This window comes from Nocardiopsis sp. NPDC101807 (assembly GCF_044766605.1).
In the GTDB taxonomy this organism is placed as follows: Bacteria; Actinomycetota; Actinomycetes; order Streptosporangiales; family Streptosporangiaceae; genus Nocardiopsis; species Nocardiopsis tropica.
In genome coordinates, this window is the sequence record NZ_JBIWMK010000002.1 from 838,004 (window position 1) to 890,648 (window position 52,645).

Annotated in this window: 53 protein-coding genes and 2 pseudogenes; 20 read left to right on the forward strand and 35 right to left on the reverse strand. The window is 72.2% G+C overall.

The window, feature by feature from the left end; genetic code table 11:
- Positions 1-51: 51 nt before the first annotated feature.
- Positions 52-352, reverse strand: a pseudogene (locus ACIRPH_RS08915) (IS630 family transposase); the annotation flags it as partial.
- A 254-nt stretch (positions 353-606) separates the two neighbouring features.
- Positions 607-1,353 carry a class I SAM-dependent methyltransferase gene (locus ACIRPH_RS08920; protein WP_402911252.1) on the reverse strand — a complete coding sequence of 249 codons (747 nt, stop codon included), beginning with the start codon at positions 1,351-1,353 and terminating at the stop codon, positions 607-609.
- A gap of 269 nt (positions 1,354-1,622) precedes the next feature.
- Here ACIRPH_RS08920 and ACIRPH_RS08925 point away from each other — a divergent pair, with 269 nt between their 5' ends.
- The 3 genes from ACIRPH_RS08925 to ACIRPH_RS08935 are packed head-to-tail and all read left to right on the forward strand — an operon-like array spanning position 1,623 to position 4,201.
- Entirely contained in the window at positions 1,623-2,132 is a 510-nt protein-coding gene (locus ACIRPH_RS08925) for a pyridoxamine 5'-phosphate oxidase family protein (protein ID WP_402911254.1), read from the forward strand.
- Positions 2,129-3,175, forward strand: coding sequence for an L-threonine 3-dehydrogenase (gene tdh, locus ACIRPH_RS08930; RefSeq protein ID WP_402911256.1), 1,047 nt, complete (start codon positions 2,129-2,131; stop codon positions 3,173-3,175). Before ACIRPH_RS08925 ends, tdh begins: the two co-directional genes overlap by 4 nt.
- Before the next feature lie 21 nt (positions 3,176-3,196).
- Entirely contained in the window at positions 3,197-4,201 is a 1,005-nt protein-coding gene (locus tag ACIRPH_RS08935) for a GNAT family N-acetyltransferase (protein WP_402911259.1), read from the forward strand.
- A 192-nt stretch (positions 4,202-4,393) separates the two neighbouring features.
- Here the strand turns inward: ACIRPH_RS08935 and ACIRPH_RS08940 are convergent, their stop codons facing one another.
- From ACIRPH_RS08940 to ACIRPH_RS08975, 8 genes are all read right to left on the reverse strand, one after another.
- Positions 4,394-5,119, reverse strand: a complete 726-nt coding sequence (locus ACIRPH_RS08940; RefSeq protein ID WP_402911262.1) for a GIDE domain-containing protein — start codon at positions 5,117-5,119, stop codon at positions 4,394-4,396.
- Between the two features lie 54 nt (positions 5,120-5,173).
- On the reverse strand, positions 5,174-5,527 hold the full coding sequence (gene mnhG, locus ACIRPH_RS08945) for a monovalent cation/H(+) antiporter subunit G (protein WP_402911265.1): 354 nt from the start codon (positions 5,525-5,527) through the stop codon (positions 5,174-5,176).
- Positions 5,524-5,781: a monovalent cation/H+ antiporter complex subunit F gene (locus tag ACIRPH_RS08950; protein WP_402911268.1), complete on the reverse strand. Its 258-nt coding sequence runs from the start codon at positions 5,779-5,781 to the stop codon at positions 5,524-5,526. The genes mnhG and ACIRPH_RS08950 overlap by 4 nt, the downstream gene beginning before the upstream one ends.
- Positions 5,778-6,158 carry a Na+/H+ antiporter subunit E gene (locus tag ACIRPH_RS08955; RefSeq protein ID WP_402911271.1) on the reverse strand — a complete coding sequence of 127 codons (381 nt, stop codon included), beginning with the start codon at positions 6,156-6,158 and terminating at the stop codon, positions 5,778-5,780. The genes ACIRPH_RS08950 and ACIRPH_RS08955 overlap by 4 nt, the downstream gene beginning before the upstream one ends.
- Positions 6,155-7,693: a monovalent cation/H+ antiporter subunit D family protein gene (locus tag ACIRPH_RS08960; protein ID WP_402911274.1), complete on the reverse strand. Its 1,539-nt coding sequence runs from the start codon at positions 7,691-7,693 to the stop codon at positions 6,155-6,157. The genes ACIRPH_RS08955 and ACIRPH_RS08960 overlap by 4 nt, the downstream gene beginning before the upstream one ends.
- Positions 7,690-7,998 (reverse strand): sodium:proton antiporter, encoded by a 309-nt coding sequence (locus ACIRPH_RS08965; protein ID WP_402911276.1) that lies wholly within the window; start codon positions 7,996-7,998, stop codon positions 7,690-7,692. Before ACIRPH_RS08965 ends, ACIRPH_RS08960 begins: the two co-directional genes overlap by 4 nt.
- On the reverse strand, positions 7,995-10,820 hold the full coding sequence (locus ACIRPH_RS08970; protein ID WP_402911279.1) for a DUF4040 family protein: 2,826 nt from the start codon (positions 10,818-10,820) through the stop codon (positions 7,995-7,997). Before ACIRPH_RS08970 ends, ACIRPH_RS08965 begins: the two co-directional genes overlap by 4 nt.
- A gap of 272 nt (positions 10,821-11,092) precedes the next feature.
- Positions 11,093-11,323, reverse strand: coding sequence for a hypothetical protein (locus tag ACIRPH_RS08975; protein WP_402911281.1), 231 nt, complete (start codon positions 11,321-11,323; stop codon positions 11,093-11,095).
- Positions 11,324-11,581: 258 nt separating this feature from the next.
- On the opposite strand from ACIRPH_RS08975, the gene ACIRPH_RS08980 reads away from it, so the two are divergent.
- A complete protein-coding gene (locus tag ACIRPH_RS08980) occupies positions 11,582-12,196 on the forward strand; it encodes a DUF4265 domain-containing protein (RefSeq protein WP_402911671.1) in 615 nt (204 codons plus the stop codon).
- Here the strand turns inward: ACIRPH_RS08980 and ACIRPH_RS08985 are convergent.
- A complete protein-coding gene (locus ACIRPH_RS08985; RefSeq protein WP_402911284.1) occupies positions 12,096-12,794 on the reverse strand; it encodes a hypothetical protein in 699 nt (232 codons plus the stop codon). The two genes, ACIRPH_RS08980 and ACIRPH_RS08985, sit on opposite strands and share 101 nt — an antisense overlap.
- A 105-nt stretch (positions 12,795-12,899) precedes the next feature.
- A complete protein-coding gene (locus ACIRPH_RS08990) occupies positions 12,900-13,370 on the reverse strand; it encodes a MarR family winged helix-turn-helix transcriptional regulator (protein WP_402911287.1) in 471 nt (156 codons plus the stop codon).
- 163 nt (positions 13,371-13,533) lie between these two features.
- Between ACIRPH_RS08990 and ACIRPH_RS08995 the strand changes: the two genes are divergently transcribed.
- Positions 13,534-14,469 carry an NADP-dependent oxidoreductase gene (locus tag ACIRPH_RS08995; protein WP_402911290.1) on the forward strand — a complete coding sequence of 312 codons (936 nt, stop codon included), beginning with the start codon at positions 13,534-13,536 and terminating at the stop codon, positions 14,467-14,469.
- Positions 14,470-14,572: 103 nt separating this feature from the next.
- Here the strand turns inward: ACIRPH_RS08995 and ACIRPH_RS09000 are convergent, their stop codons facing one another.
- The 3 genes from ACIRPH_RS09000 to ACIRPH_RS09010 all read right to left on the reverse strand — a co-directional run bounded on the left by ACIRPH_RS09000 (position 14,573) and on the right by ACIRPH_RS09010 (position 17,986).
- Positions 14,573-16,135, reverse strand: coding sequence for an MFS transporter (locus tag ACIRPH_RS09000; RefSeq protein ID WP_402911292.1), 1,563 nt, complete (start codon positions 16,133-16,135; stop codon positions 14,573-14,575).
- Entirely contained in the window at positions 16,132-16,689 is a 558-nt protein-coding gene (locus ACIRPH_RS09005; RefSeq protein WP_402911295.1) for a TetR/AcrR family transcriptional regulator, read from the reverse strand. The genes ACIRPH_RS09000 and ACIRPH_RS09005 overlap by 4 nt, the downstream gene beginning before the upstream one ends.
- A gap of 349 nt (positions 16,690-17,038) precedes the next feature.
- Positions 17,039-17,986, reverse strand: a complete 948-nt coding sequence (locus ACIRPH_RS09010; protein ID WP_402911298.1) for a helix-turn-helix domain-containing protein — start codon at positions 17,984-17,986, stop codon at positions 17,039-17,041.
- 118 nt (positions 17,987-18,104) lie between these two features.
- On the opposite strand from ACIRPH_RS09010, the gene ACIRPH_RS09015 reads away from it, so the two are divergent.
- Positions 18,105-19,322, forward strand: coding sequence for an MFS transporter (locus ACIRPH_RS09015; RefSeq protein ID WP_402911302.1), 1,218 nt, complete (start codon positions 18,105-18,107; stop codon positions 19,320-19,322).
- A gap of 90 nt (positions 19,323-19,412) precedes the next feature.
- Here the strand turns inward: ACIRPH_RS09015 and ACIRPH_RS09020 are convergent, their stop codons facing one another.
- The 4 genes from ACIRPH_RS09020 to ACIRPH_RS09035 all read right to left on the reverse strand — a co-directional run bounded on the left by ACIRPH_RS09020 (position 19,413) and on the right by ACIRPH_RS09035 (position 21,077).
- Positions 19,413-19,595: a DUF397 domain-containing protein gene (locus tag ACIRPH_RS09020; protein ID WP_402911305.1), complete on the reverse strand. Its 183-nt coding sequence runs from the start codon at positions 19,593-19,595 to the stop codon at positions 19,413-19,415.
- A gap of 76 nt (positions 19,596-19,671) precedes the next feature.
- Complete coding sequence (locus tag ACIRPH_RS09025) at positions 19,672-19,842, reverse strand: DUF397 domain-containing protein (protein WP_402911308.1); 171 nt, start codon at positions 19,840-19,842, stop codon at positions 19,672-19,674.
- 256 nt (positions 19,843-20,098) lie between these two features.
- On the reverse strand, positions 20,099-20,269 hold the full coding sequence (locus tag ACIRPH_RS09030) for a DUF397 domain-containing protein (RefSeq protein ID WP_402911311.1): 171 nt from the start codon (positions 20,267-20,269) through the stop codon (positions 20,099-20,101).
- The gene (locus ACIRPH_RS09035; RefSeq protein ID WP_402911314.1) at positions 20,262-21,077 is read right to left on the reverse strand and encodes a helix-turn-helix domain-containing protein; all 816 of its coding nucleotides are present in this window, start codon (positions 21,075-21,077) and stop codon (positions 20,262-20,264) included. The genes ACIRPH_RS09030 and ACIRPH_RS09035 overlap by 8 nt, the downstream gene beginning before the upstream one ends.
- Before the next feature lie 381 nt (positions 21,078-21,458).
- Between ACIRPH_RS09035 and ACIRPH_RS09040 the strand changes: the two genes are divergently transcribed.
- The 4 genes and pseudogenes from ACIRPH_RS09040 to ACIRPH_RS09055 all read left to right on the forward strand — a co-directional run bounded on the left by ACIRPH_RS09040 (position 21,459) and on the right by ACIRPH_RS09055 (position 23,929).
- On the forward strand, positions 21,459-21,908 hold the full coding sequence (locus ACIRPH_RS09040) for an ATP-binding protein (protein ID WP_402911317.1): 450 nt from the start codon (positions 21,459-21,461) through the stop codon (positions 21,906-21,908).
- Between the two features lie 196 nt (positions 21,909-22,104).
- Positions 22,105-22,317: pseudogene (locus ACIRPH_RS09045) on the forward strand (BldC family transcriptional regulator); the annotation flags it as partial.
- A 281-nt stretch (positions 22,318-22,598) separates the two neighbouring features.
- Complete coding sequence (locus ACIRPH_RS09050) at positions 22,599-23,294, forward strand: TetR/AcrR family transcriptional regulator (RefSeq protein ID WP_402911319.1); 696 nt, start codon at positions 22,599-22,601, stop codon at positions 23,292-23,294.
- A complete protein-coding gene (locus tag ACIRPH_RS09055; RefSeq protein WP_402911322.1) occupies positions 23,291-23,929 on the forward strand; it encodes a GNAT family N-acetyltransferase in 639 nt (212 codons plus the stop codon). Before ACIRPH_RS09050 ends, ACIRPH_RS09055 begins: the two co-directional genes overlap by 4 nt.
- 54 nt (positions 23,930-23,983) lie before the next feature.
- Here the strand turns inward: ACIRPH_RS09055 and ACIRPH_RS09060 are convergent, their stop codons facing one another.
- Genes ACIRPH_RS09060 through ACIRPH_RS09070 form a run of 3 tightly spaced genes read right to left on the reverse strand, consistent with a single transcriptional unit; the run spans position 23,984 to position 27,155 of the window.
- The gene (locus tag ACIRPH_RS09060) at positions 23,984-24,826 is read right to left on the reverse strand and encodes a hypothetical protein (RefSeq protein WP_402911325.1); all 843 of its coding nucleotides are present in this window, start codon (positions 24,824-24,826) and stop codon (positions 23,984-23,986) included.
- A 9-nt stretch (positions 24,827-24,835) separates the two neighbouring features.
- Entirely contained in the window at positions 24,836-25,378 is a 543-nt protein-coding gene (locus ACIRPH_RS09065; RefSeq protein WP_402911327.1) for a hypothetical protein, read from the reverse strand.
- Positions 25,379-25,382: 4 nt separating this feature from the next.
- A complete protein-coding gene (locus tag ACIRPH_RS09070) occupies positions 25,383-27,155 on the reverse strand; it encodes a hypothetical protein (protein WP_402911329.1) in 1,773 nt (590 codons plus the stop codon).
- Positions 27,156-27,977: 822 nt separating this feature from the next.
- Here ACIRPH_RS09070 and ACIRPH_RS09075 point away from each other — a divergent pair.
- Complete coding sequence (locus tag ACIRPH_RS09075; protein WP_402911332.1) at positions 27,978-29,510, forward strand: alpha/beta hydrolase; 1,533 nt, start codon at positions 27,978-27,980, stop codon at positions 29,508-29,510.
- Between the two features lie 264 nt (positions 29,511-29,774).
- Here the strand turns inward: ACIRPH_RS09075 and ACIRPH_RS09080 are convergent, their stop codons facing one another.
- From ACIRPH_RS09080 to ACIRPH_RS09095, 4 genes are all read right to left on the reverse strand, one after another.
- On the reverse strand, positions 29,775-31,259 hold the full coding sequence (locus ACIRPH_RS09080) for an MFS transporter (RefSeq protein ID WP_402911335.1): 1,485 nt from the start codon (positions 31,257-31,259) through the stop codon (positions 29,775-29,777).
- Between the two features lie 127 nt (positions 31,260-31,386).
- The gene (locus tag ACIRPH_RS09085; protein ID WP_402911338.1) at positions 31,387-31,584 is read right to left on the reverse strand and encodes a hypothetical protein; all 198 of its coding nucleotides are present in this window, start codon (positions 31,582-31,584) and stop codon (positions 31,387-31,389) included.
- Between the two features lie 2 nt (positions 31,585-31,586).
- Positions 31,587-32,885 (reverse strand): FAD-dependent monooxygenase, encoded by a 1,299-nt coding sequence (locus ACIRPH_RS09090; protein ID WP_402911341.1) that lies wholly within the window; start codon positions 32,883-32,885, stop codon positions 31,587-31,589.
- Positions 32,886-32,966: 81 nt separating this feature from the next.
- Positions 32,967-33,926 carry a hypothetical protein gene (locus ACIRPH_RS09095; RefSeq protein ID WP_402911344.1) on the reverse strand — a complete coding sequence of 320 codons (960 nt, stop codon included), beginning with the start codon at positions 33,924-33,926 and terminating at the stop codon, positions 32,967-32,969.
- Between the two features lie 68 nt (positions 33,927-33,994).
- On the opposite strand from ACIRPH_RS09095, the gene ACIRPH_RS09100 reads away from it, so the two are divergent.
- Entirely contained in the window at positions 33,995-34,633 is a 639-nt protein-coding gene (locus tag ACIRPH_RS09100; RefSeq protein WP_402911347.1) for a TetR/AcrR family transcriptional regulator C-terminal domain-containing protein, read from the forward strand.
- A gap of 88 nt (positions 34,634-34,721) precedes the next feature.
- On the opposite strand, the gene ACIRPH_RS09105 is transcribed toward ACIRPH_RS09100, so the two are convergent.
- Positions 34,722-35,702: an ArsR/SmtB family transcription factor gene (locus tag ACIRPH_RS09105; RefSeq protein ID WP_402911350.1), complete on the reverse strand. Its 981-nt coding sequence runs from the start codon at positions 35,700-35,702 to the stop codon at positions 34,722-34,724.
- Positions 35,703-36,124: 422 nt separating this feature from the next.
- On the opposite strand from ACIRPH_RS09105, the gene ACIRPH_RS09110 reads away from it, so the two are divergent.
- Both ACIRPH_RS09110 and ACIRPH_RS09115 read left to right on the forward strand, forming a co-directional pair.
- Positions 36,125-36,460 (forward strand): PadR family transcriptional regulator, encoded by a 336-nt coding sequence (locus tag ACIRPH_RS09110; protein WP_344178108.1) that lies wholly within the window; start codon positions 36,125-36,127, stop codon positions 36,458-36,460.
- A 3-nt stretch (positions 36,461-36,463) separates the two neighbouring features.
- Positions 36,464-37,027, forward strand: a complete 564-nt coding sequence (locus ACIRPH_RS09115; protein WP_402911355.1) for a hypothetical protein — start codon at positions 36,464-36,466, stop codon at positions 37,025-37,027.
- Positions 37,028-37,254: 227 nt separating this feature from the next.
- On the opposite strand, the gene ACIRPH_RS09120 is transcribed toward ACIRPH_RS09115, so the two are convergent.
- Positions 37,255-38,046, reverse strand: coding sequence for an AraC family transcriptional regulator (locus ACIRPH_RS09120; protein WP_402911357.1), 792 nt, complete (start codon positions 38,044-38,046; stop codon positions 37,255-37,257).
- A gap of 158 nt (positions 38,047-38,204) precedes the next feature.
- Here ACIRPH_RS09120 and ACIRPH_RS09125 point away from each other — a divergent pair, with 158 nt between their 5' ends.
- Positions 38,205-39,656, forward strand: a complete 1,452-nt coding sequence (locus ACIRPH_RS09125; protein WP_402911360.1) for an MFS transporter — start codon at positions 38,205-38,207, stop codon at positions 39,654-39,656.
- A 416-nt stretch (positions 39,657-40,072) separates the two neighbouring features.
- Here the strand turns inward: ACIRPH_RS09125 and ACIRPH_RS09130 are convergent, their stop codons facing one another.
- The 3 genes from ACIRPH_RS09130 to ACIRPH_RS09140 form a co-directional block, all read right to left on the reverse strand.
- A complete protein-coding gene (locus ACIRPH_RS09130; RefSeq protein WP_402911363.1) occupies positions 40,073-40,951 on the reverse strand; it encodes a patatin-like phospholipase family protein in 879 nt (292 codons plus the stop codon).
- Positions 40,952-41,020: 69 nt separating this feature from the next.
- Positions 41,021-41,947, reverse strand: coding sequence for an oxidoreductase (locus tag ACIRPH_RS09135; protein ID WP_402911366.1), 927 nt, complete (start codon positions 41,945-41,947; stop codon positions 41,021-41,023).
- A 41-nt stretch (positions 41,948-41,988) separates the two neighbouring features.
- Positions 41,989-42,432 (reverse strand): ester cyclase, encoded by a 444-nt coding sequence (locus tag ACIRPH_RS09140; RefSeq protein WP_402911369.1) that lies wholly within the window; start codon positions 42,430-42,432, stop codon positions 41,989-41,991.
- Between the two features lie 183 nt (positions 42,433-42,615).
- On the opposite strand from ACIRPH_RS09140, the gene ACIRPH_RS09145 reads away from it, so the two are divergent.
- Entirely contained in the window at positions 42,616-43,290 is a 675-nt protein-coding gene (locus ACIRPH_RS09145; RefSeq protein ID WP_402911372.1) for a TetR family transcriptional regulator, read from the forward strand.
- A 448-nt stretch (positions 43,291-43,738) separates the two neighbouring features.
- A complete protein-coding gene (locus ACIRPH_RS09150; RefSeq protein ID WP_402911674.1) occupies positions 43,739-44,164 on the forward strand; it encodes a VOC family protein in 426 nt (141 codons plus the stop codon).
- 222 nt (positions 44,165-44,386) lie between these two features.
- Here the strand turns inward: ACIRPH_RS09150 and ACIRPH_RS09155 are convergent, their stop codons facing one another.
- From ACIRPH_RS09155 to ACIRPH_RS09165, 3 genes are all read right to left on the reverse strand, one after another.
- A complete protein-coding gene (locus tag ACIRPH_RS09155; RefSeq protein ID WP_402911375.1) occupies positions 44,387-44,641 on the reverse strand; it encodes a hypothetical protein in 255 nt (84 codons plus the stop codon).
- Positions 44,642-44,718: 77 nt separating this feature from the next.
- Positions 44,719-45,324 (reverse strand): hypothetical protein, encoded by a 606-nt coding sequence (locus ACIRPH_RS09160; protein ID WP_402911377.1) that lies wholly within the window; start codon positions 45,322-45,324, stop codon positions 44,719-44,721.
- 706 nt (positions 45,325-46,030) lie between these two features.
- A complete protein-coding gene (locus ACIRPH_RS09165; protein ID WP_402911380.1) occupies positions 46,031-48,805 on the reverse strand; it encodes an AAA family ATPase in 2,775 nt (924 codons plus the stop codon).
- Between the two features lie 201 nt (positions 48,806-49,006).
- Here ACIRPH_RS09165 and ACIRPH_RS09170 point away from each other — a divergent pair, with 201 nt between their 5' ends.
- Positions 49,007-49,393: a winged helix-turn-helix transcriptional regulator gene (locus ACIRPH_RS09170; protein WP_402911383.1), complete on the forward strand. Its 387-nt coding sequence runs from the start codon at positions 49,007-49,009 to the stop codon at positions 49,391-49,393.
- Between the two features lie 56 nt (positions 49,394-49,449).
- Here the strand turns inward: ACIRPH_RS09170 and ACIRPH_RS09175 are convergent, their stop codons facing one another.
- Positions 49,450-50,103: a MarR family winged helix-turn-helix transcriptional regulator gene (locus ACIRPH_RS09175; protein WP_402911386.1), complete on the reverse strand. Its 654-nt coding sequence runs from the start codon at positions 50,101-50,103 to the stop codon at positions 49,450-49,452.
- A gap of 137 nt (positions 50,104-50,240) precedes the next feature.
- On the opposite strand from ACIRPH_RS09175, the gene ACIRPH_RS09180 reads away from it, so the two are divergent.
- Both ACIRPH_RS09180 and ACIRPH_RS09185 read left to right on the forward strand, forming a co-directional pair.
- Complete coding sequence (locus tag ACIRPH_RS09180; RefSeq protein WP_402911389.1) at positions 50,241-51,212, forward strand: aldo/keto reductase; 972 nt, start codon at positions 50,241-50,243, stop codon at positions 51,210-51,212.
- Between the two features lie 170 nt (positions 51,213-51,382).
- Positions 51,383-52,486 carry a Gfo/Idh/MocA family protein gene (locus ACIRPH_RS09185; protein ID WP_402911391.1) on the forward strand — a complete coding sequence of 368 codons (1,104 nt, stop codon included), beginning with the start codon at positions 51,383-51,385 and terminating at the stop codon, positions 52,484-52,486.
- Positions 52,487-52,645: the final 159 nt, after the last annotated feature.

Sequence of the window (52,645 nt, forward strand, 5' to 3'; positions counted from 1 at the left end):
ACGACCGACGGGGCGGTGATCCCGGCCACCGCGGCCCCCGACCGGGACGGACGCCGCCATGGACAACGGTCGGCCTCCCCAGCACAGGCCTTTCTCGCTGCGCACCCGGGCGCGTTCGCGGCGTCGGGCCGCGAGCACGTGCGGGTCGCGGGCGTTGGCGTTGCGCCACCGCAGGCAGGCATGCAGGGCCCGGGGCTGAGCCCCGTGGTCGGGGCGGTGGGAGTTGGCGGTGGGAGTTGGCGGTGGTGAACTGCAGCAAGGGTCCGGAGTGCGCCTCGATCGGGTCGGCCCAGGAGGCGTGGGTGGGGGTGGAGCACAGCTCGACCTTGTTGCGCCGGGCCCACGCGCGCACCCGCCGGTGATGGCGTGTGACCCAGCCGGCGGCAACGACCGGCACGGGTCGGTGCCACGATCGCGACGACGACCCCTCCGCGCGCTCCCAGCGCGCGGGTCCGACCAGGCGTCCGAGCCGACTGCTCCTCGACCGCGGCCCGAGGCGCCGCCCCGTCTCGAAACCGGTCGGGTCGCCGACGAGTGCTCCGGCGGCACCGCAGACCGCTACCGCGGCCGGGTCGACGCGGCCCAGCCCTGTGAGCCCACCGGCGATCAGGAGTCCGGTCTCCCCGACACGGCGCCGGGGCGCTCGGCCTCCAGGATGAGCGCGTGGGGCTGTTCCAGGTAGGGGCGCCAGAAGTCGGCTCCCAACGCCTCCTCCCCTTCGGGCGAGACGCGGTGGGGGACGGCGCGGACGGACCCGAACCCGGCGCCGGCGAGCGCGGTGTCGAGCGTGTGCCTGGTCCAGAAGCGGGCGGAGATCGTCTCGGAGCCCATGTGCAGGACGATCCGCGACGCGTCGGCCAGGGGTGCCTCGAAGGTCAGCGAGAACCCGTAGGGGCTGTAGTAGCCGGGGCTGGTGCTGAGGCCGGGGTTGGCGGGGAGGGCGACGAGCCGGCCTCCCGGCTTCAGGGCCGCGTACGCCTGGGCACACAGGGCGTCGAGCTCGGCGCGGTCGGCGGCGTAGGGCATGACGTACACCGACAGCACGAGGTCGAAGAGCCCGGTGAACGCGTCGGGGAGGGGGGCCTCGACGTAGTCGACGCCCAGGGGGTGGTGGCGCTCGGCGACGCGGGCGTGCTCCAGCATCCCCGGGGAGACGTCGGTTCCGACCACGCGCGCCGCCCCCGCGCGCGCGAGCGTCCGGCTGTGCAGGCCGGTCCCGCAGCCCAGGTCGAGGACACAGAGCCCCGACACCTCCCCCAGGGCCCCGGCGACGCTGGGGAGTTCGAGGTACCTGCGGAACGGCGTCTGCGCGAAATCGTCGTAGATGGTGCCGAGGGCGTCGAACTGGGCCATGGCGGCCTCCTCCAGGTCCCGCCGATCCGGGCGGCGGTCATCGGTGTGCTCTTCCTCTTCCGACTGTACGCCAGAAAAAAGAATGTCTTATGAGCCGCAAAGCCTCTTCTGTTGCCATTGATAAAACCTTGATCTCTTGCTTCAAATGAGGAAATTAGCACCTCCTGTTAAAAAAACCAATAGACCTCCGAAACGCCGGAAAACATGGAAGCAATCTCGTTTGCCCCCCTTGACGAGGGGCATATCGACCGGACCTGACGGAGAGAAAAATGTCTGATTCACAGAAACTTGCAGAGAGAAGTAACTTCCTCATCGAGAACGGCCGGTTCATGACGCTCGCGACCCAGGACCCCGAGGGCGCCTGGGCCTCGACCGTCAACTACGTCCCGCTCCGCGAACCCCTGCGCCTCCTCTGGTACTCCCTGCGCAGGGCGCGGCACTCGCAGAACATCCACGCCCGCCCGATGGTCTCCGGGTCGATCTTCATGACCGGTCTCCCCGGCTTCGGGCTGGACGGCGCGCAATTCACGGGAACCGCTTCCCCGGTGACCGGGGAGGACCTCGAAGAGGTCGCCGAGTTCTACTACCAGCGCAACTTCCCCGACGAGCAGACCCGCCAGGAGTGGCGGCTCCCCCTCACCGAATTCGAGGGGGAGGGCGACCGGCGGTTCTACTTCGTCGAGATCCGGTCCTGGTGGCTGCTCGACATCGACCAGTGGCTCGTGGACATGAACGATCAGCGCATCGCGGTCCCTCTCGCACCGCTGGCCCGGGCATGAACGACGGGCTTCCCACCACCATGGCCGCGCTCTTCAAGCCCGGCCCGGTGGCCGGCCTCCAGCTGATCGAGACGCCCGTCCCGCATCACGGAGACGACGATGTGCTCATCCGTGTCCTCCTGACCGGGCTGTGCGGGACGGACCTGCACATCCACGCCTGGGACGACTGGGCCCGAAGCGCGGTCCGCACCCCTCTGATCCCCGGGCACGAGTGCGTGGGACGCATCGTCGCGACCGGAAGCGCGGTCACCGGGTTGCACGAGGGCCAGATCGTCGGGGTCGAGGGCCACCTGACCTGCGGCCGATGCGAACAGTGCCGTGCCGGGGCCCGCCACCTGTGCCTGAGGAACACCAACCTCGGCGTCCACACCGACGGGGTCTTCGCCGAGTACGTCGCGGTCCCGGCCGCCAACGTGTGGGTGCACGGGGACCGTGTGCCGTTGGAGGTCGCCTCGATCTTCGACCCCCTGGGCAACGCCGTGCACGCGGCCACGACCCACCCCATCAGCGGCATGTCGGTCCTGATCACCGGCGCGGGCCCCATCGGGCTGATGGCCGCACAGATCTGCGCGCGCATGGGGGCGAGGGCGGTGGTCATCACCGACATCAGCTCCTACCGGCTCGGGCTGGCCGAGCACATCGACGTGACCCCCGCCACCGCTCCGCAGGCGGGCCCCGACGAGCTGCGCGCGGCGGGGGGAACCCCCCTGGGCTTCGACATCGGCCTGGAGATGTCGGGAGCGCCCGAGGCTCTCCAGACCATGCTCGACGCGGTCAGCCCCGGGGGGAGGATCGTGGCGCTCGGGCTGCCGTCCAAGGACACCTCCGTGGACTGGGCCGACATCTCCACCAGGATGCTCAACATCCAGGGGGTGAGCGGCCGGCGCATACCCGAGACCTGGCGCAGTGTCGCCGCACTGGTCGCCAACGGGCTCGATCCCTCCTTCGTCATCACCCACAAGTTCCGCTACGACCAGCACGTCGAAGCCTTCGCCACCGCGGCCGGCGGAAAGGCGGGCAAAGTCCTGCTGGACTGGGCCTGACACATCGAGGAGAAAGGCACCATGCCCCTGCACGTGACGCTCGAATTCGACGTCGACAAGCTGGACACCGGCGCGTGGGAGCGCCTGGCCAGGGCGACCCGCGCCCCGGTGTTCTACTCCCCGGAGTTCCTGCGCGCCTTCGACGCCTTCCCGCTCCACCCGGTCGAACGCAGCGCCCACATCCTCGTCCACGACGGAGCGGGGGAGGCGCACGCGGTACTGCCGGTCTACCTCCAGCGGGGAGTCGATCCGATGGGCGCGCTGGCGGCCAACCGGCCCGAGGTTTTGGACCGCCCCCTGCTGCTGACCCACGTGTGGCACTGCTACGAGACGGTCGTCCCCGCCAGGAGCGCCGACGCCGCCCTCCTCGCGCTGGGGGCGATGCGCGACCTCGCGCAGGAGTGGGGGGCAGCGCTGCACGGCGTCGCCAACGTCGGCGCGGGCAGCGCCGAGGAGCACCTGCTCGGTTCCGCCGGCCTGTCGGGCACCCACCTCGACCAGCGCTGGAGCATGGACATCTCCGGACTGGCGGGGTTCGACCCCTATCTCATGACCCTGGAGAGCAAACCCCGCAGGGAGCTCCGCCGCCACCTGCGCCGAGCGGAGGAGGCCGGCGTCAAGATCCGGGTGCTCGGCGTGGACGAGGCCGACCTGGACGGTTTCGTGGCCCTGGCCCGCGGCACGGCGGGGTCCAAACACGACAACGCCGACTACTACCTGCCCGGCGTGTTCCAGGGGTTCCTGGGCTCGTTGGGGTCCTGTGCACGCGTCACCGAGCTGCGCATGGACGGGAACCTGGTCGGAGCGCTGGTGAGCCTGGTCGACGACACCCGCTACCACCTGTGGACTCTCGGCGTGGACTACGGGGCCTGCGAGGGGTTCAGCCCGTCCTACGTCCTGTTCGGCCAGGCCGTCAGGACCGCCTTCGACGAGGGAAGGCCAACGGTGACCGCGGGTAGGCGCAACTCCTGGTTCAAGACCCGGTACGGCCTCCAGCCCGTGGACCTGCGGATCTTCCTCTCGTGAACTTCGGGCCCGTCCCGTGGGGAGCCCGGCTGAACCGCGCCGGGCTCCCCCGCTCCGGTGGGAGTTCAGGAGAACCAGGCCCGCGAGCACGTGCCGGAACTGTCCGGCGGCCGAGCCACGATCCGGACCGTGCAGCTGCTGACGGGTTGCTCTGCGGCTCGCCGTAGCTTCGGTTGCGGGAACCGGGTCTCCTCAGGTGAGGACGAGCCACACGAAGCCCGTCAGCGACACCGCGAAGGCCAGGGCCGTGAAGAGGATCGTCATCCGCTGGGCGTCCCTGAACTCGGGCGCGGGGCGGGTGGAGACGAGCAGCGTGTCCTCGTCGGTGGAGCGGATCACGGTCCTGCCGTCCCCGCGCGCGACCGTGCCGTGCACCAGCAGCCGGGTACCCGGGGCGAGGGCCCACTCCAGGAAGACGCGCCCGCTGTCGGGGGCGATGTGTTCGGCGTGCGGTGTCCCGCCACCGCCCCCTTCCCCCGGCTCGAAGGACTCGTGGGTGAGGGGCAGCCGGTCCCCCGCGGCGCGGTCCGGTTCGCACAGCACCGCGCCGGTCCGGTCGCGCAGGGCGAACGGGGTGCGGCTCTGCCTGGAGTAGAGCAGGGTGTGGCGGATCCTCTCGTGGTAGGTGTCGGGGTTGGGGCTGCGGTCCCACACCTCGATGCGGAACCACACGCAGGAGACCCCCGAGTACGGCGCGGTGAGCAGGCCGTCGGGGCCCGTCTCGGCGTTGCCGTCGACCGCGACCACGGTTCCGGGCGCGGGCAGGTCGCGCAGGGGCGGGGCGTGCGCCTGCTCCAGGGTGCGCAGCCGGGTGTGGGCCCGGTGCGCGAGCCGGAGCAGCAGCCCGGTGACCGCCGTGGCCACGAGGGCGAGGACCTGCAGCGAGGTGCGGACCTCGCCCACCAGCATGTCGTCCATGAGTGTCCTCCCTCCCCGCCCCGACGGTGGGCCGCCGGGGCGGGGCGGTCCCGGTCAGTCCTGTTCGCGGTGCGGCGCCAGGTCGGCCTCGGCGAGGGCGTCGCGCCGGGTGTCCGGGGCGGCGGGGGTGCCGGCCAGGTAGCCGGCGCGGGCCAGGGCGTTGCCTCCGACGGCCGCGGTGGCCAGCTGCACGAGCAGGGCCAGGCCGATCTTGACGGCGTTCTCCACGGTGGGGAACCACAGCAGGAGTCCGAGCAGGAGCAGAGGCGTGCCCAGCCCGGCCGCGATCGAGACCCCGTGCAGGCGGGCGTAGAAGTCGTCCAGGCGCACCAGGCCCCAGGCTCCGACGGCGAAGACGGCCGCGCCGGCCAGGACGCAGAGGAGGGCGAGTCCTTCGAGGGGGGTCATCGTTTGCCTCCGGAGACGAGTCGGGCCAGGGACAGGGCGGCGAGGAACCCGATGAGGGCGCACACCAGGACGAGGTCGACCACCGCGGCGGAGTCCAGGCGCAGGCCCAGGACGATGACGATGCCGACGAACCCGAGGAAGACGATGTCGGATCCGGCGGCCCGGTCGGCCTGGTCGGGGCCGGTGAGGATCCGGTGGACGGCGGCCACCATGGCGGCTCCGAGGAGCAGCAGGGCGATGTCGAGCGGGTTCAACGGTGCTCCTCTCCCGCGGTGGTGCGCGGGTGCGTGTCCCGGGGGCGGGTGATGGCCAGCAGGTAGTCCTCCATCTGGCGGATGTCGTCGTGGAAGGCCTGTTCGTCGTCGGTGTACAGGCCGTGGACCCACAGCGTGGGCGGGTCCGTGCGCGTGGCCACGGTGACGGTGCCGGGGGTCAGGGAGACCATGTTGGCGATGGCGGTGATCTCCGTGTCGGTGCGGCAGCGCAGCGGCACCTCCAGGAAGGCGGGCGTCGCCGAGCTGCCGGGGGTGAGGATGTCCCGGGCGACCCGGAACGAGGAGGTCACCACCCGGGTTCCGTAGAAGAAGGGGAACCACGCGATGCGCGCGGCCCTGCGCAGCAGGCCGTTCATCGGTTCGTCACCGCCTCGACGTAGGCAGAGGTGTCCAGCAGGTGGGCGGCGGCCTGTGCGCTCAGGTCGAGCAGGACCTGGGCGCCCAGGCCGACGCACAGGGTCACCGCGGTCAGGGCCACGGCCGGCAGGACCAGCCCGGTCCTGATCCGGGCCGGGGCCCGGGTGGCGGCCGGAGCGGCGGTGGCGGTGCCGCCGGCGGTTTCGGGCGCCTGCACCGGTTCGGGCTCCGGATCGGTCCCGGTCCCGGGCGGTGGGCCCCAGAAGACCGAGCCCCAGATCTTGAGCATCGACATCAGCGTGATGAGGCTGACGGCGACGGCGATCGCGGCGACGGTCCACTGCCCGGCGTCGAAGGCCGCGGCGACCAGGGTCAGCTTGGCGACGAACCCGGAGAAGGGCGGCAGCCCGGCCAGGGACAGGGCCGCGCCCAGGAAGGCCAGGGCCAGCAGCGGTTGCCCGCGGGCCGCGCCGCGCAGCCGTTCCAGGTCCCCGGTGCCGTGGACGTGCTCGATCGCGCCGGTGGACAGGAACAGGGAGGCCTTGACCACCATGTGGTGGACGAGGTAGAAGATCCCGGCCATGAGGCCGAGCTCGGTGAACAGGGCGACGCCGAGCAGGATGTAGCCGATCTGGCTGACCATGTGGAAGACCAGGATCGAGCGGGTGGTGGTCTCGCCGACCGCGCCCAGGACGCCGACGGCCATGGTCGCGGTGAACACGACCAGGCCGATCCACAGCAGTGAGGCCTCGCCGTCGAAGACGAGGGCGTACAGGCGGTAGACGACGTAGATGGCGACCTTGGTGTGCAGGCCGGAGAAGAGGGCGGTCACGGCCGGGGAGGGCGCGGTGTAGGTGCGCACCAGCCACCCGTGCACCGGGACGACGGCGGCCTTGACCGACATCGCCAGCAGGACCAGGCCCGTGGCGACGGCGACCACGGGCGAGTCCTGGGCGGCGCCGGCGAGTTCGCCGAGCTGGACGGTCCCGGCGGTGCCGTACACCAGGGCGACGCCGGCGAGGAAGACGGTGGAGGTGAGCAGGTTGGCGGTGACGTAGGTGCGTCCGCCGCGCAGGCCGTGCAGGGTTCCGGCGATGGCCATCAGCCCGTAGGAGGGCAGCAGCATCACCTCGACGAAGACGAACAGGTTGAACAGGTCGGCGGTGAGCAGGGCCCCGTACACGCCGCCCGAGAGCACCAGGACCAGCGGGGCGAAGAAGCGGCGTTCGGCCTCGCCGGTGGCGATGGCGAAGGCCGAGCACACCAGGACGAGCAGGGCCGTGGTGGTGACCATCAGGGCGCTGAAGGTGTCGGCGACGAACGGGATGGCCACCCCGGCGGGCCACAGGCCCACCTGGTGGGCGTACACCTGTCCGTCCCGGGTGGCCGCGAGCAGGGCCAGTCCGGCGGCGAGCGCGCCGGCGCTGGTGCCCAGGAGCAGGGACCGGGCAACCCGTCCGGCGGGCAGGACGGTCAGCAGGGCGGCGCCGAGCAGGGGCGCCGCGACCAGGAGCGGGAGGAGCACGGTGTTCATGAGGCGTCCTCGGTGTCGTCGCCCTTGCCGGTGGCGGCGAGGGTGAGCATGTAGATGGTGATGGAGAAGGCGATGACGATGGCGGTCAGGACGAACGCCTGTGGCAGCGGGTCGGCCAGGGCTTCCCCGCCTCCCCCGGCGAGGAGGGGCGCCTCCCTCCGGGAGACGCCGCCGGCGGACATCAGCAGGAGGTTGACGCCGTGGCTGAGCAGGACGAAGCCCAGGACGACGCGGACCATGCCGCGTTGCAGGATGAGGTAGACGGCTCCGGCGATCAGGACGCCGATGGTGATGGCCAGGGTCATCGGGTGCCTCCGGTGGCCGTGTCGTGTCGTTCGGTGGCGGCGGTGCGTTCGGGCGCGGCTCCGGTGCGCGGCAGGCCCAGCTGGTTGAGGGCGGTCAGGATCACGCCGACCACGGCCAGGTAGACGCCGACGTCGAAGACGAGCGCGCTGGTGAAGTGGTAGTGGCCGCCCCACGGCAGCGGGACGTCCGCGTGCAGGGGCCGCAGGAAGGAGCCGTCGGCGAGGCCGAGCAGCCCGGAGGCCACGGCGGTGACCACCCCCGCGGCGATGAAGGCGGGGTAGGCCAGGCGGATGCGCGCCGCGGAGGCGCTGGGCGCCACCAGGTAGGCCAGGGCGAAGGCCGAGCCGCCGACCAGTCCGCCGATGAACCCGCCTCCGGGCGCGTTGTGTCCGCGCAGGAGCAGGTAGGCGGACCAGATCAGGAGCAGCGGGATCAGCACGCGGGCGACGGTGCGCATGATGACGGTGTTGGCGTCGGCGTCCCGGACCGGGTTGGTGCGTCCCACCGCCGGTCGGGGTCCGCCGTCGGCGGTGAGCCCCGAGGAGTGCAGGACGGCGATGATGATGAGCCCGGCCACGCCCAGGACGGTGAGCTCGCCCAGGGTGTCCAGGGCCCGGTAGTCGACCAGGATGGTGTTGACGACGTTGGTGCCGCCGGTGTCGGCGGGCGCGTTCTCCAACAGGTGGGTGCTCACCGCCGAGGGTTCCCGGCGTCCGGTGAGCAGGTAGGCGCCCAGCCCCGCGGCCGTGCCGGCGGCGACGGCGATCAGCGCGGTGGCGGCGGTGCGCGAGGGGCGGGCGCGGTGGAACCGGGCCGGCAGCCGGCGCAGGACCAGGACGGCCACGACCACGGTCAGGATCTCCACCAGGAGCTGGGTGAGGGCCACGTCGACGGCGCCCAGGAACAGGAACCAGAGGGCGACGGCGAACCCCGCCACACCGGTCAGGGCCAGGGCCGCCAGCCGGGACCGTGTCACCACGGCGGTGAGCACCGAGACGGCCACGAGGGCGACCATCATCCAGTCCAGGGGCCGGGAGGTCCCGTCCGCCGGCGTCCCGTAGTCCGGGCCCAGGACGGCCACCGCGGCGGCGAACACGATGATCAGGACGAACGGCACGGCCAGGTGCCGGGCCGGTGCGTCGCTGCGGGTCGGGTCGCCGGTGCGCGCGCCCAGGGCGATGAGCCCGGCGTGGACGCGCTCGAAGACGCCCGTGCCCGTCACCGGGAGCCGCAGCCGGGAGGACGCGGGGTCCCGGACGGTGGCGCCCCAGGCCATGAGGGCCCCGAGGAGCAGGGCGGCCGCCGACATCGCCAGGGCCGGGTTGAGGCCGTGCCACAGGGCCAGGTGCGCCTGCGCCCGTTCGCCCGTGGCGTCGGCCGCGGCGCGTTCGGCCATGGGGTTCAGCAGCGGCGCCGCCGGGCCCAGGGCCAGGCCGGCCAGGGCTGCGGCGGCCGGGGCGGACAGGAAGAGGGCGCCCGCCTCCCGGGGCCGGTGCGGACCGGGGTGGCGCACCCGGGCTCCGCCGAAGGTCCCGTACACGAACCGGAAGGCGTAGGCGACGGTCAGCGCCGCGGCCAGGACCGCCGTGACGGCGGCGAGCGGGCCGAGCCAGGTGGGACCGGGCGTGTGCAGCAGGGCCTCGAAGAGGTTCTCCTTGCTGACGAACCCCAGCAGGGGCGGCACCCCCGCCATGGACAGCGCGGCCAGTGCGCCGACCGTCGCGGTCACGGGCATGGCACGCCGGAGGCCGCCGAGTTCGCGCAGGTCCCGGGTTCCGGTCTGGTGGTCGACGACGCCGACCGCCATGAACAGCGTCGCCTTGAACAGGGCGTGGGCCAGGGTGTGGACGGCGGCGGCGATGAGCGCCTGGGTGGTGCCCACGCCGATGACGGCGATGAGGAAGCCGAGCTGGCTGACGGTGGAGTAGGCGGTCAGCTTCTTGAGGTCGTGGCTGCGCAGGGCGAGCAGCGCCCCGAGGAGGGCGGTGGCCAGGCCCGCCAGGAGCAGGGTGGCGCCCCACAGGGCCGTGTCGGCGAAGGCCGGGGAGAACCGCATCGCCAGGTAGACGCCGGCCTTGACCATGGCGGCGGCGTGCAGGTAGGCGCTGACCGGGGTGCTGGCGGCCATGGCGTCGGGGAGCCAGTAGTGGAAGGGGAACTGGGCGGACTTGGTGAACACCGCGACGATGATCAGTACCGCGACCGCGGTGGTGAAGCCGGTGTCCTGGGTCCAGGACAGGTCGCCCAGGATGGTGCTGAGCCGGGTGGTGCCGGTGCGCACCCAGAGCAGCACGACCGCCGCGAGCAGGGCGAGTCCGCCCAGCGCGGTGAGCAGGAAGGTGCGCACCGCGGGCCGGGACGCCGAGGGGCCCGACAGTCCGATCAGGTAGAAGGAGCAGATCGTGGTCAGCTCCCAGAAGACGAACAGCAGGACGATGTCGTCGGCCAGGACGAGCCCCGTCATCGCCAGGGCGAAGGCGCTCATCAGCACGTAGAAACCGGTGCGGCGCCCGGGCGGGAAGTAGCGGGCGGAGTAGGCCATGACCAGCGCGCCCACGCCCAGGACCAGGACGCAGAACAGCCAGGCCAGGCCGTCCATGCGCAGGGACAGCCCGATGCCCAGGGCGGGCATCCAGGCCAGGGAGGCATCCGGCGCCGGACCCCCGTTCCAGAGGTCGGGGCCGCGGGCCAGGACGGTGGCGGTGAGCAGGGCGAACACCGCGGCCAGGGGCCACCCGGCGGCACGGCCCAGCAGGCGGTCGAGCACGGGAACGGACAGGACGGTCACTGTGAGTACAGCAAGGAGGAGGAGCAGCGGCACGCCGCGTCCTTTCACGGTTCCTCGTCGGCCCCCGGGCATGCCGGCGCACACCGGGGGACGGTCCGTGCCCACGGGCACGGGACCACCGGCGATCAGGGAGCGAGGATGGTGTGGGGCACTCCGGGAGTGCCGCGCGCACGACCGGGACGGGGCAGGCCCGTCCTACCCGCTACGGGTGTGCGCGGTCCGGGTATGCCGAAGCGGCCCGTGCGCGCACGTGCGGCGGGAGAGGTCGTTGCGTGGAAGAGAGAGCCCTCTGCCGAGGGAACGGGTCAGCTGCGTCCGGGCGGGCAGGCGCTGAGCTCACCGTGGGCGTTGGTGCCCCACGAGGTGGAGTAGCCGTTGGTGCCCAGGGGGCGGGGGTTGCGGACCGAGATCTTGTGGCGCTCGGCGAAACGCGTCCGCCCGATGGCTGTGAGAGAGGGCCGCGCGCAGAGGGGCGGCCGGCCGGAGGACCGGCGGTCGGTCGAGGACGGCACGAGCGGGGAAGGCGACGACTGCACGGCCAACTCCCCTCCCGTCCTACGCAAAACCGACAACGCCACAGACCCTACCAGCTGCTGTTCCGTGGAACGGGGCGGGGTGACCCACGCCACGCCCGTGTCTGGCGGCTGCCCGTCGGCGATCGGGGCCGACTGCCGACCGGGTCCGGAGGCATCCCCCTTCCGCGCTCCGCGTTCCGCTCCGGTGGGGGGCACGTGGATGATGGTCCGGTGACGAACACCGGTGACGCCCTTGTGAAGGTCCACTTCCGTATGGACATGGACGGGGAGGGCCGGCCCCCGGCGGATGTCGAGAGCCTGTGGGCCGCCGACCTCGGCAAGGGTACGGTGCGGCTGGAGAACACGCCCTGGTTCGTCCGCGGAGTGGCCGCCGGAGACGTCATCAGGGTTCAACCGGATGACGACGGTGTTCTCTGGGCCGGGGAAACGGTGCAGCCCTCGCACAACTGCACCATCCGCCTCATCGTGCTGAAGGACGACGGTTCGGCCGCCGCCCGGCTGAGTGTGCTGAAGGTCTTCCACCGCCTCGGCACGACAGGCGAGGGCATCGAGCAGTTCCGGATGGTGGCCTGGACGTCCCGCCGCAGGCGGACCTGCCGAGAATTCGCGCCCTGTTGGAGCACGGCAGGAGGAAGGAGTGGTGGCACTGGGAAGAAGGGTGCGTCACCGACGCCTGGAGGGCCGCTGCGCCAGAGTGAGGACAGCGGTGCCGCGTGCCGGACAAGGGCTGCATCGTTCCCGCGCTTTCCTCGTGGAGCGAAGGGCAGACGAATTATTGCGGCTTATCGTGGCGTTCAGTCGGCACGCCGGTGGGTTCAGCGAGCCGCGAACGTCCCCCGCCTCGGCCACCGTGCGCCTTTGCCCTCGCCATGAGGTACACCGTCTCGACCGAGATCGCCCTACCGCGGGAGAGAGAGGACGTTCGCGAAGCGAAGGACTGATCCACGGTCAGCGTCGGCGTGCCGTCGAGGGCGTCGAGCCCGGCCTCGGCCTCGGGGGCCCTGGGCTCCTCCCCGAGGTGGGTGAGGAGCGTGCCCCGGTGCAGGCCTGCGGCGTCGATGTCGATCGTGCCGGTGGTCGACAGGGAGAAACCGCCGCCGCGCTCGTACATGCGGATCAGCGGCTCGAAGGGGTCGGGCAGGTCGGGCAGGGGCGCCCCGGCGTCGCGGGCCGCCGCCATGTGCAGCGCCCACACGCAGCTCGTGCCCACCGTCGGGTACTGCTCGAGGACCACCGGGCTCCCCAGCACGCCTTCGACCACCTCGTCGGCGGCGCGCACGCTTGGCGCCGCGAACTCCGCGATGTCGTAGAACGGCCACCCCTTGGCGCCCAGGGCACGCGTCCACAGGGCCGAGCGGCGCAGGTACTCGCGCATCAGCGCGACCCGCGACCGCGTGCGCTCCAGGTCGCCGTCCCAGTCGATCGCGTGGATGCGGACGGCGAGGTCATCGACCGCGGTCGTGGTGCTCATCGTGATCCCTTCGCGGTGGGGGCGGGAGCCGGTGGGGGCGGGCGTCGGACGGCCTGGGCGGGGCCGTTCGAGGACGGCGTCGGGCACCGTCCGGGGGCGGTGCGCTCAGCCTCCCTCGGTCTCCTGGCGCACGGTGGCGGCGATGCGGGTGAGCGCGGTCCCGAGGTGGCGGCGCTGGGCGGCGGTGAGCGGGTCGAACACGAGCCGCTTCACCTGAGCGACGTGTTCCGGTGCGCTCTCGACGAGCTTCTGCCGGCCGGCACCGGTCAGGGTGGCGAGCGTGTACCGGCCGTCGCCGGGGTCGGGGCGGCGGACGACCCAGTCACGGGCCTCGAAGCGGTCCATCACCTTCGACAGGCGGGGCTGGGTGCTGTCGCAGTCCCGGGCCAGCTCGCTGAGCCTCATCGTGGCCTCGTCGGCCATGGACAGCCGGGCCAGGACCCCGTACTCGAAGTTGGAGATGCCCGCCTCCCGCTGCAGCTGGCGGTCGAGGGCTGCCGGTAGGGCGATGACGACCGTGAGCAGCGCCTGCCACAGGTCCTGTTGGTCGTCGTCGAGCCAGGTCGGGGTGTCCATGAGCCCCATCCTACTTGCCCGGGCAACTCGCTTCACTTGCACAGGCAACCTTCGACGGGCTACCTTTCACTTGCCTGGGCAAGTGAAAATACTTTCCTGAGCAAGTGAATGAGAGCGTTCTGCCCATCCTGCGGCGACGGCGCCACACCCTGGAGGAGAGTTCATGAAGGCAATCCGTTTCCACGAGTTCGGCAGCAGCGAGGTCCTGCGCCACGAGGACGTCGACCGTCCGGTCCCCGGCGCCGGTCAGGTGCTCGTGCGGGTGGCGGCCACCTCGTTCAACCCGGTCGACGACCACATCCGCGCCGGCGTCCTCGCCGAGATGCTCCCGATCGCCCTCCCGTACGTGCCGGGGATCGACCTGGCGGGCACCGTCGCCGGACTCGGCGCGGGCGTGACGGGCCCGGCCGTGGGAGACCGGGTCGTGGCGATGCTGCCCCTCGACTCCGCCGGCGGGGCCGCCGAGTACGCACTCGTCCCGGCCGGGTCCCTGGCCCCGGCGCCTCGCACGATCGAGCTGGTCGACGCCGCGGCACTGCCGCTGACCGGCCTGGCGGCCTGGCAGACGGCCTTCGAGCTCGCCGAGCTGAAGCCCGGGCAGAGCGTCCTGGTCAACGGCGCCGGGGGCGCCGTGGGCAGCCTCGTGGTGCAGCTCGCCGTCGACGCGGGAGCGCAGGTGACCGCGGTGGACGCGCCGCGGCACGCCGACCGCCTCCGGGGCTACGGCGCGGACCGGGTCGTCGGCCCCCTCGACCTCGCCGCGGGCCCGGCCGCCGTGGGCGGACCGTTCCAGGTCGTGGTGAACCACGTGCGCGTCTCCCCGGAGGAGCTCGCGCGTCTGGCGGACTACGTCGCCGACGGCGGGGTCGCCGCCAGCACGGCCGGCCCGGTCCCCGAGGACCCCGACCGGAAGGTGCGCACCGCGAGCCTGTGGGTCCGCAGCGACGGAGCGCAGCTGGCCGAGCTCGTCGCCAAGGTGGACGCCGGCAGGCTCCGGCTCCACGTCGCCGACCGCCGCCCGATGGCCGAGCTGGCCGCCGTGCACGGGGAAGCCGCCGCCGGGCGGCTGCCCGGCAAGACCGTCGTGCTCGCTCCCTGAGCCCGCCCCGGCCAGCCCCCGAGGACGCCGACCGCCCCCGCACCCGTCCCGTGACGGTGCGGGGGCGGTGCCCGGTCCGCCGCCCCTCAGAGGCGGTCGCACCTCAGTGGCCCTTGGTCACGTCCAGGTCCTTGGGCGTCAGGGCGAACACCACGACGACCGACACCAGCATGACCGCGGCGCCGATGCCGCCGACCAGGGTCAGACCGTGGGTGAAGGCCTCCTGGGCCTGGGCGGCGGCCGCGGCGCCGGCGGGGCCCAGGTCGGCCAGGACGTGCAGGGCGCCGCCCAGGGACTCCTGCGCCGCCCCCACCCCCTGCGGGCCCAGGCCCGCGGCGGTGAGGTCGGAGGCGGGCAGCTCGGCGCGGTAGAGGGCGGCCGCCGCGCTGCCCAGCACGGCCACGCCCAGGACCGCGCCCAGTTCGTAGGAGGTCTCCTCGATCGCGGCGGCGCTGCCCGCGTGCTCGGCCGGGGTCCCCGACATGATGATCGCCGAGGCGATGGCCAGGGATCCCATGCCCGCGCCGAGCAGGGTCAGGAAGATCGCGACCGGCGCATAGGTGAGCGGTGCGGGGGCGAGGAACAGGGCGGCGAAGCCCAGCCCCGACAGCGCCAGGCCGCCCACCAGGACGGTGCGGGCGCCGATCCGCTGGGCCAGCACCGGCGCCAGCGGGGAGACCACCGTGGCGGCGACGGCCATCGGCAGCAGCCCGATCCCGGCCTGCAGGGGCGACAGCCCCTGCACGAGCTGGAACCACTGCGCCGCGAGCAGCAGCGCCGATCCCATGGCCAGCATGGTGAACAGCGCCGCCAGCGTCCCGGCCGTGAAGGAGGGGACGGCGAACAGGCGCACCCGCAGCAGCGGCGCGTCGCTGTGGAGGCAGCGCAGCACGAACCAGACCAGCAGGGCCAGTCCCGCCGCGAGCGCCGCCAGTGCCAGGGCGTCGGCGGGGCCTTCCTTGGCGATGCGCTTGATGCCCCACACCAGGGCGGTCATGCCCGCGATCGACAGGGCGGTGGCCAGGGCGTCCCAGCGCCCGGGGTGCGGGTCGCGCGCCTCGGGCAGCAGGAACAGGCTCGCCAGAACGGCCGCGGCCATCAGGGGCACGTTGAGCAGGAACGCCGCGTGCCAGGAGAAGTGCTCCAGCAGCAGACCGCCCACGATGGGGCCCACGGCCGCTCCCAGGGAGGCGACGGCCGCCCAGATGCCCAGCGCCTTGGCGCGTTCGGCCGGGTCGGTGAACAGGCTGCGGATCATCGAGAGCGTGGCCGGCATGATCATCGCCCCGCCCACGCCCAGCAGGGCGCGCACGGCGATCACCACGGGGGCCGACTCGGCCGCCAGGACCAGCAGGGAGGCCCCGCCGAAGACGGTGAAGCCGGTCAGGAGCATCCTCTTGCGGCCCCACCGGTCGCCCAGGGTGCTCATGGTGACCAGGAGGCCGGCCAGGACCAGCGAGTAGATGTCGACGATCCACAGCTGCTGGGCCGCGGTCGGGGACAGCGCCGCGGCCATCTCGGGCAGGGCGACGTTGAGGATGGTCATGTCCATGACCACCACGAGCAGGCTGGCGGCCAGTACGGCCAGGGCGGCCCAGCGGCGTCCGGCGGACAGGTGTCCGGCGGTGGCGCCCGGTGCGCCGGAGGTGTGGTGTGGAGTGCTCACGGCTTCTCTTCCAGGGATGTGCTCATCAGGGCGGCGATCGCCATGCGCAGTGCCGCTTCGTCGAGGGGCCGGTCGTGGAGCAGGGTGTACAGGATGACCCCGTCCAGGTAGACGGCCGTGGCCCGGGCCGCTTCGGGCGCGGCGTAGGCCTGCAGGATCTCGGTGACCCCCTGTACCCACTGCTGGGCGAGCGGACGCAGTTCGGGGTTGTCCACCCCGGCGAAGTAGAGCAGGTTCTCGGCGCGCAGCCGCTCGCGGTCGCCCAGGTAGGCGGCGAAGAGCGCGGCGATGCCCTCGGGGCGGCCGTCGCAGCCGTGGATCTCCTCCGCGAACTCGCGCAGCTCCTGGTCGGCCTGCTCGGCGATGGCCTGCAGTGCGGCGGCGCGCAGGTCGTCCAGGGAATCGAAGTAGTAGGTGGTGGCCCCCAGCGGCACCCGGGCCAGTTCGGCCACGCGCCGGTGGGTCAGGGCGGAGCTGCCGTTGGCGACCATCTCCTGCGCTGCGGCCTCGACCATGGCGCGTCGGCGCCCCTCGGGGTCCCGGCGGGAGGTCATGGGCGCTCCCCCTGTGCGCGTCGCGCAGAGGTCCGGAACAGCATCTTTTTCACCCCAATGTCTGGTACGTGCGTACAAGTACAAACGTACTAGAAGAGGGGGGCCGTCCGCCCGTGTGATGCGCCACCACCGGGAAAGCGGCACCCGGGAGCGGCAGAGCGAGCGCCTGATCAGGCCCGACAGGTCGCGGACAGCCGTGGCGGGCGGGCCGCGACCTCCGACGGACCCGAGTCGGCGAACCGGCACGACCGCACGAGTCCCCCGCCCCTCGGGCCGGCGCGCCGAGGACGCGGCCGCGGGGCGTCCGCCGTCCGACGCGTGCGCGCGGAGCCGGGGGCTCGCGTGCCGGTCAGCTCCTCCGGTACGCCGACGGCGTCCGTGCCGGAGCCGTGCCGTCGGCGTCCTCCGCGGTGGGAGGCCTGCCGCCCAGCCCCTCGTCGTGCGTGAGGGTCTCCAGCAGGGTCATCGCGTCGGCGGACATCTGATCGGTCGGGGTGTAGACCTCCAGGCGGTGGTCGGGGCTGTCGGCCTGGAGCCAGATCTGGAACTCCATGCTCAGCTCGCCGACCAGGGGATGGCGGAAGCGCTTGGTGCCGCCGACGCACTCCCCCACGCGGCCGGACGCCCAGAGGGAGGCGAACTCGGGGTCCTTCATGCTCAGCTCGCCCACGAGTTCGGCCAGACGGGTGTCATCGAGGTACTTGCCGCTGATCCGCCGCAGGTAGGCGACGTTCGTGGACGCCTCGGCCTTCCAGTCCACGTAGGAGTCCCGCACTCGCGGATCCAGGAACAGCAGTCTCGGCATGGACGGCCGTGTCGCGGGATCCGCGGTGCTGTCGAACGGCAGGTGCGGGGCCAGCAGGGCATGGCCCGTCCGGGTCCAGGCCAGCACGTCGTTGCGTCGCCCCAGGAGCACGGCGGACTGACCCGAGATGGCCTCCAGCATCGCCAGCGCCCGGGGGTGCGGTCGCTCGGGCCTGGTCCGGGGCGCGGGACGCAGTGGCGAGGGTTTGGCCAGGTCGAGCAGGTGCTCGACCTCGGTCGGCGTCAGCCGCAGCGCCCGCGCCAGGGCGAGGAGCACCTCGGTCGAGGCGTTGCGCGCCTGCCCCTGTTCCAGTCGCGTGTAGTAGGCGACGCTGACGCCGGCCAGCTGGGCGACCTCCTCACGCCGCAGCCCGGGGACCCTGCGGCGTCGGCCCCAGCTGATGACATCGGCCTGTTCGGGGTCCAGGGCAGCGCGACGGGAGCGCAGGAACTCGCCCAGGTTCCCCGATGGTGTGCTCGCCGGAGGTGTCATACCTACCAGGGTAGGTACTCCGGCCCGAACCAGCATGACCCTGTCAGTGGTAGGAACCCCGGGCGCACGCCCAACAGGTGTCTGGCTGCCGTAGGCCGGTCCGTCCAGGCTGGTGGGCATGCTTTCCCACGACAACGCCCCACGCACCCGGCTGGTGCTGCTGACCCTGGCCGCCGGCGCCTTCGGGATCGGCACCACCGAGTTCGCGATCTCCGGCCTGATGCCCGGGATCGCCACCGAATTCGGCATCTCGGTCACCACCGCGGGCTGGGCCGCGACAGCCTACGCCCTCGGCGTCTTCCTCGGCGCCCCGGTCCTGGTCCTGGTCGGGCAGCGGTTCGAGAAGAAGAGGTTCCTGCTCGTCCTCATGGGCCTGTTCGTGGTCGGGAACCTGCTGACCGCCTTCGCCCCGTCCTTCGCGCTGACCCTCCTGGGCAGGGTGGTCTCCTCACTGACCCATGCGGCCTTCATCGGCATCGGCTCGATCATCGCCTCGCGCGCGGTTCCCGAGCACAGGAAGACCAGCGCGATCGCGTTCATGTTCTCCGGTCTGACCCTGGCCACGCTCATCGGCACCCCGGTCGCCACCTGGGTCTCCACGGAGTTCTCCTGGCGGACCTCGTTCCTGGGCATCTCGGCGATCGGCCTGGTCGTCCTGGTCGGCATCCTCGCCTGCATCCCGGCGAGCAGGACCGACGAGTCGTTCGACTTCGCCGCCGAGGTCCGCGCCTTCGTCAACCCGCAACTGCTGCTCGCGATGCTGATCACCGTCCTCGGACCGGCGGGGTTCTTCACCTCCATCACCTACATCGCCCCGATCACCATGAACGCGACCGGCACCCCGGAGAGCTGGGTCACGGCCTACATGCTCGTCTTCGGGCTCGGGCTGTTCATCGGCAACATCCTGGGAGGACGGCTGGCCGACAAGAACCTCATGGGTCTGCTGCTGGGAAGCCTTGCCCTGCTCACGGTCACGCTGCTCGTGTTCTGGCTCGCCGCGGACAATGTCGTGGTCACGTTCGCCGCGGTGTTCCTCATGGCCGCCGCGGGCTTCGCCACCGTCTCCCCGATCCAGCGCCTGGTGATGGAACGGGCCGAACGCGCCGGCGCCCCCAACCTCGCGTCCTCGATGAACATCGGCATGTTCAACCTCGGCAACGCCATCGGGGCCTGGTTGGGCGGCTACGTCATCAGCACGGGACTCGGCGACAGCAGCCCCAACCTCGCCGGCGGCCTGCTCGCTGCGGGTGCGCTCGTGGTCGGCGTCGTCATCTGGCTGCAGTCCAAGAAGTCCACCCACGGCCGGCGGCCTGCCGGGCTGGCCCAGGTGGGGTGACCCCGAGGGACAGGGCTTCTGCTCGTACAGGAGAACCGCACCCCGTAGCCGGACGGGGTGCGGTTCCTCGTGTGCGGGGTGTGAGGGGTGTTACCGGCCGCGCACCGCGTTCATCAGCGCGGCCCACTCGGGGGCGGGGACGTCGAGGTGCCCCAGCTCCCGATTCTGGGTGTCGCGGATACCGGTGACCAGGCCCTCCGCAACCTCGACGCAGGCGCCTTCGTTGCCGCTGTAGCTGGACTTGTGCCAGGACCGGTTGTCGACCGTGCTCATCAGAGGCCTTTCATCGTCACATGGAGGGCTTCGAGAGGGCGTCTTGAAGAAAGATCGGCGGCTTGGGCGCGTCCGCTTACTGGCCGCGCACCGTGCTCATCAGCGCGATCCACTCGGCTGAGGGGAGGTCGATCTGCCCCTGCCCCCGGTTCTGAGTGTCGCGGATACCGGTGACCAGCCCCTCGCGGACCTCCACGCAGTTACCACCACTGCCGTCGCTGTAGCTGGACTTGTGCCATGCGTTCACTAGCTGCTCCTCAATCCGAGGCGATGAAGCAAGTGCCTTCAGCGGGTGAGAGCGATGGACCATGAAGCGCTCCACCGTTCCTGGCAGTCTGACACGACCCCGGCGGCCGTAATATTCGACTTCCTCCTGAAGCTTCCACACTCGCCAACCACTCTGCGGACTACATCGGCATCGCCCTGGTCGTCCCGCTGAACAGGAGAACCGCACCCCGTAGCCGGACGGGGCACGGTTCTTCGCGTGCAGGATGTGAGGGGTGTTACCGGCCGCGCACCGCGTTCACCAGCGCGGCCCACTCAGGGGCGGGGACATCGAAATGCCCCAACTCCCGATTCTGAGTGTCCCGGATACCGGTGACCGGGCCCTCCGCAACCTCGACGCAGTTGCCCCCACCAGCGCTGTAGCTGGACTTGTGCCACTTCTCAGACATCTTCAAGCGCCTCTTTCAGCATGTCCAGGCTTCGCGCACCAGAAAGCGCCTCCCCCTGGAGCAACCCGAATACGGTCATGCAGTGCTGGACCAACTTCGCATCGTCGATCACAGCCTCCCCCGTCATGTGCTCAGCCGAGGCCACCGCGGGACGGTCCGCGAACGAGTTGATCCGAAATGGTCCAGTCCCCCCATGATGCCGAGGAGCACCTCGGGGGATGATCTGCAGACGTAGGGTATCCCGCTCGATCTCGTGGATCAGGCGGCGGATCTGCGCAACGTGATCGTCGTGGCTCAGCGCCCCCACACGGCGGTAGACCACCGGTTCCTCAATGATCATCAGGATGAACGGGGCATCGGTTCGCTCAAAGATCTTCTGCCTACGCATCCGGGACTTGACAAGGCTTTCCACGGACTCAGCGCCTCGGCCTGGCCAAACGTCACCAGTCAGCGCGCGAGCATACTTCTCGGTCTGCACCAGACCTGGGAAGACGAGTGGCTGGTAATCACGAAGTTCAACAGCTGATTCTTCAAGATCGGAGAGCTGTTGGAACCAGGGATCCAGCCCGGTCTCCTGGTTCGCTTCGTGCCACTTGCGAATCAGTGACTGTTTTGCCCCATATAGCTCATCAAGCGTCGCCACGGCTACCAGTTCAATCCCTCGGGTTCCTCTCTCGTAGGAGGAGACGGCAGTCGGCACCACACCGAGGGCTCCAGCAGCCTCCGCCTGCGTCAACCTGGCCGCCTTACGGAAGCGAACGAGCTCGCGTCCGAATTTTTTCCGGGCTGGGGTTATTTTCTCGGCCACCGGACCTCCTCGAGGTACACGCTACTCCACGCGATTACTCGCGAAGTACACAGTACAGAACACTCTAGCCAATTGCTACACCCATCTGTGGAAGCCATTGTCCTAGGGGCCACCTGCAAGAGATCGTGTGATCACGGAAACAACCCGGCGAGTTACCGGCGGATAAAATGTCCGTTGTGGCGTGTCGTGTGTAGTTTCCACGTCGGCACATGGACCAACCGACACCATCTTCTCCCCAGCCAGGAGAGAGCAAATCACACTTATTCCTCCCAATTTGGGCGGAAACCATCTCTTGGGCACAGAAAAGCTCCGGTGGCCGAAGTCAAAGGCAGCCACCGGAGCTGATGCCCCACCTGTCCGGAAAGACATGAGGTGAGACGAATGCAGCCTACCGCCCCTCCCCCCGCACTTCCACGCCGCCTGTGCGGAACCCCCACGACCTCGGGCATCCTCATCGGCCCCCACCCCAGCCACGTCAGGGCCGCCCGCCAATGGGCCGCCCACGCCACCCGCTCCCGCCCCGGCCTGACCGACCCCCTCGCCCTCACCGTCACCGAGCTGGCCGCCAACGCCCTGCGCCACACCGCCTCCGGCCTGCCCGGCGGCACCGTGCGCATCGAGATCCACCGCACCCGCCGCCACCTCGAACTCCGCGTCACCGACAACGGCCCCACCCCCGGAACCGCCCCCACACTCCCCGCCGTCCCCGACCCCGCACCCCTGCGCGTGGGCGGCAACGGCCTACGCCTGGTCGAGGCCGTGTGCGCCTACTGGGACTGGACCCAGGCCCCCTGCGGAGCGATCACCGTCCGCGCCGTCTTCGGCTGCTGAACCACCCCCCGCCCCCTTGTGAACCACACACCCCCGGGGACGCGCCCCGGGGGCTCCCCGCCCGGTGGCACACCACCGCCGGGCCGCGGGGCCGCCGCCAAAAAAGGGGGGCCGGCGGCCCCGCCCCACCCGCCCGGGGCCGGACGACCTTCCCCGGTCCGGCCCCGACCCCCACCCAGACAGAAAGAGAACAAGGTTGTCCTCCTCCCTGCCCGAACTCGTCGAGAGCGCCGAGGCCCTGCTCACCCCCGGAGAGGTCGCCCGCCTCTTCCGCGTGGACCCCAAGACCGTCACCCGCTGGGAAAAAGACGGCCGCCTCGCCTCGGTCAAAACCCTCGGCGGACACCGCCGCTACCCCAGGTCCCAGATCAACACCATGCTCGACACACGCCCCGACCACGCAACCCTCGTCCGCACCCTCCAAGAAGCCCGCGACCTGGCCACCGACACCGGAGCCCACACCACCGCCGCCCACATCGACAACCTCATCACCACACTGAACACACAGGACGAGAAGCCCCGACAGCCCCCTGGCCGGTGACGGCCTGGCGGCGAGGGTGACGCGCTCGTCCGGTCGCAGGGCCCCCGCGTCGCCGCGTCGCCGACCGGGGCGCTCGCCCCGGAACGAAAAGTTGGCCATGCGACTTGGTCACTTGACCAAGTCGCATGGCCAACAGCTACCATGGGCGCATGAACGACCAGGAGGAGAAGGTTGCGCGCAAGCGGGTAAGCGCGGACGAACGCCGCAGTCGCCTTCTCGCGGCGTCACTGCGCGTGATGAAACGGGAGGGGATCGCCACGGCGACCACCCGTGCCATCTGCGCGGAGGCCGACATGCCCCACGGGGCCTTCCACTACTGCTTCCACTCCAAGAAGGACCTCTACGCGGCCCTGCTCGCCAGCGACATCGAGATCGACCTGACCCCGGTCTGGCCGGAGATCTCCCCGACGGCGAGCGCGGAGGAGAACATCCGCACGTTGCTGTTCGCCTACTGGTCCCAGGTCGAAAGCGATCCCGACGCCCAGCTGGTCCTCTTCGACCTCGGAAGCTTCGTACTGCGCGACCCCGAGCTCCGGGAGCTGCCCAAACAGGGGTACGAGGACTCCCTCGACAAGGCCGTCGGGTACATCAGCCGCCTGGGCGAAGAAGCCGACCTGGTGTTCGTGGGCGGGGAGCGCACGCTCGCCGGACTCGTGGTCACCACCCTCAACGGCATCACGTGGTCCTGGCTGGCCCACCGCGACAGCGCGGCCGCCCGAGCCGGCCTCGCGCAGTTCGCGGAACTCGCCGCCGGGCTCGCCCGGAGGAGGACCGAGCACCCGGCGCCGCCGCTGCCGTCGGCGGGAAGACACGAAACACCCTCTGAGAGCCGAGGACGACGATGAACGACACCACCTACCGCCCGTATCGCGAGAGCGATGCCGCCGACGTCAAGTCCATGATCGACGAGGCGTTCCACATCCACCGCTACATGTCGAAGAAGCGCCTGCTCGACGGCGCCCTGGAGGTCTATCTCCGTGAGCGCCTTCTGGCGAGCACCTACACGCGGGTCGCCGTCAGGGACGGGCGGACGGTCGGAGTGATCATGGGGCGGGTACCCGGCCACCCCCGGGTCCCCCACGCGACCCGGAACAGGTTGCTGACCTGGGCCCACATGGCCAGGATCGCCGTCACCGGACTTCGCGACCTGCCCTCGCTCGCCCAGTACTTCGCGTTCGACGGCATCTACCGAAGGCTGCGGCACAACACGTCCGCTCCGCTGACGGACGAGCTCACCCTCTTCGCCGTCGACGCCTCCACCCGGGGGACCGGTGTCGGGAAGGCCCTGTACGAGGACTACACGCGACACCTTCGGGAGCACGGCAGGAAGAACTTCTACCTGTACACGGATTCGCTCTGCTCCTACGGGTTCTACGAGAAGAGGGGGATGACCCGCGCCGCGTCGGAGGACATGAGGCTCCGGCTGGACGGCCGTGAAGAGGACCTCGGCGTCTTCCTGTATGCGGGAGAGGTCCACTAGCCCCGGGCGGTCCCTCGTGCCGGCCGCACGCGATGCCCTGGAGCGGCCGTCCGGTCAGGAGCAGTCGTCTCCGGTCACGCAGAACGAAGTGGCGGCCTCCTCGCAGCGCTCCTGGGTGCGTTCGTAGAAATCCGCAGCCCCTTCGGCCGAGACCGCGTAGATCTCGCCGTCCCCACCGCGGAAGGTACGTACGTACACGTCCTGGCGGCCGAAGGTGTCGTGGTCGTAGCGGTAGTTCAACTGCATGACCGACGGATCCTCCTCCAGCACCGCCGCCCCGCCGTAGTCGTCATAATCGAACTGCTCGTATTCGCCCTGCAACTCGGCCTCCAAGGCGTTCATGGCCGCCCAAGGAGAGGCATGCACGTCCTGCATGCTGGTGATCTGGAGGAAGTAGCGCGGATCTTCCGGATCGTAGAAGACCTCTTTCTGCGCTCCGTCGCCCGCGTGCTGCCACCCCTCGGGGACGTTGAGCTCGAACCAGCCGGAATCCGTGCTGAGCTCATATCCGTCGGGCGCCTGGGACTCCACGTCCTCTTCGGCGAACGGATCCTCGGCCCCGGAGGATTCTCCGGGCGACTCCTCCGCGGAGGGCTCCTCCGTATCGGCCTCGTCCTCGGCGGAAGCGCTCTCCGAGTCGGAGGAGTCCGCCGTACCGGCCCCGTCACCGGGGGAAGCGCTCGCCGCGTCGGAGGAGCTGCTCTCCTCGGCGGGGCCCGCGTTGATGCCGACCGCCGCCACCACCGCCAATACGACGAGCAGGACGACCAGGAACACCAGCACCGGGGCCGGTATGTTCAGCTGCCTCGGTGCCTCGCCTCCAGCGGATTCCGGAGGAGTTCCCGTGACCCAGCCCTGCTGGTCGGCGTCCCAGCGCGCGTTCGTGGAATCGGGCATGGTCCCCCCTCAGCCGGTGAGCTGGCGCACCGTCTCGGCCAGGGCGGTGGCCGAGGTCAGCGCGCCCAGCGCGGTGTTCGCCTGTTCCAGCCGGTCCCACAGCCGGCGCAGCAGGCCCGGTGCGGCGGTGCCGGTCCGGGTGATCTCCTCCTCCGTCTCGGCCAGCTCGGCCTCGACCTCGTCGACCCCCTCCGCGTCGGCGAACAGGGGAAGCTGCCGGCGCAGCAGACGGACCTGCTCCAACAGGTCGCGGTAGCGCTCGTCCTTCACCGCGTCGGAGGAAGCCTCGAAGCGCGCGGTGCCGTGGTCCCCGGTGGAGATCGCCACCCCCCGGGCGTCGCCGCCGATGGAGACGGATCCCGGGGCGCGCCTGCCGGCCACTCCCCCGGGGGGCGCGGCCGGGAGGTCGGAGCGGGGTTCCTCCCGGGGTTCGGCCTCCGCAGGGGCGGAGGCCTCGGCGGAGCCGCCCGTGCCGGTGGAGACCGCGCCGCCGTGCAGCGAGCCGCCGATGGAGACCGACCCTGCGGCCGGTGCGGTGTCGTCGTGGGTCATGGTGTTACTTCTTGTCCTTTCCCTTTTTCCCGGAGGCCGGCCGGGCGCCGTTGCCGGTGACGGCCCGGGCTCCGTCGCCGGTGGCGATCGAGCCGGTCATGGAACCGCCGACGAACACGCCTCCACGGCTGATGTTCACGACCTGCTGCTGGAACTCCTCGGTCCTGTAGCCCGCCTCCGCCAGTGCCTGCTGGGCCCCGGAGGTGATGCGGTCCTGGATGGTGGTGACGTACCGGTTGACGTCCATCTCCTGGAACATCGACCGTGTGCCACGCGAGCCCAGCTCGCGGACGCTGAGCCGGGGCGCCTCCGATGTGTCGCCGACCCCGGGCCCGAACCCCTCGAACCACCACGACCTGAGGGAGCTCGCCCCGCGGGCCAGGAGGGATACCGCTATCGCGGGAGCGGTCACCAGGGCCGACACCGGGGAGCGGGCGGACCGCACGGCGAGGGCGTCCACCTCGTGGAAGACGCTCCGCAGGGGCGGCAGGACGTAGGGCAGCACCTCGAGGATGAGGAGGTCCCCCTGGGTGTGCACCCGCACGAAGACGGTGGTGACGACCTCCTCGTCCCAACCGCCCACCCGGATCCGCAGGAAGTGCCGCCGCTGCTCGGCGCCCTCCCCCACGGCCTCTTCGAGGTGGCGGCGGACGCTGCCGTCCTCGTAGAGGCGGCCGGCACGCCGCACGCCCGCGGGGAAAGCCGCCGGGAGGAAGACGCACTCCTGCAGCTCCAGGTCCTTGAGCCGGTCGCGACTGGTCCGTGAGGAGATCTCGGCGAGCCTCGCCAGCCGCGGGGTGATGAGGTCGAGTACGCGGCGACCGTCCAGGGGCTCGGCGCCGTCGAGGGGGCCGGGGCGGCGTTCGAGTTCCAGGGCGAGGGACCAGGGGCGGTAGGACTCGCCCGCGCCGAGGAAGGGCTCGTCCTCGTTGTAGAGGACGAGGCGGGAGAACTGCTCCTTGTCGATCGCGGCCAGTGTGCCCGCGTGCCGCTTCGCGAACGGGGGGATCCCCGGGGCCTTTCCGGTGAAGGAGTGGCGGGACAGTTCCGCCCACAGGACGTGGGAGAGGGCGAGCCGGTGCCAGACGCCGATCGCGAGAAGCAGCACCGGAGCCGCGAGGACGGCCAGGGCCGCGAGGATGTGGCCGCCCCGGAGCAACGGCCACGCCGGCACGATCCACAGCACGGTCAGTACCAGGTTGACCAGCCCCAGGAGCAGGGCGAGCAGGCGGTGGAACGGCCCGGCCGGATCGGCGGCGTCCCCGATGACCACCGTCAGGAGGGATTCGCTCCGGCCCAGAAGCGCGTGCCGGCGTTGGGACGACAGGCCGAGGAGGACGAACAGGGCCAGGGAGACGAGTGCGACCAGTGCCGTCTCCTCGGCGTTCGGGGCATCCTGCGCCATCAACCGGACCATCGCGTCCCAGAGCCTGTTCGCCAGGCTTTCGTCCCCCTGCCCCCCGGCCACCAGTCCTACGGCCACCACGCCTCCGGAGGCCAGGACCGCCAGGACCAGGACCGCGGCCCGCACATCCATGCTCCTGGCCCGCAGGCAGTGCCGGAGCACGGTGGCGACGTCGCAGCCGAGGGAGGGGGGCACGGTGCGTTCGGGGTGTTCGATGAGTTCGGTGAGGGCGGTTCTGCGGAACCCGGCGTCGAGATAGGCCCCCGCGGACAGGAGGCGGGTGGCCTCGCTGCGGGTGTAGGAGCTGGTGTCCACGGGCGGCAGGGAGGACGTCGTTCCCCCGGCGCCGTCGGGGAGAGTCGGTCGGGCCATGCATCACTCCAGGAAAAGCCGCTCGGGGAGAAAAGGTCATATCAATGCCTGAGAGCCGAGAAGCAGACAGCTTATGCGATTCCTCCGCCCACCGGGAAGTATTCTCGGAATAAGGCGGGGAGACCGGTCTTGCCGTGGGGGAGCCGCTTCCATGCGCGGATGCCGTCAATGCTGGTCCCGACCTCGCCGGCGATCTTCCGGAGGAAACCGATTGTTTTTCGGGGGTCTCTTGTGCCGCGTGATGTCGCGCCATCGTTGGCGGCCCGCCCTCCGTTCCTTGTGCAGGGCACAACCGCACGCCGGCCGGGTACAGGACGGGGCGACCGCACCTCTCCCCTCCGGGCGCCGGTGTCGGCCGTCACGGCAGAACGGTCCGAAGCCTCCGAAGAAGAACGGCGGACCTGGCCCGGTGGTCATGGAGCGACGAAAAGCACGGCAAACAACCGGTGCGGACCCCGGGAGAACTCTGGACCCGAGAAACCGGAGGTGGTTTTCGGGACCTCCGGAAAACATGATCGCTGTTTCCGGATCGAGGCAGACCCGACCTCGGGACCATGGCTTTTCTCCCCTTTTCCGACCAGTCCTGTCCGCCCTGCCGGTCAACCGCACCGTCGGAGAACACGGACGGCACGGTCGGCGTCCCCGCGACGGTCTCGGCACTGCGGCGGAACGGCCGGGTTGCCTGCCACGGAAAGCGCGGCACGGGAGGCGCCGCAACGACTCCTACCCCCCGACGCCGAGACTTTCGAGGGAGACAGCACCACCCCGTTCCGGGGGGTTGCCCGGCGTGCGCCGGAAGGCTGCCGCGCCTAGCGTTCGGGCATGCCGACTTCCCCACGCATCAGAGCCCTCGCGGCGTGCGCGGTGGCGCTCGCCACCCTCACGACGACCGCTGTCGCCGCCTCCGCCGCCGCACCGGAACAGTTAGCACGCTTCCACGACCAGCACATCGACTGGCACGCCTGCACCCTCGGCCCCGGCGACCAGCTCGGCCAGGAACTGGACGCCGCCGGCGCCGACTGCGCCGACGTCACCGTGCCGCTCGACTACGCCGACCCCGGCGGTCCAACGATCACCGTCGCCCTGTCCCGTCTCGAGGCCGCCGACCCCGCCCACCGCGTCGGCCCGCTGCTGTTCAACGACGGAGGGCCGGCCGGCCCCAGCCTCCACATGCCACTGACCAAGTCGGAGGTGATGGGAGATGTCGCCGACCGCTACGACCTGATCGGCATGGACCCGCGCTTCGTCGGCCGGAGCACCCCGCTGGACTGCAGATGGGACCTCGGCTCCGCCCTCCTCCGCTCCGCGGGCGCCGACCGGGCCGCGTACCGCGAGGAGGTCGCCCTCGCGCGCGAGCTGGCCGACCAGTGCGAGCGCGCCCACGGCGACGTGCTTCCGCACGTCACCACCCGCAACACCGCCCGCGACATGGACGTCATCCGCGCGGCCCTCGGCGAGGACTCCCTCTCCTACCTCGGCTACTCCTACGGCAGCTACCTCGGCGAGGTCTACACCCAGCTCTTCCCCGGCCGCACCGACCGTATGGTGCTGGACGGCGTCAACCCCCCGGAACAGTACAGCCACACCCTGCTCCGCGGGGCGGAGTCGGCCAACGAGGAGGCCCTGCGCGCGTGGGCGTCGTGGGCCGCCGACCGGCACGGCGCCTACGGGCTGGGCGCCACCCGCGCCGAGGTCCTGGCGACGGTGGAGCACATCCTCGACGCCGCCGCGGAGGAACCGCTGCGGATCGGGCAGGCGCACCTGCTGGACGAGCACGTACTTCCCGCCGTCTTCATCGGCGGCCTCGGGAGCGACCTCGACGAGCGGCGCGCCGACCTGGCCGGAACCGTACGCCTCCTGGCACGCGCCGCGGACCGTGAGCCGGTCGAGCCGTCCGAAGCGCTCGCCGGGCAGCTGGAGTTCCTGCTGACCGGGGCGGGTTCGGCACCTTCCAGCCAGATGACCGCGATCATCTGCGGCGACGTGGCCGAGCGGCGCGGTGTCGGCCGCTACTGGCGCGCGGTCGAGGAGTCCCGTGAGCGGTTTCCCCTCGCCGGGCCGCTGGCCAACAACATCACCCCCTGCGAGTTCTGGGACCGGCCCGCCGAGGCGCCGACCGTGCTCGACAACGACGTCCCGGCCCTCCTCGTCGCCGCCACGGGCGACCCCCGCACCCTCTACGCCGGAGCCGAGGCCGTGCGCGAGCAGTGGCCGAGCTCCCGGCTGCTCACCGTGGAGGGCACCCTCCAGCACGGCCTGTACGGCGAGTACGGCAACGCCTGCGTCGACGAGCGCGTCAACGCCTACCTGCGCACGGGACGACTCCCCGCGCGCGATGTGACCTGCGAGGCGTGACACCGGCGGCGCCCCGGCGACCCCCAGGACTCCCCCGGCCGGCCACGCCCTGCCCCACCGCGTCGACCCGGCCGTGGTCACCGGCGTGACCGGCCGGCTCCACCGCACCCGGCCGGCGACGGCAGGACGTCGGGGCCCGTCCCGTAGGAGCGGTGGCACGGCAGGGCCCGTCCCGGCCGTCACGGCGGTGCCCCCGGGTGTGCCGGGAAGCCTGGCCGACGGTCGCTTCCGCCCCGGCCGACGCGGTGGTGGGGCCTCGGGACGTCAGCGGTCCACGGGCCCGGTCGGATCCGCCACGGGAGGTGCGCCGAGGTCGCGTATCGCGCGGCGCCGATGCGCCAGCAGCAGGCAGGCGGGCACCGTGGCGACCAGGAAGACCCCTACGGAGACGGTGATGTAGCCGAACACCCCGGTGGCGGAGTTCATCGTGGCCCCGTCCACGACGACGGTGGTCGAGGACAGCACGGCGGCGCCGACGAAGCTCATGCCGACCGAGCCGATCGCGCTGGTGACGGTGACCATGCCGGCGACCACGCCCTGACGCTCCGGTGGCGTGAGCTCGCCGGCCATGTTGAACCCGGAGGCCGTCAGCGCCCCCATGCTGGTGTTGAGCAGCACGGCGAAGCAGATCGCGGCGGGGAACGAGGTCGCGCCCACGAACATCCCCGTGGCGCCCACGACTCCCAGCAGGACGCCTCCGGCGAGGGAGACGGAAGGGTCGAAGCGTGCGGCGATCCAGCCCGAGATCAGGCCGCCGATGATGATCCCCACGGCCGGGACACCGAACAGCAGGCTCAGCGACCCCGCCGCGTCGAGACCGTAGCCGAGCCCCCGATCGGGCGTGACCTGCGCGATGAGGCTCAGGAGCTGGTCCATGCTCTGCACCGCACCGCTGCCCAGCACGACCACCAGGAGGGTGAGCAGCAACGGCCGTCCCAGGTTCCTGATGTCGATCACGGGCTCGGGCACCCGGCTGGACACCAGGAACCACCTGGCCAGCATCGCCGCCCCGGTGCCGAGCAGGGTGAGCGTGACCGCACTGAACCACCCGAGCTCGGAGCCGAGGCTGATGTAGCCGAGCACCGCCGTCAGACCCCCGCCGAGCAGCAGGGCGCCGGCCACGTCGACGCGTCCCGGTGTCCTGAAGCCGGGGTCGGGCACCACGCCGCGGATGCAGGCGACCGCGACCATCGTGAGCAGGAACGAGGCCGCGAAGACCGCCTGGAAGCCGAACCGCCCGGCCAGAGCCTCGATGAGGACGGTCAGCCCGACCCCCAGGAATCCGGCGCCGGTGGCGACCGCGCCCACGGCGGGCATCGCGATCCGCGGTGCGCACAGTTCGCGGACGATGGCGACCGTGAGGAAGATCGCCGCGATGGCGGCGCCCTGCAGCATCCGGCCCAGGACGAAAACCCAGAGCTCGGACGCGGTCACGCAGACCAGTGATCCGACGCAGGCGATGAGCAGAGCGACCGTGAGCATCCTGCGTTTGCCGTGGATGTCGGCGCTCTTGCCGAACAACGGCGCCCACATCGCTCCGGCCAGCATGGCGCCGGAGCTGATCCAGGCGGTCTGGGTGGTGTCGAAGTGGTCGAGTACCTGGGGCAGGACCAGCAGCGGGGCCACCATGACGGTGTCCGCCACGATGTTCGGCAGCAGCAGGGCCACGATCTGCATGACCAGCCTCGGGTTCCAGCGCGTGTGCAGCGCGCCGGGTGAGGGCGTAGGGGTGTTCTTGCCGTTCTCCACAAAGCTCCTTCGAGGGGAAAGAGGCGTCGGTGCGGACCATGGGCCGGGGGCCGTCGCGCCCTCGGAGGCGGCGCGGCGGCGCCCCGGGCCGCCCGAGGGTCCGACCGGGTCTTTCGAGGTGGGCCGATCAGGGACCGGGCGAGGTCCGCAAGGACCGCAGGGCCGCGGTGCCGACCGCGGGGTCCGCAGCGCCCGCCGGCGGCCGGGGTGTGCCGGATCCGGGCGGGTCCGGCGCCACCGCGCCCTCCTCGCGGAGGTGCGCGCGCACCCCGTTCCGGTTCGCACCGGCCTCGGGGACCCCGGCGCGCACGAGGACGACCGTCATGGTCACCTCCTCTCCGGTCCGGTGACCGGGCCCGGCCTCCCCGCCCGGATCGGGACGGGCCGGTTCGGTCTGCCGAGTCGCCGCCGCCGTGGACCCCCGGCCACACCGACGCACCGCTTGTCGACCGGGGCGGCGTCGCGGTCCCTTGCGAGCCTCCGCCCGCGTGAGGCGGCGCCGAGCCGCAGGAGCAACGAGCGGAGCGCCTCGGCGACCCTGCCGGAGGGGACGAACATCTGCTGTTTGATCCGTGCGGTGCGCTGGTGGGCCCGGATCGAGGGGCGCAGCCCCGATTCCCAGGCGGCCAGTGCTGCGCTCAGGTCGGCCGGCTCGTCCTGGAGTGCCCTGCCGAGCGCGGCACCGCCCCGCAGGGCACTGGTCGCGCCCATGCCCGAGTACAGGTTCAGGCACCAGGCCGCGTCGCCCACCAGCACGACCCGGCCCTTGCTCCACCGGGGCATCTTGACCTGGTGCACCGAGTCGAACAGGAATTCGGGAGCCCGTTCGAGCCCGTCCAGGACGTGCCGCACGACCGGGTCGTCCATGCCGGAGAAGACCGAGCGCAGGCGTTCGACCCGATCCCCGGTGAACTGCTCGGTGATGTCGGCGGTGCGGTAGGTCAGCAGCGCCGTGGGGGCCCGGTCGGCGAACCCGAACACCCAGGCGGCACGCCCCGCGCGGGCACTGATGAGGCTGTCCTGCGCACCGTAGGACGGCACCTGCCCATCGAGCTGGAAGGCACAGATCATCGCGTTCCAGTTCGTCATGTAGTCCTCGTGCGGACCGAAGACCATGCGGCGCACGCTGGAGCGCATCCCGTCCGCGCCCACCACCAGGTCGAAGTACTCGCGGTACTCGTGGCCGGTGGTGATGTCCTCCAGCACCGCCCCGACGCCCCCGGCGCCGTCCTCGACCCCGACGAGCGTCGTGGCGAAGCGCACCTCGACGTGTTCACCGCCGGCCCCGGTGATGCCCTGCCAGAGCGCGGCTTCGATGTCGCCGCGGACGACCGCGGCGGGCCGGCCGGACTGGTGCAGGAAGCCCAGACCCGGTGTCGGGTTCCCGTCGCGGCCCAGTTCCCAGGCCTTGCCGCCGTCAGGGGGGTTCCGGACGTGCAGGTCATCGGCGACGCCCAGGTCGATGGCCGCCTGCCTGCCGTCGGGCATGAGGCCGATGAAGTACCCGCCCCTGCGTCGTTCGGGCGCCCGTTCGACGATCACCGCGGTCCACCCGGCCGCGCGCAACCCGATCGCCGCGGACATGCCCGCGATCCCGAGTCCCACGACCAGCGCTCGTTTGTGCATGGTGCTCTCCTCTGCCTTGCCCAGTGGTGCCTTGCCGGTCCGGGTGCGCCCGGAGCCACGGATCCGCGGCTCCGGGGCCGATCAGTCCGGAACGACGACGGCGCGGGTCCGCCCCCGGTGCGCCCAGGCGTCGCCGACCCGGTCGAGCGGGTAGGCGGTGTAGGGGGCGTGGAAGGTTCCGTCGGCGAAGTACGCCATGATCGCGGGGACCTCGGCGAGCATCTCGGCCTTGGAGACCGAACCGATGCCGCTGCCCGTGACACGGATGCGGCGGCTGCGCAGCAACGCGGCGGGCACGGCGGCCTGCGCTCCGGCGAGCGAACCGATCTGCACGTACGCCACCTCGGGGGCGCCCTCGTCCATGCCGCTCCGTCCCAGGGCGGCGAAGGCCGCTTCGGCGACCGTGCCCCAGAGGAAGTCGAGCACGAGTGCGGGCGGGTCCTGTTCGACGGTCGCGGCCAGAGCGGCCGCCAGGGCGTCGGGGCCGTCGTGGGCGAGCGAGACGGGCACGGCGCCCGCCGCCCGCAGCCGCTCCAACGCCTCGGGGTCGCGGCCGGCGGCCACCACCCGCTCCGCGCCGAGGGCCAGCGCGGCCTGCACCGCCAGGGTGCCCGACATGCCGGTCGCCCCCAGCACCAGCACGGTGCCGAGCCGGCCCGTCTCCTTGCGACGCGCGGTCAGGACCATCCAGCCGGACATGCCGGGGTTCATGCCGGCGGCCACGGCGAGGGGGTCGGCCCCGGGCGGCACCTCCAGCTCGAACGGGGTGACCATCCGCTCGGCCATGGTGCCCCACGGCGCGTGGGCGAAGCCCGTGTAGACCAGGCGCCCGTCGGCGGTACGGGCCACGGCGTCGACGCCGGGCACCAGCGGGTAGGCGTGGTCGCTGTTGTAGTGCCGGCCGGACGCCAGCCCGCGCACGACATGGTGCAGGCCCGCGCCGACCAGGGTGAGCGGCTCCCGGTCCGGCCCCGGCTCGGGTTCGGGGAACTCGGCGCACACGGGCGGCGCCCCGGGACCGTTGACGATTGCAGCGCGCATCGACATCTCCTTAACTTAGTTAATTTGGGGGTGCGGTCAGACTGCCTGAACTTTGTTAAGGTGTCAACATGGCCAAGGGGATCACTCGGGAACAGATCGTGGCAGCGGCACTGGACCTGCTCGATGACACAGGCATGGAGGGCCTCACGGTCCGTGCGCTCGCCGCCCGGCTCGAGGTGCGCCCGCCCGCGCTGTACTGGCACCTGCGCAACAAGCAGGAGCTCCTCGACGAAATGGGCACCACCGTCATGCGACGCGTCAGCACCGCGGTGTCGGCCCTGTCACCGGCCGACGGCTGGCGTGAGGACCTCGCCGCCTACGCGCGGATCCTGCGCGCGGAGTTCCTGCGCCACCGGGACGGGGCCCGCATCTTCAGCGGCACGCGCATCGCCGACCCCGAGGTGGTCCGGATGAAGGAACCGTGGCTCACGCGCTGGACCGCGCAAGGCGTGGGCCTCGCCGACGCCGACGACGCCATCGACGTGGCCGTCGCCTTCGTCGTCGGTTTCGTCATCGAGGAACAGGAGCGGGGGCAGTCGGCCGAGGCCGACCCGTCGCGCTACTCGGTCGACGAGCGCGACGCGTGGCTGGGTCCGGACGCCCCGCTGACCAAGGAGGCCGGCCACCTGCGCGACGACGGCGACCAGCGGTTCGAGCGGCACCTGGGCATCGTCCTGGACGGCCTCGCCGCCCGCATCGGCGCCTGACCCGCGGCGCTCGGGAACACCCCGCCAGGCCGTGGACAGGGCCGGGCCGCTCGGGCGCACCCTCGGCGGCGCGGCTCCGGGCCACCGCTCAACCACCGCACAGACCACGCCCCAGGGGCGTAGCGGTGTGGAGCGAGGAGGAGCCGAGCCGGTGCGTGGCGACCAGGCCGTTCTCCCGCAGCACACTCAGGTGCTGGCTCGCCGTCGCCATGGAGACGCCGACCTGGCGGGCCACCTGGGTGGTGGAGTGCCCGTGACGGGCCACTGTGCACAGGACCTCGGCCCGGGTCCGGCCGAGGAGGTTTCCCAGCGCCTCGTCGCTCCGGCGTTCCCGCCCGCCCGAGAGCCAGTCGGCCCCCACCGCGTCGTGGTCGACGGGGTAGACCAGGACGGGCGGCAGCGAGGGGTCCCGGAGCAGGATGGGGACGCGCCAACAGAAGAAGGACGGGATCAGGCGCAGTCCTCGCCCGCCCAGGTGCAGGTCCCGGTCGGTGAGTCGGCTCCGCACCTCCAGGACCGGGGACTGCCAGTCCAGGGTCGGGTTCAGGCCGGTGAGGAGGGAGTCGACTCCCCCCTGGAGCAGCGTGCGGGCCCGCAGGGCCCGGTCTGCGTGGACATGCCGACGGATGGAGTCCCAGTGGGGCGCCAGGGCTCGGTCGTAGTGGTCGCGCAGAGCACCCGTGAGCCTGCGGAGGGCGCCCGTGCCTCCGTTCGCCAGGTCCGCGCTCCATCCGGGCAGCCTCCGGTCGCGTCCGAGGACCTCCAGGTCGCCGCGCAGGCGCGAGCGGGGCGTGCCCGCGAGGACGTCGATCCCCTCCTCCACTCGACCGATGGCCCCTGCGGGGGTGAGGAAGTCGGGAGAGTAACCGCGCGGGGGCGCGAAGGGCAGGACGTCGCGCAGTGCCGCGGACGGCTCCCCTCCGAGAGTGCGGCGCCAGTGCCCGAAGACCCTGCGGCCGTCCCGGCTCTGGAGCATGTGGAGGCTGAGCAGCGTCTCCCACATCGGGTCGGGCTCCGCCGCCACCACGGTTCGCGCGAAGTCGGTGCCGGTGAAGTGGATTCTTACCATCGTCGCCATTCCCACCTGGTGTGACAAGGCCTCTGCGCGCCGCCCGCGAGGCGCGGCGGAGCGGGCGGAACTCGGGGAGGTGAACGGGTCGGGGAATCAGCACCGCGGCCGAGGGAGGGCGTCAGCGGGAGCGGCGGGCGCGAACGGTTCGGTGGCCGTGAGGCCGACCGGGGCGGGGGGGTGCGGGGGGTCTTCCTACGCAAGAGGGGCTCCGGCTCGGAAGAGGCGGGCGCATGCGAGCCGGGATCCCTCGCTGACGCGCCGCACTCAACGTAGAGGACCCGGGGCCGAGTTCGTAACCCTGTGTCCTCTTGCGGACGGGGAGCGTCACAACGAGCAACCGGCACCCCAGGGGCACCACGACCGTTTGCCAACATGCACTCCTGGACGTAATATGACGCTCCCTGATATATATCCTCTGCATGAAGTTGAGTGAGCAGAGTTACCTCGTCCTCCTGGCCCTGACCGAGGGGCCCACCCACGGCTACGGGATCATCACCTCCGTGCGCCGGCTGTCCGAGGACAAGGTCAAGCTCGGCGCCGGCACCCTGTACGGGGCCCTGGACCGCCTGGGCGACCAGGGCCTGGTCGAGGCCGCGGGCGAGGAGGTCGTCAACGGCCGCAACCGCCGCTACTACCGGCTCACCGGCCGGGGGCACGCGGTCCTGGCCGCCGAGACCGAGCGCATGGCCCGCCTCGCCGAGCTCGCCCACCGCCTGCTCAATCCCGGCCCCCGCCCCCAGCCAGGAGGAGCCTGACCGATGGACGCCTACGAACAGCAGCTGCGCCGGGCCCTGCGCTGGTACCCGCGCCACTACCGCGAGAGCCGCGGCGAGGAGATCGTGGCCACCGCACTGGAGCTGCGCGCCCCCGGCGCGGACACGGTGGACCGCGCCGAACTGCGGGGGCTGGCCCTGGCGGGGGTGCGCACGCGCCTGCGCGAGAGGCCGCCGCTGTGGGCGTGGGCCGGTTACCGCCTCTTCGGCTCCCGACTCCCCTACCGGTACCGGATGTGGGCCCGCGACGACGCGGCCGGGCGCTGGTTCGCGGTGCGCCGCTTCGGTTGGGGCCTGGTCGCGCTCGTGGCCGTGATGGCGGCGTGCATCCCGCTCGCGCAGGGAGGGGCCCTCTACGCAGGGGTGGACCCGTGGGGCGGTGAGTACACGGTGGGGCCGATGCCCAAGGCGGCGGAGAGCCTGCTGGCGGTGGGCGGGCTGTGGCTGGCCCTGTTCGTGTTCCGCCTCGACCGCGGCTCGGTCCTGGCCCGACACGGCTTCGCCCCCCGCGCCGAGCCCCCGGCCGGGGCAGCCGGGCACCAGGGCTGACCACCGCTCCGTCCGCAGGCCTGCGCCCGGCTCAGCGGCGGTCGAAGGCCTGCGTCGCTTCCTCCGCGCCACGGCCGGGCGCCCGGACGTGGACGCACCGGCAGGCGCCCAGCTGCGCACTCCATCCGGCCTCGCGCAGCGCGTCCGCATAGCCGTCCAGCTCTGCCGTGAACCACGTCCCGTCCCCGCGAGCCGACCGTTCGGCGGGAGACCGGCCCCGACCAGCGCTAGGGGCTCGTGTCGGAGTCCTCGAACACCACGTCGCCGTCGAGGTAGCGCCTCGGCGAGGTGCCGACGGTTCGGCGGAACGCCGCCAGGAACGCGCTCGGTGTCGCGTACCCCGTGGCGTGTGCGACCCGGGCCACGGATCGGCCTTCGGCCAGGAGCGGCAGGGCGGCCCGCAGCCGCACATGGGTGCGCCAGCGGTCGAAGCTCATGCCCGTGTCGTCGACGAACAGCCGTGTCAGGGTACGCCGGCTCACTCCGACGGCCCGTGCGTGGGCTTCGAGACTCCGCCGGTCCGCGGGGTCGGCGAGCAGCGCGTCGGCCACGGCGCGCACACGGCCGTCGACGGGGCGGGGCACGTCGATGGGCATCGTCGGCAGGGGGTGCAGAAGGTCCGGCACGACCGCCTCGGCCCGCAACCGTACGTCGTCGGCGAGGTCCTGCCGGCTGAGGTGTTCGATCAGGTGGGCCAGCAGTCCGTTGACCCCCACCGGTGTGGGCTCCGTCCAGTCCAGACCGCACTGGTCCGGTTCGAGGTAAAGACAGCGCAGCACCGCGTCGCGGGTCGCACCGGTCCGGTGGACGACCCCCGCGGGCACCCACAGCGCCCGTGTGGGCGGCAGGACCCAGTAGGTGTCCTCGACGGCGATGCCGAGCACTCCGTGTCGGGACCAGGCCAACTGGTGCTTCGTGTGGCTGTGCGGTGGTATCCACTGCCCCGACGACAGGGGGAAGCTCCCGACGACGATCGTCCCCGCCCCGGGTGGAACTGCTCCCATGTCGTCTTCGCTCATGCGCTCCAGGGTATGGCCTCAACTCGACACGATGTGGCCCTATAGCGGATTGTGGCCGACACGGCCCGTGCGTAGCTTCGTCGCATGCCGATCAATCCTCCGCGCCGACGGCGCTCCTCCAGGACGAAACCGCCGACCACGCCGCAGGGGCGTGCGTCATGACCTCGGCGTCACCCCTCACCGCGATCGCCGGCCGCCGCCGGCTGGCGCTGTTCCTGCTGTGCTTCGTGCAGTTCATGCTCGTCCTGGACGACACGGTGGTGAGCGTCGCCCTCCCCAGCATCCGGCAGGAGCTCGGCTTCCGCGCCGCGGGGCTGGCCTGGGTGGCCAACGCGTACTTCCTCGCCTTCGGCGGGCTGCTGCTGCTTTTCGGCCGTGCGGCCGACCTGCTGGGCCGACGGCGCGTCTTCCTCTGCGGCGTGGCGCTGTTCGGCGCGGCGAGCCTGGCCTGCGGACTGGCCCAGGAGCCCTGGCAGCTCGTGGCCGGACGGTTCGCCCAGGGGGCGGGCGCTGCCATGGCCGGCCCGGCGGCGCTGTCCCTGATCACACTCCTGTTCCCCGGCACCGAGGAGCGCGCCGGGGCACTGGGCATCTGGGGAGGCATCGCGGGTCTGGGCGGCACGATGGGGCTGGTCGTCTCCGGTGTGCTGACCGACCTCACCTCCTGGCGCTGGATCTTCCTGATCAACCTGCCCGTGGCCGCTCTGGCCCTGGTGCTGCTCCCCCGCGTGGTCCCCGAGAGCCGGGCCGCCCGACGAGCACGCCTGGACGTACCGGGCGCGGTACTGGGCACCGGCGCCGTCGTGTCCCTGGTCTACGGTTTCCTCCGGGCCGGGGAGACGGGCTGGGGCGGCACGGCCTTCGTGGGACCGCTGCTCCTCGCCGCCGCCTTGGCTGCGGCGTTCCTCGTGGTCGAGTCGCGTACGGCCGAGCCGCTGGTGCCGTTGTCGTTCCTGGCCTTCCGGCCCCGTGCCGTCGCCAACGGCACGGCCCTGCTGTTCTCCGCCGCTTTCTACGCGATGGCCTTCCTGCTGATGATCCACCTGCAGACCGTTCTCGGCTACGGCCCGCTCAGGGCGGGTGTGGCCTACCTGCCCTACGGCGCCGGGATCCTCGTGGGCCTGTGGCTCTCCTCCCGTGCGGTGCTCAGGTTCGGGATGCGCCGCACCCTGATCGTGTCGTTCCTGATCAGCGCGGCCGGTCTGCTTCTGCTGTCCGGCGTGGCGCCGGACGACGGTTACGCGTCCGGCGTGCTTCCCGGCCTGCTCGTCACGAGCCTCGGGTGCGGCCTGAGCCTGCCCGCCCTGGCCGTCGCCGCGGTCACGGGCACCACCGAGGAGAACGCCGGTCTGGGCGCGGCCCTCTTCAGCTCCGTCCAACAGGTGGGCGGTGCCGTGGGCCTGGCGGTGCTGGTCGCCCTGGCCGTGCGCCGCAGCGACGCCCTCACCGACGCGGTCGGCCCGTCGCTCGCCGCGACGGAGGGCTTCTCGTTCGCGCTCGTCGTCGCCGCCGTACTGCTCGCGCTCGGCGCCGCCCTCATCGCCGTGCTGCTCGGCAACCGCCACTCGGAATCCGTCGACACCGGCGAGACCCCGGCACAGCAGGGGTAGCCGCCTGCGGCCGTCCCCTTCCGAGTCCGCGGACCCGTGTCCCCGGTCCTCGGCCGGGCCCCGGGGTTCCACGACAAGACCACCACCCTAGTGCTCGCCCGGCCGGCCGCGGATCGGGGCGCGGGGGTCCGGCCCAGCCGGGTGGCCACGGTCACCGGGGAGCTGGCTGATCACGGTCGTGATGGCGGCGTGCGCTCCCCGGCGGTGGCCGGAGCCCTCTGCGCGGGTGCAGACCCCTGGGGCACGGAGCACACGACGGGGTCGGTTCCCAAGGCCGTGGAGACCGTGCCGGCGCCGGGCGCCCTGTGGTCGGCGTACCGGACCGCGGTGCAGGCCGTCATCCGGCCCGGCGGGGACTGGATGATCGCGCCGCGCTCTACGACGCCCCCTGCTCCGACAGGCGGGTGGGCTGCCCCTCACAGCAGCGCCGCGACCTGCCGGGCAGCCCTGCGGCCGTCCTCCAGGCCGATCCGGGTGGCGCGGGGGCGCAGTCGTTGGTCGAGGAGTTCTCCGGCGACTTCGGTGAAGTCCGGGCCGTCGGTGATCCTCACGATGCGTAGACCCTGTCGTTCGAGCGCGTCGAGTTCTGCGTCCTCGGCCACGTTGGCGAGTGCTCCCGCTCGGGGGCCGATGAAGACGATGGCGTCGAGGTTCTTCTCCTCGGCCAGTGCGGCGGCGCCGGGGAGGCGGGGGGCGTCGCAGTAACGGGCGCCGTCGAAGCGGACCGGTGGGAAGAAACCGGGTACGGCGCAGGAGGAAGCGACGGCTGCGGCCAGATCAATGCCGTCGCCGCGTGTCCACGCCACGGTCTCGCCGGTTTCACAGCGCACGCTGGTGATGCGCAGGTCGCCCTCCGGCCAGCTGGAGAGCGGCAGCAGGGACCGGAACAGGTGCACGGCCGCGTCTTGGTCCAGGTCGCGTGTGGCGGCCATGGCGAGATGACCGATGGCGCGTGCCCGCTCGATGCCCGGCCCTTCGGGGGAGAGCATCAGGCGCATGATTTCCGGCGGAACCGCGCTGGTGCCGCCACCGGTGTCAGCGGTGGTGCCGGGGGTCGGTTCGGGGAGCGGCGCCAGTGGCGTGAGCAGAGCGCCGCTTTGTTCGGCGCGGGCACGCTCGACCAGGTCGACTCCGCCCATGGCCATCGCCGCGACGTAGGCTCCGGCCGAGGTGCCGACGGCGACCGAGCAGGCAGAAGGGGTGAACCCCGCGTGCTCGCCCAGGGCGGCGAGCACACCGGTCTCCCAGGCGATGCCGACCACGCCGCCTCCGCCGAGGATCAGTCCGGTGTTCATGTCCAACTCCTTGCGTGGGTGGGGTGCCGGTCGAGGGCGTGTGCTCCCCCGTGCCGACCGGTGGGGGGTCTAGGGGGCTGTCTCGGTCCCGGGGTCGAAGGGGACGCCGGTGAGCTGTTCGCTCGCCGCCCACAGCCGCCTGCCCTCCGCGGGGTCGTCGGCGCCCGTGGGGAGCTTGGCGGGCTCGGGGGTGCCGGAGGTCTGGTCGCGTCCGGCGGGGCCGATGAATTCTCCGGAGGTGACGTCCGGGCTGGTCGCCGCGTACAGGGAGGGCCAGGCCGCGCCCTCGGCCGAGCCCATGAGCAGGCGCGCGGCGATCGGGGTGACCATGCGGCTCAGAGGGCCGTTGCCGTGCTGCTGCAGTCCGGTCATCGCCGACCCCGGGTGGACGACGAGCGCCTCGACGGTACTGCCTGCCGTGCGGCGCGCGAGTTCGAGGGTGTAGACGACGTTGGCGCGCTTGGACTTGGCGTAGGCGCCCATGGCGCGGTAGCGCTTCTCGCTCATCAGGTCGTCGAGCCCGCCCGTCGGCCACCGCGCCGCGATGGCGCTGACGGTGACCACGCGCGGTGCGGACGAGCGGCGCACGGCGGTCCAGACCTGGGCGTCGAAGGCGAAGTGGCCCAGGTGGTTGGTGCCGACCGTCATCTCGAAACCGTCGCGTGTGGTCCGCCGCTCGGGCAGGTTCATCACGCCGGCGTTGTTGAAGAGCAGGTCGACCGTCTCGGTCTGGGCGACGCGGGTGGCGGCGTCGCGGACGGAGGAGAGGTCGGACAGGTCGAGCACGAGGGTGTCGGTCCGGGCCCCGGGGGCCGCTGCGCGCACGGCCTCCGCGGCCCGGTCCAGCTTGTCCCGGCTGCGCCCGGCCAGGATGACGCGGGCCCCGTGCCGGGCCAGGACACGGGCGGTCTCGAGCCCGATCCCGCTGTTCCCGCCGGTGATCAGCGCCGTGCGGCCGCTCTGGTCGGGGATGCTGTCAGGAGTCCAGTGGTTCATCTCTGTGTCTCTCCGTCTGTCCGTCGTGTGCTGCGCGCGGGTCATCCGGCGCTTGGAAGGGTCGTGATGCCGAGCTGGAGGAACAGTCCGAGGACGTCCTCGGCGAAGGTGGCTTCGGCGATCTTGTGGTTCTTGACGCGGTACACGCCGGCGCCCAGCCATCGGGCGTGCCTGCCGGTGGGAGCGGCGCCCATGAACGCGCCGGTGTGGGTGCCGCTGTTGGTGAACAGCAGCACGACGGTGTCGCCCTGCGCGACCACCTGGATGACGTCCAAGCGCAGGCCGGTGAAGGCGCCGACGGCGTTGGCCGCCATGAAGTCCTTGTAGGCGTCGATGCCGTGGTGCTCGCCCAGGCTGCCGCCGCGCCAGATCATGTCGTCGGTCCAGAGCTCGTCGATCGCGTCGAGGTCGCCTCCGTTGACGACTTCGTCGACGAAGCGTCTGACGACCGCGACGTTCGCTTCGGTGCTTGCGGCGGGGCTCATGGTGTTCTCGCTTCCAGGGGTGCCGCGGCAGCCCCTCGCGTCAGCAGACAGCTGCTCACGGTGGTCCACGGAGCAGCCCGCATGGCGACCGGCCACCCGGTCAGGAGGTCTTCTGTGACGCGCCCCCAAGTTAAGGGACCGGTGGTCTGATGTCAAAAGACCGGCAGTCTGTATCCTTGGGGTATGACGAACTTCCAGCGTGCGCGCAGTGAGGAGCAGCGCGAGATACGGCGCCGGGCCATCCTCGACACCACCGCGACCATGCTCGAGGAGATGCCCGCCAGTGCCGTCAGCCTCAACGAACTGAGTCGCCGTGTCGGGCTGGCGAAGTCCAACGTGCTGCGCTACTTCGAATCGCGTGAGGCGATCCTGCTGGAGCTGTTGGACCGCGCCTGGCAGCAGTGGATCGCCGACCTGCCAGCCCTCCTCGACTCCGGCATCGACCGGGCGGCGTCCGTGGACCGGCGCACGGAGCAGTTCGCCACCGTCGTGGCCCGCTCCCTCGCCGAGCGCCGGGTCCTGTGCGACCTGCTGAGCTCACAGGCGGGCGTGCTGGAACACAACGTCTCCGCCGAGGTGGCCGCCCGCTACAAGCGCGCGGCCGTGGCCAACGTCGCCGACATCGCGGCGTCGGCCCGCCGGCACCTTCCCGAGCTGGGCAGCAGCGCACCGCAGCTGACCGCGGCCATGATCATGGCCATCGGCGCCGTCTGGACACACGCACGGCCCTCCGAGGCGATGCTGGCCGCCTACCGGGCCGATCCGTCACTCACCGCGTTCAAACTGGACTTCGTGACCGCTCTGCAGGAGATGCTGGCCACGCTCGCCGCGGGCACCATCGCCCGCGCCTCCCTGTGACCCACCCGTGCTGGAGCAGGACTACCCCGGCGGCGACTGAGATCCCGGTCCGGTCACGACAGCCCTCGCGCGACTCGACGTTGTTCGGGGGCCGTTCTGTGTCCGAGTCCGTCAGCTCCTCATCGCCCTGGCCGTGCTCGCGGTCCACCCCACCGTCTGGCCGTCGCTGCTCCACGGGCCGTCCGCGGTGGCCGGCTTGGGGGCCCTGGCGGAGCGGCCCCGCTTCGAGCGAGCGGTACGCGTCCTCGCGGTCCCGCTGTTCCCGCTCGGGTTCGCCCCGGATCACCCCGCGTCCTGGACGGACACCCCGGGGCGATGGGGGTCGATGCGGGCCCCTGGGAACTCAGCCCGTTTCCGGGTGTCGAGAAGGCGGCGCCGGCACCGTCCCGGGTACACCTGGGCACACCGGGCCACGTGACGAAGGGGAACCACCATGACGATTCAGCGGATGGACAACGTCGGCATCGTCGTCGACGACCTGGAAGCCGCCATCGCCTTCTTCACCGAACTCGGCATGGAGACGGAGGGCGAAGCGCAGATCGAGGGCCCCTGGGCGGACCGCACCGTCGGACTCGACGGCGTACGCTGCGACATCGCGATGATGCGCACCCCAGACGGACACGGGCGTCTCGAGCTGGCGAGATACCGCTCCCCGGAGCCGATCGGCGCCGGGCCGCACAACCCGCCGCACAACACACTGGGCATGCACCGCGTCATGTTCGCCGTCGACGACATCGAGGACGCCGTCGCCCGCCTGCGCACCCACGGCGCCGAACTCCTCGGCGGGCTGGCCCGGTACGGGGACAGCTACAGGCTCTGCTACGTCCGCGGCCCCGCGGGGATCATCGTCGGGTTGGCCGAACAGCTCGGCTGACGATGGCACGGGCGCCGTCGCGCGAACAGGCGTTCCCGCGTCCGACCGACCCGACCGGCGGATCGCCGGTGGGGTCGCGCCTCGCCGATCACCGCCCACCCGTGGTGGGCATCCACGACCCGGTGGGGGTCCCGGCGAGGCGCCCCGGGTTTCCTGGCAGGGCACAGGGGGCACCACGCCGGTCGCGGGCGTTCCGGCCGCTCGGCCCGGAACGGTGTCCGGTCACTCGTGCACGGTGACGTTCACCTGCAGGGTCGAGCGATCGGGGTCGCTCCCGGGCGCCGACCGGGCGGACGTGTACCACTGGCCCACGCCGACCGCCAGCGCCGCAGCCGCGATCACCACTCCCAAGGCCGTGAGCAGGAGCATCCTCGTGTTCCGCCGGGCCTCCTCGGCGGCCGGAGCGTTCTGGGCGGAGCAGCACTCCGCGCTCTCCCGGGCGCGCCGGCCCCGCGCCTCGCCCCGATTGTCGGACACCCGTTCCCCTGCCCTTCCCCGCGCACGAGGCCTCGACGCTCTCCGGTGGGGCCGCCGGGCCCCGTCGCCCCGCACCGTCAGTCCTTCGGCGGGAGCAGGATCATGGTGGGGCGCTCCTCGCCGTTCTGGTCCAGGCGCCGCCATGCCGTCACCCACCGCTGGAAGTCCTCCTCGGTCCCTCCGCACGCCACCACGAACGCGTTCAGCACGGAGTACTTGGGGAGCTGGTCACCGCGCAGCGTCGCGCAGAAGGCCGCGGCCGAGCAGAACTCCACCCGGCGGTTCATCTCCCGGAACGAGGGCTCCCCCGCCCACCGCCGGTAGCGGCGCATGGTCTCGATGAACTCGGCGGGGGTCGTGGCCAGGAGCGGATCGGGCTTGAGGTCGTGGCCCGGAAGGTCCGGCACCGCCTGCGGCCGACGGCGCGCCCCGGCCGTGGACCCGTGGGAGGAGCGCTCGTCGACGACGAGCACCTCCACGCCGCGGCCGCTCCTGGTGCGGGGCTCCTCCGGGGGCGTCACGGAGACCACCGGGACCACGGGGACCTCGCCCCACAGCATCCCCTCGGCGTCCACGCGGACCCGGCGCGGCAGGGCGTCGGGGACGACTTCGTAGCCGTACTCGGGGCGGTAGCGGAACAGGGACTGCTGGGGGCCGCTCTCGGGCTGGCGCCGCTGGTTCATCGGACGGCCTCCGTCCCGTGCGCGACGGGGGCGGCGCCCCCGGTTCGGCCGCAGGCGCACACCGCGCCTGTGGAGGTGGGGCCCCTGTGAAAAATGAAGCGAATCATGGGCTCAACAACCCTTTCCTGAAGGATTTTCCTCTTCGACTGGACCGGAACACACCCGCTCATAGTGGAAAGAAATCGCGACAGATACCCCGGAGACGTCGCGATCGAGAGGTGGATGTCCGTGAGGTGCCGATGTGGGGAAAAGTACCTCAAGTCGAGGAGGAAGCGGCATGGGGGAGAACGGGATATGCCCGGTTGGGAGCCCAATATGAACCAATGAGACCGATGCACCCACACGTCGGAATCGCGTTCTCAGGCGTTCAGAAACGTTCAGGAACGTTCACAGGTGAGATCTACTCGTTCGTAGGCTTTTAAACGCGGCACGGCGGGTACAAAACGCCATGCGCGGATCAGAACAGGTTTCTCAGTTCCGGTCACGCGCAAACCAGGTTATCGGGATTCTGAAACCTGGGAGGGCGACTCGACTGGACATCGGGGAGCGAGGAGTGGAGACCTTCGCGCCCCGTTCGAGAAGGCGCCCCCGGCGCCGCCTCCGGCAGGTCCCCCCGAGCTACCGGAGGCGGCCCGAACCCCGGCGGCCACCGTCCCGGCCCCGGCCGGCCCTCGAACGGCTTCGACGCCCCTCACCGCGGCTCGGCTCAACCCGGCTCCTGGCCGCCGTGGGTGACCCCCAGCTCGGACCGCGTGGTGATGCCCAGCTTGGCGAACACGTTGCCGAGGTGGTGGCCCACGGTGCGGTGACTGATCCGCAGCTTCGCGGCGATCTCGCGGTTCGTCATCCGCTGAGCGGCCAGCCGGGCGATCCTGTGCTCCTGGGCGGTGAGCCGGACGTCCTTCCCGGCGTCGGGGCGCCCCCGGCTGCCCGGGGGGCCGGTGAGGTCCCGTTCACGCCGCGCGCGCCGGCTCAGCGGCTCGGCCCCCAGGCGCTCGAACGCCTCCAGGGCGCTCCCGAGGTGGACACGCGCGTCGGTCCGCCGACGCCCCCGCCGCAACCACTCGCCGTAGAACAGCTGGACGCGGGCGCGCAGAAGCGGTTGCGATCGTGTGCCGGGCACGTCGAGCGCGGCCCGGAAGGCGTCCTCGGCGCGGGGTCCGCCCAGCAGTGCCTCGGCGGCGTGCGCGGAGGAGCACGCCCACGGCGCTCCGGTGCGCCGCGCCCAGGCGTGCAGCCGCCGCACCCGTTCCTCGGCGACGTCGAGCCGTCCCACGTGCACAGCGGCCTCGGCGGTGTCGAGCGCGGCCAGCAGCGCGAAGGTCGGGTGCATCGCCCCGTGCCCGGGGTCGGCCAGGCGCAGCAGGGTGTCCAGCGCTTCCCCGGGGCGCTCCTGGAACAGGCTCGTCATGCCGTTGATCCAGTAGGACGCCGCGCTCACCGCGCGGCTTCCCCGGGGGAGCGCGGTCCGGAGCACGCGGTCGGCGGCCTCGGCGGCCCGCTGCTCGTCACCGCGCACGGCGGCGAGCCAGCCCAGGCAGTTGCGGCAGTGGGCGGCGATCTGGTCGGCGCCCACGTCCTCCGCGAGCCGCAGCCCTTCCGCGGCCGCGGACTCCGACTCCGCCCAGCGGCCGGCGAAGCCGTCCAGCGTCGCGGTATGGGCCAGGACGTCGGCGAGCCGGGCCGGCTCGAACCGCCGCCGCAGGTGCGGCGCCCGGCGGCGCAGCGCGTCCCCCATCGCCGTGTCGATGCCCCAGACCACGGCGAGAGGCGCAGGCGGAAGCAACCGCAGCGGCGTCCTCCGCGCCAGGGAGAGGGCGTCGGCGAAACCGGGCGGGTCGGCCGGCGCGGTGTCGGCGGCCGGGTCGTCGCTCCACCAGGCCAGGAGGACGGGCAGCCCGGCCCGCTCCTCGACGTCGAGTTCCAGCAGCGACTCCAGCGCCCCGGCCGCCAGATCGCTGCGTCCGGCCGCCCAGCCCGCGCGCACGGCCGTGGTGCCCAGCTCCAGCGCCGTACCCGGATCCCCGACCAGCTCCATGTCGGTGGTCAGGTAGTGGTGGGCCAGTTCGGGGGCGCCGCGGGAGGCCTCGATGACGCCTCGCAGACCCAGGCTGCAGCGGACGATGTGGGCACCCGGGGCCAACCGCTCCGCGTCGTCGAGCAGGCGCTCCGCGGTGGTCGCCCACCCGGCGTCCCAGGCTGCCCGTGCGGCTCCGGCGAGCCGTCGGGAGGCGTCGGTCGGCGCCGGCGAGAGTTCGGCGGCCCGCCGCAGCGCCCGTGCCTCCGACTCCATGGCACCGCGGAGCCGGGAATGGGCCGCGGTCCGTTCGAGCAGTCCGGCGACGTCCTCGTCGTGGTCGTACGCCGCGGAGGCGAGGTGCCAGGCGTGCTCCTCCGATTCGTCCGGCAGCGCGGCGGCCAGGGCCCGGTGCGCCCGCCGCCTCTCCGCGGCACCGCAGCACTCGTAGACGGCTCTGCGCACGACGGGGTGGCGGAACCCCACGCGGTCGCCCCTCACGCGCACCAGGCCCGCGTCCGCCGTCTCGTCCCAGGCGGTGTCGTCGACGCCGAAGGCGCGTCCGGCCCGTCGCACCACGAGCAGGTCACCGTGGTCCTCGGCCGCCACGAGCACGGTGAGCGACCGCGCCGGGGGGCTCAGGGCGTCGATCGCGGCGCGGAAGGCGCGACACATCCGTGGTCCGACGGGTGGCCGCAGCCGGCCGGGGAGGGGTTCGACCTCGTCGGGGCCCCAGTCGGATCCGACCGACTCCAGCAGCGCCAGGGGGTTGCCCCCCGCTTCCTCGACCGCCGCCCGCACCACGGCCTCGTCGGCGCGCGGGGCCGCGGTCGCGTGAAGGCGCCGGGCGCTCTCCTCGGTCAGGCCCTCGACCCGCACGTCGGGGATGCCCTCCCACGGCCGGGCGGCCGGGTCGCCGTGGTCGGCCACCAGCACCACCACGGGATGCGCCGCCACACGCCGGGCGAGGATTCCCAGGCACCGCGCGCTGGCTCCGTCGAGCCACTGCGCGTCGTCCAGCGAGACGAGGACGGGCCGTTCCTCGGCGATCGCGCAGAGCAGCGACAGCACGGCCGCCCCCACCGGGAGCGGGTCTGCCGACGCCGCGCCCGCTTCGAGGGCGGCACGCAACGCCGCGCCCCCGTCCGTCGGCAGCGACCCCATCCGCGCGGCCACCGGTCTCAGCAGCCCGTGCAACCCGGCGAAGGGCAGGTCCGACTCCGATCGGGTGGCCCGGTGGCCGAGCCGGACGAAGTCCGCGGCCCGGTCGTGGGCGTAGCGCAGCAGGGTGGACTTGCCGATGCCCGGTTCGCCCCACAGCGCGAGGGCGCCGCCCCTACCGCCGCGTGCCCCCGAGAGGAGCCCGTCGAGGGCCGCGATCTCCTGCCGGCGGCCGATCGGCTCCGCCGTCGCCGGGAGGACCCCGGCCCCGGCGGCGTGTGTGTCGGAAGGCGGCGGGTTCATGGCGCTCGTTCGGCGCCGAGGGGCGCGCGAGCCGCACCGGTGGTCGGGTACGGTTCGCGTCCCGGCGAGCGGCCCCGGTTCACGGCGAATCCCGAGGGGTGCGGTGTTCGTTCATGGTCCAAGACTGCCCAACGGCCCCTTCAGCAGCAAAACGGACATGACTCGGTCAGCAAAGATGACCCTCTCCGGTACCCTGCCCGCATGACCAGATCCCGACCGACCGGCACGTCCGCGGCCCCCTCCGCCCCCGGTGGTGCGGCCGACGACTTCGCGTACATCGACGACGAGGTGTGCCGCAGCTTCCAGCGCTCGGTCGAGATCGTGGGCAGGAAGTGGACCGCCTCGGTGCTGCTGGCGTCCGTGCGGGGCGCCCGCAGGTTCGTCGAGTACCGCGCGTATGTTCCCGGCATCTCGAACCAGCTGCTGTCCCAGCGCCTGCGGGAACTGCAGTCCCACGGGCTGATCGACCGGACGGTCGTGCCGACCACCCCGGTGCAGATCCTGTACCGGCCCACCGAACGCGGGGCCGGGCTGATGCGCGTCCTGCACCCGCTCGTCGAGTGGAGCGTCGAGAACGACCGGGGGTGACGGTCCGTCGCCGACGACGACCGATGAGCCCCCGCCCCCGGGACCGGGCGGAGGAGTCACCCGTGCGGCGGTGGGGGCCCGTCCGCCCGGGAGGTCGCTCCTCCCCCAGGAGCCGGTGCCGCTGAGCCGCTCCCGGAGCGCCCGTGCGTGATGGCGGCCTCGACCGCGGTGCCGATACGGCGCAGCGCCGCGAGATCCTGCGGCCCCAGACCGTCGATCAGATACTCGCGGACCGCCGCGACGTGCCCCGGCGCCGCAGCCACCACCGCCTCGTGACCGGCCTCGGTCAGTATCGCGTCGGTGCGCCGGCCGGCCCCCGGCACCCGCTCCCGTGTGAGCAGTCCGCGTTTCTCCAGCCGCCCCGCCACGTGCGACAACCGCGACAGCGACGCCGACGTGCGCGCGGCCAGCTCGCTCATGCGCAGGGTGTGCGCCGGCTGCTCGGAGAGCACCGAGAGCACCATGTACTCGAAGAAGGTCATCTGTGCCTCGCGCTGCATCCGCGCGTCCAGCGCGGCTGGCAGGCTGATCATGAGCGCGGAGTTGGCCAGCCACGCCGCCAGCTCGTCGGGCTCCAGCCACCGCGTTCGCGCAGCCGGAGGGGCGGTCCGTCCCGCGTGGAGATCTTCCCCGGGCTCCGACCCCTCGGTCGTCGGCCCCTGGGACGCGTCCCGGTCCGGCCCGTGCTCCCCCGCCGTGATTCTCGCCATGACCCCACCCTAACCGCTGTTGTTGACGGATCAAGTTGAGTCACGTAGAACTTGATGCGTCAAGTTCGCACGGCCCGGGGCACACCGGCACAGGTGCGCCACCGCGGACCGGCGACCCGTCCAGGAAGGACCACCGCATGCGGACCACATCGCTCGGCGGACTCCAGGTCTCGCGCATCGGCCTCGGCGTCATGGGAATGTCCGCGTTCTACACCGGAGCAGGCCGTGACGACCGCGCGTCGATCCGCACCGTCCGGCGCGCCCTGGATCTCGGCGCCACCCATCTGGACACCGCCGAGGTCTACGGGCCCTACGTCAACGAGGAACTGCTGGGCCGCGCGATCAGCGGCCGCCGCGACCAGGTCGTCATCGCCACCAAGTTCGGCCTCGTCTCCCACACCGGCCGGCCGGGCCCCGACAGCACCCCCGCCAACATCCGCGCGGCGGTGGAGGGCTCCCTGCGGCGCCTCGGAACCGACCGCATCGACCTGTACTACCAGCACCGCGTCGACCCCGGCACCCCCATCGAGGACACGGTGGGCGCGCTGGGCGAACTGGTGGCCGCGGGCAAGGTGCGCCACATCGGCCTGTCGGAGGCGGCCTCGGCGACGATCCGCCGGGCCCACGCGGTCCACCCCCTGACCGCCGTCCAGACGGAGTACTCGCTGTGGACCCGCGACGTCGAGGCCGACGTGCTGCCCACCCTGCGGGAACTGGGAATCGGCCTGGTCCCCTATTCGCCTCTCGGGCACGGTTTCCTCACCGGCGGCATCCGGTCGCTGGACGGCCTGGCCGCCACCGACTGGCGGCGTACCAACCCCCGGTTCACCGGTGGCAACCTCGCGCGCAACCTGCGCATCGTCGACGAGGTGGGCGAGGTCGCCGCGGAGGCCGGAGCCACGCCGGCGCAGGTCGCCCTCGCGTGGCTGCTCGCGCAGGGCGAAGGCATCGCTCCCATTCCGGGCACCAAGCGCGCCGACCGTCTCGAGGAGAACACCGCCGCCGACGGCCTCCGGCTCACCAGCGCCCAGATCACCCGGTTGAACGCACTGGCGCCGGCCTCCGGCGAACGCCACTCCGCCGCGGACATGGCCGCCGTCGACCGCTGAGAAGGCGGCGGGGCGAGTACCGCCCCGCGCGCCCTCCGACCGAACCGGTCGGCCCCCGGGCGGTGGCGCGGCGCCTCCGGGACGCCCCCGCCACCCCCACCACCCCGCAGCGGACCGGACCCACGGACCAGCCGTGGGCCGGCCGCACATCGAGAACGGAACCGCACACCATGTCAAGCAGTCCGATCCGCGTCGGCGTCATCGGCGCCGACACCGAGGCGAGTTGGGCGGGGGCGTCGCACATCCCCGCCCTGGCGGCGCAGCCGGAGTTCAGGTTGGCGGCCGTGGCGACACGGCGCGAGGAGAGTGCGCGCCGCGCGGCCGAGGTCTTCGGCGCCGAACGCTGGTTCGCCGATCCCCTCGAACTGATCGGCGACCCCTCCGTCGATCTCGTCACCGTGGCCGTCAAGGTTCCGGCCCACCGCGAACTCGTGCTGGCGGCACTCGCGGCGGGCAAGGCCGTGTACTCGGAGTCCCCGCTGGGCGCGACCGTCGCGCAGACCGAGGAGATGGCCGCGGCGGCGGGCCGGCTGCACACGGCGATCGGCCTGCAGGGGCGGCACAACCCCTCGGTGCGCCGCGCCGGGCAGATCGTGGCGGAGGGCCGGCTGGGGCGGCTGCTCTCGGCACGGGTCTGCGCGACGACGTTCGGCAACGGCCCGGAGTCGGTGAGCGCCTACGCGTACTTCGACAAGGCGGCGGCGGGAGCCGGTTTCCTGACCATCGCGGTGGGCCACGTGCTCGACGTGGTCGAGGCGGTCCTCGGACGCGTCACCGAGATCGACGCGCGCACCGAACTCCTGTGGCCACGGGTACGGCTGGCCGACACCGGCGGGACATCGGTCCGGGAGACGCCGGACCACCTCGACGCCGTCGTCAAGACCGCCTCGGGGGCGCCGGCGGGGGTGCAGGTCCTGGCGGGCGTGCCTGCGGCGGACGCCCGCTTCAGCCTGGAGGTCCGCGGAACGGACGGCTGGCTGGCACTGACCGGCGGCCATCCCGCGGGGGTTCAGGTCGGCGACCTCGTGCTGACCTCGAGTGCGGAGTTCACGGCGCCCGACGCCCCCGTCGCCACCGGCGCCGGACCGACCGCCGCGGAGGTCTGGGCGGGCGCCTCCGTCAACGTGGGAGAGGTGTACGCCGCTCTGGCCCGCGACATGAGGAACGGGACGTACGACACCCCGGGGTTCGCACACGCCCTCCACAACAGCCGGCTGATCGCCCGGGTGGAACGAGCCGCGCGGACCGGCCTCCGACAGCACCTGCCGCAGTAGCCGGTCCGGGGCGTGGGGGGCCCCCCCCCCCCCCCCGGGGGCGGGGGGGGGCCGGGCGGGGGGGGGGCCCCCCCCCACCCCGTTCCCGGCGGGGGGCCCCCCAACCTCACACCGGCCCCCCCGGCGAACCCCACCCCCACCCCCCAAAAACCCGCCCAC

Coding starts and splice junctions, on each gene's coding strand:
- ACIRPH_RS08920 (WP_402911252.1), bottom strand. CDS start 1,353: ATGGCCCAGTTCGACGCCCTCGGCACCATCTACGACGATTTCGCGCAG.
- ACIRPH_RS08925 (WP_402911254.1), top strand. CDS start 1,623: ATGTCTGATTCACAGAAACTTGCAGAGAGAAGTAACTTCCTCATCGAG.
- tdh (WP_402911256.1), top strand. CDS start 2,129: ATGAACGACGGGCTTCCCACCACCATGGCCGCGCTCTTCAAGCCCGGC.
- ACIRPH_RS08935 (WP_402911259.1), top strand. CDS start 3,197: ATGCCCCTGCACGTGACGCTCGAATTCGACGTCGACAAGCTGGACACC.
- ACIRPH_RS08940 (WP_402911262.1), bottom strand. CDS start 5,119: ATGGACGACATGCTGGTGGGCGAGGTCCGCACCTCGCTGCAGGTCCTC.
- mnhG (WP_402911265.1), bottom strand. CDS start 5,527: ATGACCCCCCTCGAAGGACTCGCCCTCCTCTGCGTCCTGGCCGGCGCG.
- ACIRPH_RS08955 (WP_402911271.1), bottom strand. CDS start 6,158: ATGAACGGCCTGCTGCGCAGGGCCGCGCGCATCGCGTGGTTCCCCTTC.
- ACIRPH_RS08960 (WP_402911274.1), bottom strand. CDS start 7,693: ATGAACACCGTGCTCCTCCCGCTCCTGGTCGCGGCGCCCCTGCTCGGC.
- ACIRPH_RS08965 (WP_402911276.1), bottom strand. CDS start 7,998: ATGACCCTGGCCATCACCATCGGCGTCCTGATCGCCGGAGCCGTCTAC.
- ACIRPH_RS08980 (WP_402911671.1), top strand. CDS start 11,582: ATGGACGGGGAGGGCCGGCCCCCGGCGGATGTCGAGAGCCTGTGGGCC.
- ACIRPH_RS08985 (WP_402911284.1), bottom strand. CDS start 12,794: ATGAGCACCACGACCGCGGTCGATGACCTCGCCGTCCGCATCCACGCG.
- ACIRPH_RS08990 (WP_402911287.1), bottom strand. CDS start 13,370: ATGGACACCCCGACCTGGCTCGACGACGACCAACAGGACCTGTGGCAG.
- ACIRPH_RS08995 (WP_402911290.1), top strand. CDS start 13,534: ATGAAGGCAATCCGTTTCCACGAGTTCGGCAGCAGCGAGGTCCTGCGC.
- ACIRPH_RS09005 (WP_402911295.1), bottom strand. CDS start 16,689: ATGACCTCCCGCCGGGACCCCGAGGGGCGCCGACGCGCCATGGTCGAG.
- ACIRPH_RS09010 (WP_402911298.1), bottom strand. CDS start 17,986: ATGACACCTCCGGCGAGCACACCATCGGGGAACCTGGGCGAGTTCCTG.
- ACIRPH_RS09015 (WP_402911302.1), top strand. CDS start 18,105: ATGCTTTCCCACGACAACGCCCCACGCACCCGGCTGGTGCTGCTGACC.
- ACIRPH_RS09020 (WP_402911305.1), bottom strand. CDS start 19,595: ATGAGCACGGTCGACAACCGGTCCTGGCACAAGTCCAGCTACAGCGGC.
- ACIRPH_RS09030 (WP_402911311.1), bottom strand. CDS start 20,269: ATGTCTGAGAAGTGGCACAAGTCCAGCTACAGCGCTGGTGGGGGCAAC.
- ACIRPH_RS09040 (WP_402911317.1), top strand. CDS start 21,459: ATGCAGCCTACCGCCCCTCCCCCCGCACTTCCACGCCGCCTGTGCGGA.
- ACIRPH_RS09050 (WP_402911319.1), top strand. CDS start 22,599: ATGAACGACCAGGAGGAGAAGGTTGCGCGCAAGCGGGTAAGCGCGGAC.
- ACIRPH_RS09055 (WP_402911322.1), top strand. CDS start 23,291: ATGAACGACACCACCTACCGCCCGTATCGCGAGAGCGATGCCGCCGAC.
- ACIRPH_RS09060 (WP_402911325.1), bottom strand. CDS start 24,826: ATGCCCGATTCCACGAACGCGCGCTGGGACGCCGACCAGCAGGGCTGG.
- ACIRPH_RS09065 (WP_402911327.1), bottom strand. CDS start 25,378: ATGACCCACGACGACACCGCACCGGCCGCAGGGTCGGTCTCCATCGGC.
- ACIRPH_RS09070 (WP_402911329.1), bottom strand. CDS start 27,155: ATGGCCCGACCGACTCTCCCCGACGGCGCCGGGGGAACGACGTCCTCC.
- ACIRPH_RS09075 (WP_402911332.1), top strand. CDS start 27,978: ATGCCGACTTCCCCACGCATCAGAGCCCTCGCGGCGTGCGCGGTGGCG.
- ACIRPH_RS09085 (WP_402911338.1), bottom strand. CDS start 31,584: ATGACGGTCGTCCTCGTGCGCGCCGGGGTCCCCGAGGCCGGTGCGAAC.
- ACIRPH_RS09090 (WP_402911341.1), bottom strand. CDS start 32,885: ATGCACAAACGAGCGCTGGTCGTGGGACTCGGGATCGCGGGCATGTCC.
- ACIRPH_RS09095 (WP_402911344.1), bottom strand. CDS start 33,926: ATGCGCGCTGCAATCGTCAACGGTCCCGGGGCGCCGCCCGTGTGCGCC.
- ACIRPH_RS09100 (WP_402911347.1), top strand. CDS start 33,995: ATGGCCAAGGGGATCACTCGGGAACAGATCGTGGCAGCGGCACTGGAC.
- ACIRPH_RS09105 (WP_402911350.1), bottom strand. CDS start 35,702: ATGGTAAGAATCCACTTCACCGGCACCGACTTCGCGCGAACCGTGGTG.
- ACIRPH_RS09110 (WP_344178108.1), top strand. CDS start 36,125: ATGAAGTTGAGTGAGCAGAGTTACCTCGTCCTCCTGGCCCTGACCGAG.
- ACIRPH_RS09115 (WP_402911355.1), top strand. CDS start 36,464: ATGGACGCCTACGAACAGCAGCTGCGCCGGGCCCTGCGCTGGTACCCG.
- ACIRPH_RS09120 (WP_402911357.1), bottom strand. CDS start 38,046: ATGAGCGAAGACGACATGGGAGCAGTTCCACCCGGGGCGGGGACGATC.
- ACIRPH_RS09125 (WP_402911360.1), top strand. CDS start 38,205: ATGACCTCGGCGTCACCCCTCACCGCGATCGCCGGCCGCCGCCGGCTG.
- ACIRPH_RS09130 (WP_402911363.1), bottom strand. CDS start 40,951: ATGAACACCGGACTGATCCTCGGCGGAGGCGGCGTGGTCGGCATCGCC.
- ACIRPH_RS09135 (WP_402911366.1), bottom strand. CDS start 41,947: ATGAACCACTGGACTCCTGACAGCATCCCCGACCAGAGCGGCCGCACG.
- ACIRPH_RS09140 (WP_402911369.1), bottom strand. CDS start 42,432: ATGAGCCCCGCCGCAAGCACCGAAGCGAACGTCGCGGTCGTCAGACGC.
- ACIRPH_RS09145 (WP_402911372.1), top strand. CDS start 42,616: ATGACGAACTTCCAGCGTGCGCGCAGTGAGGAGCAGCGCGAGATACGG.
- ACIRPH_RS09150 (WP_402911674.1), top strand. CDS start 43,739: ATGGACAACGTCGGCATCGTCGTCGACGACCTGGAAGCCGCCATCGCC.
- ACIRPH_RS09160 (WP_402911377.1), bottom strand. CDS start 45,324: ATGAACCAGCGGCGCCAGCCCGAGAGCGGCCCCCAGCAGTCCCTGTTC.
- ACIRPH_RS09165 (WP_402911380.1), bottom strand. CDS start 48,805: ATGAACCCGCCGCCTTCCGACACACACGCCGCCGGGGCCGGGGTCCTC.
- ACIRPH_RS09170 (WP_402911383.1), top strand. CDS start 49,007: ATGACCAGATCCCGACCGACCGGCACGTCCGCGGCCCCCTCCGCCCCC.
- ACIRPH_RS09175 (WP_402911386.1), bottom strand. CDS start 50,103: ATGGCGAGAATCACGGCGGGGGAGCACGGGCCGGACCGGGACGCGTCC.
- ACIRPH_RS09180 (WP_402911389.1), top strand. CDS start 50,241: ATGCGGACCACATCGCTCGGCGGACTCCAGGTCTCGCGCATCGGCCTC.
- ACIRPH_RS09185 (WP_402911391.1), top strand. CDS start 51,383: ATGTCAAGCAGTCCGATCCGCGTCGGCGTCATCGGCGCCGACACCGAG.